The organism is Telluria sp. RT2P19 (assembly GCF_059685725.1).
Genome location: NZ_JCASIL010000003.1, coordinates 401937 through 443829, shown reverse-complemented (window position 1 = coordinate 443829; position 41893 = coordinate 401937). Strand labels below are relative to the sequence as shown.

General features: G+C 67.7%; 38 protein-coding genes and 1 pseudogene (1 of these 39 running past the window's edge). 28 read left to right on the top strand and 11 right to left on the bottom strand.

All coding sequences use genetic code 11. The features are described from left to right. From AC56KW_RS06250 to AC56KW_RS06235, 4 genes and pseudogenes are all read left to right on the top strand, one after another. Positions 1–116: pseudogene (locus AC56KW_RS06250) on the top strand (IS1595 family transposase); the annotation flags it as partial. Between the two features lie 278 nt (positions 117–394). Continuing rightward, on the top strand, positions 395–2671 hold the full coding sequence (locus tag AC56KW_RS06245; RefSeq protein ID WP_497169863.1) for a catecholate siderophore receptor Fiu: 2277 nt from the start codon (positions 395–397) through the stop codon (positions 2669–2671). Between the two features lie 87 nt (positions 2672–2758). After that, positions 2759–3073, top strand: a complete 315-nt coding sequence (locus AC56KW_RS06240; RefSeq protein WP_497169862.1) for a hypothetical protein — start codon at positions 2759–2761, stop codon at positions 3071–3073. A 33-nt stretch (positions 3074–3106) separates the two neighbouring features. After that, positions 3107–3940 (top strand): metallophosphoesterase, encoded by an 834-nt coding sequence (locus AC56KW_RS06235; RefSeq protein ID WP_497169861.1) that lies wholly within the window; start codon positions 3107–3109, stop codon positions 3938–3940. Here AC56KW_RS06235 and AC56KW_RS06230 read toward each other — a convergent pair whose 3' ends face one another. Continuing rightward, positions 3941–6214, bottom strand: a complete 2274-nt coding sequence (locus tag AC56KW_RS06230; protein ID WP_497169860.1) for a penicillin-binding protein 1A — start codon at positions 6212–6214, stop codon at positions 3941–3943. A gap of 204 nt (positions 6215–6418) precedes the next feature. On the opposite strand from AC56KW_RS06230, the gene AC56KW_RS06225 reads away from it, so the two are divergent. Then, positions 6419–7465, top strand: a complete 1047-nt coding sequence (locus tag AC56KW_RS06225; RefSeq protein WP_497169859.1) for an SDR family oxidoreductase — start codon at positions 6419–6421, stop codon at positions 7463–7465. A gap of 306 nt (positions 7466–7771) precedes the next feature. On the opposite strand, the gene AC56KW_RS06220 is transcribed toward AC56KW_RS06225, so the two are convergent. After that, positions 7772–8107 carry a hypothetical protein gene (locus AC56KW_RS06220; protein WP_497169875.1) on the bottom strand — a complete coding sequence of 112 codons (336 nt, stop codon included), beginning with the start codon at positions 8105–8107 and terminating at the stop codon, positions 7772–7774. On the opposite strand from AC56KW_RS06220, the gene AC56KW_RS06215 reads away from it, so the two are divergent. Next, positions 8058–8495: a cupin domain-containing protein gene (locus tag AC56KW_RS06215; RefSeq protein ID WP_497169858.1), complete on the top strand. Its 438-nt coding sequence runs from the start codon at positions 8058–8060 to the stop codon at positions 8493–8495. The two genes, AC56KW_RS06220 and AC56KW_RS06215, sit on opposite strands and share 50 nt — an antisense overlap. 91 nt (positions 8496–8586) lie before the next feature. On the opposite strand, the gene AC56KW_RS06210 is transcribed toward AC56KW_RS06215, so the two are convergent. The 3 genes from AC56KW_RS06210 to fnr all read right to left on the bottom strand — a co-directional run bounded on the left by AC56KW_RS06210 (position 8587) and on the right by fnr (position 11115). Further along, positions 8587–9528 (bottom strand): DMT family transporter, encoded by a 942-nt coding sequence (locus tag AC56KW_RS06210; RefSeq protein WP_497169857.1) that lies wholly within the window; start codon positions 9526–9528, stop codon positions 8587–8589. Between the two features lie 61 nt (positions 9529–9589). Continuing rightward, positions 9590–10348, bottom strand: a complete 759-nt coding sequence (locus AC56KW_RS06205; protein WP_497169856.1) for a helix-turn-helix transcriptional regulator — start codon at positions 10346–10348, stop codon at positions 9590–9592. 5 nt (positions 10349–10353) lie between these two features. Then, on the bottom strand, positions 10354–11115 hold the full coding sequence (gene fnr, locus AC56KW_RS06200; RefSeq protein WP_497169855.1) for a fumarate/nitrate reduction transcriptional regulator Fnr: 762 nt from the start codon (positions 11113–11115) through the stop codon (positions 10354–10356). A gap of 224 nt (positions 11116–11339) precedes the next feature. Here fnr and AC56KW_RS06195 point away from each other — a divergent pair, with 224 nt between their 5' ends. The 19 genes from AC56KW_RS06195 to AC56KW_RS06105 all read left to right on the top strand — a co-directional run bounded on the left by AC56KW_RS06195 (position 11340) and on the right by AC56KW_RS06105 (position 28102). After that, positions 11340–12809, top strand: a complete 1470-nt coding sequence (locus AC56KW_RS06195) for a cytochrome ubiquinol oxidase subunit I (protein ID WP_497169854.1) — start codon at positions 11340–11342, stop codon at positions 12807–12809. A gap of 2 nt (positions 12810–12811) precedes the next feature. Next, entirely contained in the window at positions 12812–13819 is a 1008-nt protein-coding gene (cydB, locus tag AC56KW_RS06190) for a cytochrome d ubiquinol oxidase subunit II (RefSeq protein WP_497169853.1), read from the top strand. Further along, complete coding sequence (locus tag AC56KW_RS06185) at positions 13819–13947, top strand: DUF2474 domain-containing protein (protein ID WP_497169852.1); 129 nt, start codon at positions 13819–13821, stop codon at positions 13945–13947. Before cydB ends, AC56KW_RS06185 begins: the two co-directional genes overlap by 1 nt. 74 nt (positions 13948–14021) lie before the next feature. After that, positions 14022–14717 carry a TorD/DmsD family molecular chaperone gene (locus AC56KW_RS06180; RefSeq protein ID WP_497169851.1) on the top strand — a complete coding sequence of 232 codons (696 nt, stop codon included), beginning with the start codon at positions 14022–14024 and terminating at the stop codon, positions 14715–14717. Further along, complete coding sequence (locus AC56KW_RS06175) at positions 14704–14922, top strand: formate dehydrogenase (RefSeq protein ID WP_497169850.1); 219 nt, start codon at positions 14704–14706, stop codon at positions 14920–14922. Before AC56KW_RS06180 ends, AC56KW_RS06175 begins: the two co-directional genes overlap by 14 nt. An 18-nt stretch (positions 14923–14940) precedes the next feature. Continuing rightward, entirely contained in the window at positions 14941–17760 is a 2820-nt protein-coding gene (locus AC56KW_RS06170; RefSeq protein ID WP_497169849.1) for a formate dehydrogenase subunit alpha, read from the top strand. 26 nt (positions 17761–17786) lie between these two features. Next, entirely contained in the window at positions 17787–18470 is a 684-nt protein-coding gene (gene fdh3B / locus AC56KW_RS06165; RefSeq protein WP_497169848.1) for a formate dehydrogenase FDH3 subunit beta, read from the top strand. Continuing rightward, positions 18467–18685, top strand: a complete 219-nt coding sequence (locus AC56KW_RS06160) for a hypothetical protein (RefSeq protein ID WP_497169847.1) — start codon at positions 18467–18469, stop codon at positions 18683–18685. The genes fdh3B and AC56KW_RS06160 overlap by 4 nt, the downstream gene beginning before the upstream one ends. A 9-nt stretch (positions 18686–18694) precedes the next feature. Continuing rightward, complete coding sequence (locus tag AC56KW_RS06155; RefSeq protein ID WP_497169846.1) at positions 18695–19789, top strand: formate dehydrogenase subunit gamma; 1095 nt, start codon at positions 18695–18697, stop codon at positions 19787–19789. Positions 19790–19798: 9 nt separating this feature from the next. Continuing rightward, on the top strand, positions 19799–20251 hold the full coding sequence (locus AC56KW_RS06150; RefSeq protein WP_497169845.1) for a hypothetical protein: 453 nt from the start codon (positions 19799–19801) through the stop codon (positions 20249–20251). After that, complete coding sequence (locus AC56KW_RS06145) at positions 20248–20787, top strand: hypothetical protein (RefSeq protein WP_497169844.1); 540 nt, start codon at positions 20248–20250, stop codon at positions 20785–20787. The genes AC56KW_RS06150 and AC56KW_RS06145 overlap by 4 nt, the downstream gene beginning before the upstream one ends. Before the next feature lie 4 nt (positions 20788–20791). Next, positions 20792–21241 carry a DUF3305 domain-containing protein gene (locus tag AC56KW_RS06140; RefSeq protein WP_497169843.1) on the top strand — a complete coding sequence of 150 codons (450 nt, stop codon included), beginning with the start codon at positions 20792–20794 and terminating at the stop codon, positions 21239–21241. Continuing rightward, positions 21238–21723, top strand: coding sequence for a DUF3306 domain-containing protein (locus tag AC56KW_RS06135; protein ID WP_497169842.1), 486 nt, complete (start codon positions 21238–21240; stop codon positions 21721–21723). Before AC56KW_RS06140 ends, AC56KW_RS06135 begins: the two co-directional genes overlap by 4 nt. Continuing rightward, positions 21720–23396, top strand: coding sequence for a 4Fe-4S binding protein (locus AC56KW_RS06130; RefSeq protein ID WP_497169841.1), 1677 nt, complete (start codon positions 21720–21722; stop codon positions 23394–23396). The genes AC56KW_RS06135 and AC56KW_RS06130 overlap by 4 nt, the downstream gene beginning before the upstream one ends. A gap of 117 nt (positions 23397–23513) precedes the next feature. Further along, the gene (locus AC56KW_RS06125) at positions 23514–25196 is read left to right on the top strand and encodes an AMP-binding protein (protein WP_497169840.1); all 1683 of its coding nucleotides are present in this window, start codon (positions 23514–23516) and stop codon (positions 25194–25196) included. Positions 25197–25210: 14 nt separating this feature from the next. Beyond that, positions 25211–25702 carry a VOC family protein gene (locus AC56KW_RS06120; RefSeq protein ID WP_497169839.1) on the top strand — a complete coding sequence of 164 codons (492 nt, stop codon included), beginning with the start codon at positions 25211–25213 and terminating at the stop codon, positions 25700–25702. Positions 25703–25775: 73 nt separating this feature from the next. Beyond that, positions 25776–26354, top strand: a complete 579-nt coding sequence (locus AC56KW_RS06115; RefSeq protein ID WP_497169838.1) for an SET domain-containing protein — start codon at positions 25776–25778, stop codon at positions 26352–26354. A 36-nt stretch (positions 26355–26390) separates the two neighbouring features. Further along, on the top strand, positions 26391–27587 hold the full coding sequence (gene pncB / locus AC56KW_RS06110; protein ID WP_497169837.1) for a nicotinate phosphoribosyltransferase: 1197 nt from the start codon (positions 26391–26393) through the stop codon (positions 27585–27587). A gap of 92 nt (positions 27588–27679) precedes the next feature. Next, positions 27680–28102, top strand: a complete 423-nt coding sequence (locus tag AC56KW_RS06105) for a DUF4019 domain-containing protein (RefSeq protein WP_497169836.1) — start codon at positions 27680–27682, stop codon at positions 28100–28102. A 1-nt stretch (position 28103) separates the two neighbouring features. Here the strand turns inward: AC56KW_RS06105 and AC56KW_RS06100 are convergent, their stop codons facing one another. The 6 genes from AC56KW_RS06100 to AC56KW_RS06075 all read right to left on the bottom strand — a co-directional run bounded on the left by AC56KW_RS06100 (position 28104) and on the right by AC56KW_RS06075 (position 37633). After that, complete coding sequence (locus AC56KW_RS06100) at positions 28104–29153, bottom strand: L-dopachrome tautomerase-related protein (RefSeq protein WP_497169835.1); 1050 nt, start codon at positions 29151–29153, stop codon at positions 28104–28106. Between the two features lie 21 nt (positions 29154–29174). Further along, positions 29175–30353 carry a DNA topoisomerase IB gene (locus AC56KW_RS06095; RefSeq protein ID WP_497169834.1) on the bottom strand — a complete coding sequence of 393 codons (1179 nt, stop codon included), beginning with the start codon at positions 30351–30353 and terminating at the stop codon, positions 29175–29177. A 105-nt stretch (positions 30354–30458) separates the two neighbouring features. Further along, complete coding sequence (locus tag AC56KW_RS06090; protein ID WP_497169833.1) at positions 30459–32105, bottom strand: Na+/H+ antiporter; 1647 nt, start codon at positions 32103–32105, stop codon at positions 30459–30461. Positions 32106–32177: 72 nt separating this feature from the next. Then, entirely contained in the window at positions 32178–34046 is a 1869-nt protein-coding gene (locus AC56KW_RS06085) for a putative bifunctional diguanylate cyclase/phosphodiesterase (protein ID WP_497169832.1), read from the bottom strand. A 180-nt stretch (positions 34047–34226) separates the two neighbouring features. Then, on the bottom strand, positions 34227–36464 hold the full coding sequence (locus AC56KW_RS06080) for a hybrid sensor histidine kinase/response regulator (RefSeq protein WP_497169831.1): 2238 nt from the start codon (positions 36462–36464) through the stop codon (positions 34227–34229). Continuing rightward, positions 36461–37633, bottom strand: coding sequence for a pyridoxal phosphate-dependent aminotransferase (locus AC56KW_RS06075; protein ID WP_497169830.1), 1173 nt, complete (start codon positions 37631–37633; stop codon positions 36461–36463). Before AC56KW_RS06075 ends, AC56KW_RS06080 begins: the two co-directional genes overlap by 4 nt. A 187-nt stretch (positions 37634–37820) precedes the next feature. Here AC56KW_RS06075 and AC56KW_RS06070 point away from each other — a divergent pair, with 187 nt between their 5' ends. The 3 genes in view from AC56KW_RS06070 to AC56KW_RS06060 are tightly spaced (at most 23 nt apart) and all read left to right on the top strand, a layout consistent with a single transcriptional unit that may run on beyond the window. Further along, the gene (locus AC56KW_RS06070) at positions 37821–40202 is read left to right on the top strand and encodes a bifunctional salicylyl-CoA 5-hydroxylase/oxidoreductase (protein ID WP_497169829.1); all 2382 of its coding nucleotides are present in this window, start codon (positions 37821–37823) and stop codon (positions 40200–40202) included. 23 nt (positions 40203–40225) lie between these two features. Continuing rightward, on the top strand, positions 40226–41080 hold the full coding sequence (locus AC56KW_RS06065) for an enoyl-CoA hydratase family protein (RefSeq protein WP_497169828.1): 855 nt from the start codon (positions 40226–40228) through the stop codon (positions 41078–41080). Beyond that, on the top strand, positions 41080–41893 hold the 5' portion of the coding sequence (locus AC56KW_RS06060; RefSeq protein WP_497169827.1) for an acyl-CoA dehydrogenase family protein. It continues 341 nt past the right edge of the window; 814 of the gene's 1155 nt are visible here — the first part of the coding sequence; it begins with the start codon at positions 41080–41082; its stop codon lies beyond the right edge, outside the window. The genes AC56KW_RS06065 and AC56KW_RS06060 overlap by 1 nt, the downstream gene beginning before the upstream one ends.

Here is a 41893-nt window from a genome sequence, read left to right as displayed (position 1 = left end):
TCCAGGCGGGCCAGCGGGTGCGCGCAAGCAGCCAGCGCGCGATCCACGTGCAAAACGTGAACGCTTATCACCGACGTTTCAAGGAGTGGTTGGCGCGCTTTCATGGCGTGGCGTCATAGCGCCTGCCGAATTACCTGGGTTGGCTGTGGGCCCTCGATGGTGGGCGAGTTACTTCTGTCGAGCAATTGCTACGCATCGCGATCGGATTCATCCATAGGTAACGGTGACATCGTCTTTCTTTTCGCCACTGGCAGCCGATGGATTGGCGCGGGTCATGTGTGTTGTGCGAACGCGAATGATAATGATTATCGTTTACTTGTAATGACATTCTCGGTAGAATCATTGTTTTACTTGCACTGTTACGCACCACTCATCCGAAAGAGGCCGCCTCGCCATGAAAGCTATCAAAAGCCGCAAGCATCCTTCCACCCGCAGCCAGGTCGCCGGCACGGCACTGGCCGCCGTCCTGCTCCCGCTCGGCGCGCACGCCGCCGACGACGCGACCACCGCGAATACGCCGACAGCCACCGTCGCCCCGCAATCGACCGTCGAAGTCGTCGGCAACTACGAGAACCCTTTCCGCGCCGAATACGCGTCGTCGCCCAAGTACACCGAACGCCTGGTCGATACCGCGCAGACGGTCCAGGTGATCACCAAGGAGCTGTTCGAGCAGCAGGGCGCCCTGACCCTGACCGAAGCGTTGCGCAATACCCCGGGCGTCGGCGCCTTCTTCCTGGGCGAGAACGGCAATACCACGACCGGCGACGCGATCTTCATGCGCGGCTTCGACACCTCCAGCAGTATCTACGTCGACGGCGTGCGCGACATCGGGTCGATCTCGCGCGACGTCTTCAACCTCGAGCAGATCGACGTGCTGAAGGGCCCTGCCGGCACCGACAACGGCCGCAGCGCCCCGACCGGCTCGGTCAACCTGGTGAGCAAGAAGGCGAACCTGACCGACCTGGCCACGACCGCCATCACCGGCGGCAGCGGCGACCAGAAACGCATCACCGCCGACGTCAACCAGGTGCTCGACCACGATCGCGGCATTGCCGTGCGACTGAACGTGCTGGCCCAGGATTCGGGCAGCGCCGGGCGCGACGTGGTCGAGAACAAGCGCTGGGCGGTGGCGCCGAGCATCGGTTTCGGCCTGAACGGTCCGACCCGCGTGCACCTTGACTACCTGCACGTCGACCAGGACAATATCCCCGACGGCGGCGTGTTCGTGATCGGGCTTCCGGGCTACACCAGCCCGGACCCCACCAGGCCATGGATCGCCGACGCGCCCAAGGTCGATCCGAAGAATTTCTACGGCTCGAAAGACGACTACGATGACGTCAAGGCCGACATGGCCACGGTGCGCATCGAGCACGACTTCTCGCCGACCATGAAGCTGCAGAATACGAGCCGCTACGGCAAGACCAGCCAGGACTACCTGCTGACGGCCTTCCTCACCAGCGCGGCCAACCTGGCCACGCCGGTGCAGGGCGATCCGAACACCTGGACCCTGGCGCGCAGCATCCGCACCGGCAAGGACCAGGAAAACAAGATCCTCACCAACGTCACCACGCTGACCTCGCAGTTCAATACCGGCGCCGTGTCGCACACCCTGGTGACGGGCCTGGAAATCACCAGCGAGCGCCAGACCACCTGGGGCTTGACGGGACTGGGCACGCTGCCGGCCGCGGACATCTACCGCCCCGATCCGAACCAGGCGCCGACCACGCCGGTCGATGTGCGCCGCACCGGCGCCTACAACGAGGGCGAGGTGGACACCCAGAGCGTCTACGTGTTCGACACCGTCAAGGTCGGCGAGCGCTGGATCTTCAATGGCGGCGTGCGCCTCGACCATTTCCGCGGCGACTATTCGGTGGTGGCGCTGACCAACAACGTGCTGACCTCGACCCGCTTCAAGGTCGGCGACAACCTGGTCAACGGCAAGCTGTCGGCGCTGTACAAGCCGACCGCCAACAGCAGCGTGTACGCGATGGTGGCCAGCTCCAAGCAGCCGCCGGGCGGCAACTTCACCGTCTCGGGCAACGCCAACAGCGCCCAGAACCCGATCTACGATCCGCAAGAGACGGTCACCACCGAGCTGGGAGGCAAGCTCGACCTGCTGAAATCGAAGCTGTCGCTGTCGGCGGCGCTGTTTCGCACCAAGGTCAAGAACGAGGTCGAGCAGGACCCGACCGACCAGCAGTGGTACCAGACCGGCGAGAAGCAGGTGCAGGGCGTGGAACTGGGCGCCACCGGCGAGATCGCGCCGCACTGGCTCCTGAGCGCCGGCTACCTGTACATGGACACCAGTGTCGAACGCGGCCGCAACGTCACCGCCGCCGGCGAGAACAGCCTGACCTACACGCCGAAGCAATCGTTCACCGCCTGGACCTCGTACGACCTGCCGTGGGGCCTGCGCATCGGCGGCGGCGCGCGGTTTTCCGACAAGCTGGCGCGCGGCACCGACGGCGCGATCGGCACCCCGGCCTATACCGAGTCGTACTGGGTATTCGACGCCATGGTCGGCTACAAGGTCAGCAAGAACGTCGACCTGCGCCTGAACGTATACAACATCGGCGACGAGAAGTATGTCGCGTCCATCAACAAGAGCGGCTACCGCTACACCCCCGGCACGCCACGCTCGGCCAGCCTGACGGCGAACATCCGTTTCTGATCGAGTAACGCACCACGGAGCGGGCCAGCAGTGCGTCACTGCCGGCCCGCTTCTGCTATGTTGAGCCGACCTTCATGGAGGCTGGGCATGGAAAAATTCCTGATCATCTATCGCGGCGCCTCGGAACCGGCCGAGCGCCATGACGAACGCTGGACGGCGTGGTTCGACGCGCTTGGCGGTGCATTGGCCGACCGTGGCGCGCTTACCCAGGACAGCGTCGAGATCCCGAGTCGGTTGATCGGCCCCAAGCTGTCCAGCAGCTCGCTGTCGGGCTATTCGGTGGTTGAGGCGACGGACTTCGATGCCGTCGTGCGCATGGTCCAGGAGTGCCCGGTGTTCGACGAGCGCGGTTCGGTCGAGATCGCGCGCCTGGGTCCAGGCCTGGCCCCGGGCGCGGCCTGAAACCAAGCGGCGCTTGCGCTATACTCGGGGCCCATGCGCATACAGCTTTTCTCCGACCTGCACCTCGAACGCTATCCCGCCTTCCAGCCGCACATCCTGCCGGACACCGACGTCGTCGTGCTGGCCGGCGACATCGGCTCGTACCAGACCGGGTCGCGCCTGGAGACCCAGGATTTCGGGCTCGAGCGGTTTTCGCCCTTGCTGCCGGCACTGGCCGGCAAGCGGGTGCTCTTCATTCCCGGTAACCACGAGTTCGATTCGCTCGACCACGACGCCACCTATGCGCGGCTGCGCGCGACCTGTGCGCGGCTGGGCATCGTCTGGCTCGACCGCGAGATCGTCGTCATCGACCACGTGCGCTTCATCGGCACCACCTTGTGGAGCGACTTCGATGCACTGGCCATGCGCGACGCCGATCTCACCAAGCAAATGCAGCAGCGCAACAAGGCCTTCCGGGCGGCGAACTATTACTTCAGCAAGAACACCACCCTGAAGGATGGGGAACAAGTGCTGGCCGAGGGCATCCGCGCGATGTCGCTCGATTGCCAGGCCTGGCTGCGGGCGGCGCTGGCCACGCCGTTCGAGGGCACGACGGCGGTGGTCACCCATTTCGCTCCGAGCCTCATGAGCGCCGACCCGCGCTACGGCCTCACGCCCGGCACGGCGGGCTTTTGCAATGCGCTCGACGACTTGTTCAAGAGTGCGCAGCTGTGGATGCATGGCCACCTGCACTGCATGAACGATTACATGGTCGAGGGCCGCGACGGCGCCCATTCCTGGTCGTGCCGGGTGGTCGCCAATCCGCTCGGCTACCTGAGCAAGGGCGAGCAGGAAGGCTTCCGTCCCGAGCTGGTGATCGCGCTCTGATCACTGCGCCGGCTCGCCGGCGCCCAGCGAAAAAGTCTCGAGCAGCGTGTCGAAGCCGCTTGCCTCGTCGGGCGCGTGGTCCTGTTCCGCATACTCGGCATACACCCAGTCGCCCCCGGCGCGCGCCACGCCCTCGGGCGGCAGCGGCTCGTGCTGCGGCTTCTTCGCCAGCGCGACGCGCATGAAGTCCACCCACATCGGCAGCGCCAGAGTGGCGCCGAACTCGCTCCCGCCGAGCGAGCGCGGTTCGTCATGGCCCATCCAGGCCACCGCGGCCACCTTGCCGCCATAGCCGGCGAACCAGCCGTCGACCGCGCCGCTGGTGGTGCCGGTCTTGCCGGCCAGGTCATGCCGCTGCAACTGGCGCGACGCCGCCGCCGCGGTGCCGACCCGGGTCACGTCGCGCAGCATGCTGTCGACGATGAAGGCGTTGCGCTCGTCCAGCACCCGCGCGCTGGCCTGGCGCGGCTGCGGCGCGACCTGCTCATGCAGCACCTTGCCGTCGCCATCCTGGATGCGCGCGATCAGCCACGGTTCGACCCGGTAGCCGCCATTGGCCAGCACCGCGTAGGCAGCCGCCATCTGCAGCGGCGTGACGGCGCCGGTGCCCAGGCCGAGCGTCAGGTTGCGCGGCTGGCGCGAGGCGTCGAAGCCGAAGCGGGCCAGGTGCGCGCGGGCATAGTCGACGTCCAGCGCGCGCAGCATGCGCACCGTGGGTACATTGCGCGAGTGCGACAGGGCATGGCGCACCGTGACCGGGCCCTCGAACAGCTTGTCGTCGTTGCGCGGCGACCAGTTGGCGTAGGCCTTCTCGCCGCTGAAGTCGAGCGGTTCGTCGAGGATCTGCGTGCCGGGGAAGAAGCCGCGCTCCAGGCCCGCCGAATACACGAAGGGCTTGATGCTCGACCCCGGCTGGCGCCATGCCTGGGTCACGTGGTTGAACTTGTGCAGCGAATAGTCGAACCCGCCGACCAGGGCGCGGTAGGCGCCCGTTTCGGTGTCGAGCGCCACGAAGGCCGCGGCCACGTCGGGTAGCTGGGCGATCGCCCATGCACCGCCAGCGGGCCGGGAGAGACGGATGACGGCGCCGGGCGCCAGTTTCACGCCCGGCCTGGCCTTGGCCGACAGGGCGCCGGCGGCGAGGGCCAGGCCCGCTCCGGTGATCTCGACCTGGTCGCCATTGGCCAGGGCGGCGCGCACCCGTTTGCCGGACGCCGAGGTGACGACCGCCGCCGCCAGGCCGTCGACTGCTGGACGCTGGTGCAGGGCGGCCGCGATCGCGTCCCCGCGTTCTGCGGCGCCGGCCGGCAGGATAATGCGCGCCTCCGGGCCGCGGTAGCCATGGCGGCGGTCGTAGGCGAGCACGTTGCGGCGTACCGATTCATGGGCGGCGTCCTGCTCGGCGGCGACGATGGTAGTGGTGACCGTGACGCCGCGCTCGTAGGCGGCCTGCCCCAGGCGCGCATGGACGGCCTGGCGCGCGATCTCGGCGACCCAGGCCGCGCGCGGATTCAAGGTCGCGCCATAGCTGCGCACCTGGACAGGCTCGGCCAGCGCGCGGCGGTACTGCGGCTCGCTGATCATCGCCAGCTCGCGCATGCGCCGCAACACGACCTGCTGGCGCTTGCGCGCCGCCTGCGGGTTCGACACCGGATTGCTGCTGGACGGGTTCCGGGGCAGGCCGGCCAGCATCGCGATCTCGGCCAGGGTCAGCTCGGGCAGCGGCTTGCCGAAATAGGTGCGCGCGGCGCTGGCGAAACCGTAGGCGCGCTGGCCCAGGTAGATCTGGTTCAGGTAGACTTCGAGGATCTGGTCCTTGGTGAGCGCCTTCTCGATCTTGTAGGCCAGCGCGACCTCGGTGAGCTTGCGCGGCAAGGTCTTGTCGCGCGACAGGAAGAAGTTGCGCGCCACCTGCATCGTGATGGTCGACGCGCCCTGGCTGCCGAAGTCGCCGATATTGGCCCTGGCGGCGCCCAGCGCCCGGATCCAGTCGACGCCGCCGTGCTCATAGAAGCGCGTATCCTCGATGGCCAGCACGGCCGACTTCATCAGCGCCGGCACCCTGGCGATCGGCATGAACTCGCGCCGTTCGGCGCCGAATTCGCCGATCAGGACCTTGTCGGCGGTATACACGCGCAGCGGGATCTTCGGACGGTAGTCGGTGACGGCCTTGATGTCGGGCACCTCGGGCAGGATGGAGGCGCCGGCCATGCGCGGGCCGGTCGCGAGCAGCAGGACGGAGAGCAAAACGAGAAGAGGGCGGCGTGGTTTCATGACTGGCTTCGTGGATGGTTGGTCGATCGGGGCCGATCTTACTGTCGCGCGGCGGCCCGGTCATGCGAAAAGACCAAGGTGGCGCGTCATGCGCCGGCGCGGTGCGGCTGGCGCTACCGCAAGCGTCAGCGGCGCACGTTCCGGACGCCGCCCGGCACCCCGAACGGCTATTCTTCCGCCCTTTGAAACCCACCGGAGATATGCATGAGCACCAGGTATAGCGCGCTGGTCGTCGGCGCCAGCGGCATCATCGGCAATGCGGTCGTGCGCGAGCTGCATGGCAGGCCGGACTGGCAGGTGCGGGCCTTGCCGCGCACCTTGGTGGACGGCGTCGAGGCCATCAGGGTGGACCTGACCGACGCCCAGGCCACTACCCGCGCGCTGGAAGCGGCGCGCGACACCACCCATGTGTTCTACGCCGCGCTCAAGGGCGGCGCCGACCTGCTCGACGAGGAGCGGATCAATGGCGACATGCTGCGCAACCTGCTCGATGGCCTGAAGGCGGTCGGCGCCCCGCTCGAACGGGTGGTGCACTACCAGGGCGCCAAGGTGTACGGGGTGCACCTCGGTCACGTCCGGGCGCCGTTCTATGAAGACGATCCGCGCCACATGACGCCCAACTTCTATTATGCCCAGGAAGACCTGCTGCGCGAACGCGCCACCGGCGGCGACTTCGGCTGGTCGATCCTGCGGCCCGACGTGGTCGTGGGCGACATCGCCGGCAACCCGATGAATATCGCGATGGTGATCGGCATGTTCGCCGCGCTCAGCAAGGAGGCCGGCGCACCGCTGCGCTTTCCCGGAACACACAAGGTGTATTCGGGCGTGCTGGCGCAGACCACCGATGCCGACTGGATGGCGCGCGCCAGCGTCTGGGCGGCGCTCGAGCCGGCGGCGCGCGGCGAAGCCTTCAACCTGGTCAACGAACCTTTCCGCTGGGAGCGCGTGTGGCGCCAGGTGGCGGCGGCGTTCGCCATGGAAGTCGGGCCGCCCCAGCCGTTTTCGCTGGCCAGGCAGATGCCCCTGAGGGCAGCGGCGTGGGAAGGGCTGGTGCAGCGCCGGGGCCTGCAGGCGCTGCCTTACGAGAAGCAGGTCGGATGGTGGTTTGGCGACTTCGTGTTCAACACCGAGTTCGACATGGTGTCGGACATGGGCAAGATCCGGCGCGCCGGCTTTACCGAGGCGGTGGAACCCGGCGCGACCATCGTGGCGGCCATCGAGCGCCTGCGCGCCGCCAGATGGCTGCCTTGAGCGGGCGAAGGCGGCGCCGGGCCGTGGCGTGCGACTTCATGGAGCAGGGCTGCTTTGCGCGCCTGTCCGTCGGGATGATATTGCCGCCCCGGCGCTTCGTGGGATCACCATTGTCGGCCTTGCTGTCTTGGCTTCGCAGCGTGGTAGTGCACAGTGTCCACCTGGACGGCACGAAAGCCGGGGCGCCCCTGTACGAGCGGCCTGGATTGCGTGAAATGCCACCGTCGCTGCGCTATTTCCGGCATGGCACGTGAAGTGGTCACGCGCGCGTGCCCGCATGCACGCCGAGGATCTCGCTGCAGCGTGTCAACCCGACCGGGCATGGTGGGGACGGACCGCCGTGTCTTCTTGCAGCGGCGCTCGGATCGTTACGGGGACGATTGCTCTGTCATGGAACAAGTCGGCGTCATCAAGGGCTACGTTCTGGGTCGCCGGCGCGGCGCCAGGCCCTTGATCGGCCCATGGTGCGCCGTCACGCACGTCGACGAACCGCAAGCGTTGCTTGACGCGCCCGCGGAACCCGGCGTCCCGGTCGAGGTTCATGCTGGCGTCCTCTCCCTTTCGTGAAACCGCAACCTGCTGATCGCCGCCGATGATTCCTGAAACCGATTCAGAAGAGCTGATCTCGCTCCGGAGGCTCATGCCTCATCCTGAAGGAGGCCACTTCAGGGAAACATATCGAAGTCGACACCGCGTGACCAGGGTGAGCGACGCGGTCGGCCGCTCTGCCTCCACTGCGATCTATGACCTCCTGCGCGGAAAGGAAAGGTCGACTTGGCACCGAAGCCAATCGGACGAAATGTGGCATTTCTCTGATGGTGCACCACTGCACATCCATGTCCCGGAGCCGGATGGCGGCCTTGGCATGGTCAGGCTCGATAGGCCGATGCGCCATGAGGGCGCCACTTTTCAGGCACTGGTCCCTGCTGGACGCTGGTTCGCCGCTGAATGTGAAGACCTCGGGGGCCACGGCTTGGTCGCTGTACCGTCGCCCCCGGCTTTGAATTCGAGACGTCGGGATCGCGGATGAGAGCATCCTCAGAGAACACTGGCCCGAACATGGAAGGCTGATCGCACGCCTGACGCAAAAAAGGACGACAGGCATGGATTTCCCGGCCATCCTAGCGTTCCAAGCGTGCGCCGCGGTGCGCGGACGCGCACGACATCACGCCGCCCACCAGCAACACCAGGGCGGCCGTCTCGAAACCCGTCGGCCAGCGCGCCTCCCATAGAAAGCCGTACAGGGACGCGAAGACGGTCTCGAACACGATCATCTGCCCCATCAGGCTCAAGGGAAGAGCGCGGCTGGCATGGTTCCACAAGGCGTTGCCCACCACCGAGCACAGGACGGCGACGGCCGTCACCAGCGCGCCGAATGTCATCCACGCGGCAACGCCATGGTCTCCCGGCGCCAGCACGAAGGCCGGCACCGCCAGCATCAGCGCCATCAGCCCGGTCACCACGCCCACCAGCAGGTTCCACTCATGCGGCGAGACACTCTCGATGCGCGCCAGCCAGCGGCTGTTATGCAGCGCAAAGATCGTCCACGACACCAGCGCACCGACGGCGCAGGCCAGGCCTGCCAGGGAAGCGGAACCGGCGCCCGACAGCGACTGCCAGCCGATGCACGCCAGGCCCGCGCTGCTCAGTAGCAGCGACGGCAGCAGCCGGCGCAGCGGCACCCCATGACGGTCGCGCGCGCCCACCAGCGTGAGCGCGATCGGCAGCAGCCCGATCACGATCGACACCATGGCCACGCCGCCTTGCTGCACCGCGTTGGCCAGGAACAGGTAATAGACGATGTTGCCGGTCAGGCCGAGGCCGACCAGGGTACGCCAGGCCTGCCAGTCGAGATGGCTGCGCAGCCGCCTCCAGGCCGGGTAGATGAGGAGGGCGGCGACCAGCCCGTAAGCGAGGTAGCGCCCGGCGGCCAGCTGGATCGGCAGGAATGCGGGCGCCAGTGCCGGCGCCAGGAAGACCAGGCCCCATAGCGCGCCGGCGGCGATCCCGGCGCCGACGCCGGCCAGGATGGAAAGACCGGTCGCGCCGGTGGTGGTGTGCATGTGAATCTCCTTCGATGAACGGAGATTGTCGATGCTGGAGCAGCGGTTGTCCTGGCCGGAACTACTGCGGGTTTGACGCGCTCTCCCGACTTGCGCGCCGATAGGCGGCGGGCGTGGCGTCGCAAGCGCGGCGCATGGCGCGCGTCAGGCTGGTCTGGTCCGAGAAACCGCAGGCGAGCGCGATATCGGCCACGCTGCGGCTGGTGCCGGCCAGCAGGCCGCGTGCGCGATCGAGGCGGCAGTCCAGCAGCCAGGCATGCGGCGTTCGGCCAAGCTCTTCGCGAAACACGGCGTGCAGGCGGCTCACGCTCAGGTTGGCGGCGCGCGCCATCGATTCGGTGCTCCAGTCCAGACCGGGCGCGGACTCGATGCGCGCCAGCAGTACGGCCAGGCGCGAGCTGGCGCGCGGCGTATCAAGGCTCAGGGTGTCGAGCAGCAGCGGGGCCCAGCCCTGCACCAGCGCCGGCGCCGGAGCGGCCTCGCGCGCCATGAGGCCCATGAACTCGATCAGCTTGCGCGCGGGTGGGCCCAGCGCGATGAAGGGCCGCTCCAGCAGGCCCTGCCAGGGACCGTGCCCGAAGGCGGTGCGCTCGACGTCGACGATCAGCGAACAGTTGGCGGCCTGGCTCGATTGCGCATGCCAGGCGCCGGGCGCGACCAGCGCGCCGTGCAGGGGATCGAGCCGGCCGCGCCGCTCCTCGATGTCGAGCAGCACGTCTCCATGCACCGGCAGCACCAGCTGGGCGAAGTCGTGGCGGTCGCCCCGGTGCACGCGATCGTAGCTGCGCAAGTGCAGGTCGCAGGAGGGCCGCGCAATCATGGTCTTTACGCCATCGGACTGCACACGTCGGTGCCGGCTGCCAGCGCCTTCAGCTTGGGCTGGTCGAGCAGGGTGACTTCGCGCTTGTCGACTTCGAGCCAGCCCTGCTTCTTGAAGCGCGACAGCAGGCGGCTGATGCTCTCGATGGTCAGGCCAAGGTAGTTGCCGATGTCTTCGCGCGACATGCGCAGCTGGAAACGGTCGGCGGCGTAGCCGCGCGCGGCGTAGCGGGCCGACAGGTTCACCAGGAAGACGGCGAAACGCTGCTCGGCACGCATATTGCCCAGCAACAGCATGACGTTCTGCTCGCGCGTGATTTCCTGGCTCATGATGCGGTGGAAGTGGCGCAGCAGCGTCGGCACCTCGCCGAACAGGTCTTCCAGGCGCGCGAACGGGATCTCGCACACTTCGCTGTCTTCGAGTGCGACGGCGTCGCAGTGGTGCGTGCCGCTGATCGCATCCATGCCGAGCAACTCGCCGGCCATCTGGAAGCCGGTGATCTGGGCCACCCCGGCCGCATTCACCTGGTAGGTCTTGAAGTGGCCGAAGCGCACCGCGTACAGGTTGCGGAAAGGCTCGCCCACGGCGTACAGGCGTTCGTCGCGCTCGAGCCGGCGGCGCCGGCCGATGATCTTGTCCAGGCGGTCGATCTCGGCTTCTTCCAGTCCCATCGGCAGGCATAGCCGGTGCATGCTGCACTGCGCGCAAGACTTCAGTGCATGGAGATTCAGGGACGGCTCGGACTGCCGGGACAGGGACTGGCTCATGGGGATGGTCGCTTTATTCGGTACACCGGGAATTATAGACCCCTTGCACGGCGTGCCTACGGGCAAGGCAGAAACCTGCGCTAAATAAGGAACAAACAAGGAACTTTTGTTGCGATTCGATCGGCATGTGTTCAAAAACGACTCAACAATGATAAAAATGACATCGTCAATCGTGCGCGTCGGTGCTGTGCTTACCATGTGCATTCGACTTCGGGGGAGTTCATATGTTCGGCTTGACCGCACTGGAGCTGGCGCGCATCCAGTTCGCCTTCACGATTTCCTTTCACATCATCTTCCCCGCGATCACTATCGGCATGGCCAGCTATCTGGCCGTGCTCGAGGCGTGCTGGCTCAAGACGAAGCGCCAGGTCTACGTCGACCTCTACCATTTCTGGCTCAGGATCTTCGCGGTCGCCTTCGGCATGGGCGTGGTGTCGGGCATCGTGATGGCCTACCAGATCGGGACCAACTGGAGCTACCTGTCCGAGTTCGCCGGCAGCGTCATGGGCCCGCTGCTCACCTACGAGGTGCTGACCGCCTTCTTCCTGGAGGCCGGCTTCCTGGGCGTGATGCTGTTCGGCTGGAACCGGGTCGGGCCGCAACTGCACTTCCTTGCCACCTGCATGGTCGCCATCGGCACGCTGATCTCCTCGACCTGGATCCTGGGCGCCAACAGCTGGATGCAGACGCCCCAGGGCTACGCCATCGAGGGCGGCCGCATGATCCCGGTCGACTGGCTGGCCATCGTCTTCAACCCCTCCTTTCCGTATCGCCTGATGCACATGGTGGTGGCGGCCTACCTGGCCACGGCCCTCATCGTCGGCGCGTCCGCCGCCTGGCACCTCCTGCACGGTCGCGACAACAAGAACGTGCGCAAGATGCTGTCGATGGCGATGTGGATGATCCTGCTGGTGGCGCCGGTCCAGGCCGTGATCGGCGATTTCCATGGCCTGAACACGCTCAAGCACCAGCCGGCCAAGCTGGCGGCGATGGAGGGCCACTGGCAAAACACGCCGGGCGAGGCGGTGCCATTGATCCTGTTCGGCATTCCCGACATGGAGCGCGAGGAAACCCGCTACGCGGTCGAGATACCCTACCTGGGCAGCATCATCCTGACACATACGCTGCGCGGCCAGTTCCCGGGCCTGAAGGAATTCCCGCGCGCAGACCGTCCCAACTCCCTGATCGTGTTCTGGAGTTTCCGCACCATGGTGGGACTGGGCCTGTTGATGATCGCGCTCGGGGCCTGGAGCCTGTGGCTCAGGCGTGGAGGGCGAATCTACGGCAAGCGGCTGTTCCTGCGCTTTGCCCTGGCGATGGGGCCGGCCGGCCTGGTCGCCATCCTGGCCGGCTGGATCACGACCGAGGTCGGCCGCCAGCCATGGGTGATCTACGGCGTGCTGCGCACGGCCGATGCGGTGTCGCCGCACAGCGCGACCACGATGGGCGTGACCCTGGGGATGTTCGTCGTGGCCTACCTGTTCGTGTTCGGCGCCGGCACCGTCTACCTGCTGCGCCTGATTCACAAGGGGCCGCAGCACTTCGTCCTGAACCGGCCGCCCGAGGGCGGGCCGGGTGAAGGGCGCACGCCGATGCGGCCGCTGTCGGCGGCCGATGTCGACAACGACGGCAGCATCAGGGGCAATATCGACGACAACCCCGACGGCAACCCCGACCAACCGACGCGGAGCTGAGCATGGGCATCGACACATCCGTTATCTGGATCCTGATCATTTTCTTCGCGGTCTTCATGTACGTGCTGCTCGACGGCTTCGACCTGGGCATCGGCATGCTGTTCCCGTTTACGCCGAAAAAGCGCGACCGCGACACCATGATGAATTCCGTCGCGCCGGTCTGGGACGGCAACGAGACCTGGCTGGTGCTGGGAGGGGAGGGACTGCTGGCGGCTTTCCCGGTGGCCTACGCCATCATCCTGTCGGGCCTGTACCTGCCGCTGATCTTCATGCTCATCGGCCTGGTGTTTCGCGGCGTCGCCTTCGAGTTCCGCTTCAAGGCCAAGGAACACGAGCGCCACCTGTGGGACAAGGCTTTCATCGGCGGCTCGGTGGCGGCGGCCTTCTTCCAGGGCGTGACGCTGGGCGGCTTCCTGGACGGCATTACGGTCTCTGGCCGCAGTTTCGCCGGCGGGCCGCTCGACTGGATCGCGCCGTTCCCGCTGCTGGCCGGCCTGGGGGTGATGATCGCCTACACCCTGCTGGGCGCCACCTGGCTGGTGATGAAGACCGAGGGCGAGCTGCAGGCGCGCATGATCCAGGTCGCGCGGCCCTTCGCCTGGCTGCTGCTGGGCGCCATCGTCGCGGTCAGCATCTGGACTCCGCTGCGCTTTGCCGCCGTCGCCGAGCGCTGGTTCACCTTCCCGAACATCGCCTTCCTGGCGCCGGTGCCGATCCTGGTGGTGGTGTGCATGGTGCTGCTGCTGCGCGCACTGGCGCGCAAGCCGTTCCGCCAGCCCTTCGTGCTGGCGCTGGCGCTGATCTTCCTCGGCTACAGCGGCATGGCGATCAGCATCTGGCCGCACGTGGTGCCGCCGGCCATCACGATCTGGGAGGCGGCCTCGCCGCCGCAAAGCCAGGGGTTCGCCCTCGTCGGCACGCTGTTCATCCTGCCCATCATCCTGATGTACACCGGCTGGTCGTACTGGGTATTCCGGGGCAAGGTCAAGCACGACGCGGGGTATCACTGATGGCCACGCGCCGCCGATGGCTGCGCCAGCTGGGCTGGATGGCGCTGCTGTGGCTGGGCGGCGTCGCCACCCTGGCGCTCGTCGCATTTCTTATAAGAATTGTCATGCACGCCGCCGGCATGCGCTAAGCGCAACTGTGCGCACCTCATGTCATTCGAGGTCTACACTAACGATACAAGTTGAACAACTGGAGTACTCCACAGTGTCATCAACCAGCGTGACCGCGCCTGCCAGCGGCGCCTCTGTCGCCCCCGTGGCCACCATCGCCCCTCCCGCCATGCCGCCAGGGGGCGAAGACCAGGCCAGGGCCGACCTGTACGCCTTGCTGTCCCGCCTGCTGCTGGCCGCCCCGGACGCCGCGCTGCTCGACGCGCTCGCGTCCAGCGACCCGATCCTCGCCGAAGGCGGCGACCCGGCGCTCGAGCGGGCCTGGGAGCAGCTCACCGTGGCTTCCGGCGTCATGGACGCGCACGCCGTCGCCGACGAATTCGCCGCGCTGTTCATCAGCATCGGCTCGCCCCCGGTCGACCCCTATGGCTCGCGCTACCTGGCCGGCTACATGAACGACACGCCGCTGGCGCAGCTGCGCGAATCCCTGGCCCGCCTCGGCCTGGCGCGCATGCGCGGCAGGGGCGATTTCGAAGACCATCTCGGCGCGCTGTGCGAAACCATGCGCGTGCTGGTCGCCGGCGCACCCGGCGTCCAGCGCCAGCCGCTGGCGGTGCAGCGCGAATTCTTCGAGGCCCATCTCGGTTCCTGGTGCATGCGCGCGCTGGACGATATCGCCAACGCCGATGGCGCCAATTATTACCGCCTGGTCGCCCGCTTCGCGCAGGCGTTCCTGGCGATCGAGGCGGAAGCATTCGCCGTAGGAGAGGAGAGCGATGAGCAAGCATGATCTTGACGCCGCGCAAGACCGGCCCGACCCGGCGCGGCGCGGCTTCCTGAAGGCCGCCCCGCTGGGGGCGCTGGCCGTTGTCGCCGCCACGCCGGCGACGGCGGCGCCAGCTCCGGCACCGGCCGCGCCCGACCCCAAGGTCAAGCGCGGCTACCACGAGACGGAACATATCCGCCGCTATTACGAGACCGCCGCCTACTGGTAGGCAAGCAGAGGAACCACTATGTCACTGGTCAAATCCACGCGCGACAGCGCGTTGAAACGGCGCCGCTTCCTGGTCGGGGCCGGCGTTGCCGCCGGCGCCGGCGCGCTGGGGCGCCATCTGCCGCTGAACGTGATCGAGCCGGCCCAGGCCGACCCGGTGCCCAATACCCCGGTGCCGACCGAAGTCAAGCGCACCGTGTGCAGCCACTGTTCGGTCGGCTGCTCGGTCGACGCCGTGGTCGCCAACGGCGTCTGGGTGCGGCAAGAGGCAGCCTTCGATTCGCCGATCAATATGGGCGCCCACTGCGCCAAGGGCGCGTCGGTGCGCGAACACGCCTTCGGCGAGCACCGCCTGCGCTACCCGATGAAGCTGGTGAACGGCAAGTACCAGCGCATCTCATGGGACCAGGCCATCGACGAGATCGGCGACAAGCTGCTCCAGCTGCGCAAGGAAGCCGGGCCGGACGCGCTGATGGTGATCGGCAGCTCCAAGCACAATAACGAGCAGGCTTATCTGCTGCGCAAATGGGTCTCGTTCTTCGGCACCAACAACTGCGACCACCAGGCGCGCATCTGTCACTCGACCACGGTCGCGGGCGTGGCCCAGACCTTCGGCTACGGGGCCATGACGAATTCGTTCAACGACCTGCACCACAGCAAGGCGGTGCTGTTCATCGGTTCCAACCCGGCCGAGGCGCACCCGATCTCGATGCTGCACTTCCTGCACGCCAAGGAACTGGGCGCCAAGATGATCGTCATCGATCCCCGCTTCACCCGTACCGCGCGTTTCGCCGACCACTACGTGCGGGTACGTCCCGGCACCGACATCCCGCTGGTATGGGGCATCCTGTGGCATATCTTCAATAACGGCTGGGAAGACAAGAAATTCATCGAAGAGCGCACCTGGGGCATGGAAGACGTGCGCGCCGAGGTCATGAAATGGACGCCTGACAAGGTGTCGGACGTGACCGGCGTGCCCGAGTCCGCCGTGCGCCTGGCGGCCGAGATGCTGGCCACCAACCGGCCTTCGTCGGTGGTCTGGTGCATGGGCATCACCCAGCACCACGTCGGCACCGCCAATGTGCGCGCGCTGTCGATCCTGCAGCTCGCGCTGGGCAATATCGGCATCCCGGGCGGCGGCGCCAATATCTATCGCGGCCACGACAACGTCCAGGGTGCGACCGACGTCGGCCCGAATGGCGATTCCTTGCCCGGCTACTACGGCATCGCCGAAGGGGCCTGGAAGCACTTCGCCAATGTCTGGGGTGTCGACTACGAATGGATCAAGTCGCGCTTCGGTTCCAAGGAACTGATGGAAAAGCCCGGTATCACGGTGTCGCGCTGGTTCGACGCGGTCAACGAAGAGAACCAGTTCGTCGACCAGCCGAGCAATCTGCGCGCCGTGCTGTACTGGGGTCACGCGCCCAACAGCCAGACCCGCCTGCCGGACATGAAGGCGGCGATGCAAAAGCTCGACATGATGGTCGTGATCGACCCCTATCCGAGCATGACGGCGGCGATGCACGGCCGGACCGACGGCGTCTACCTGCTGCCGGCCGCCTCGCAGTTCGAGACCCAGGGCTCGTGCACCGCCTCGAACCGTTCGATCCAGTGGCGCGAACGGGTCATCCAGCCGCTGTTCGAATGCAAGACCGACCACGAGATCATGTACCTGTTCGCGCGCAAGCTGGGCTTCGCCAACGAGCTGTGCAAGAACATCAAGGTCGTGCACAACGAGCCGGTGGTCGAGGATATCCTGCGCGAAATCAACCGTTCGTGCTGGACCATCGGCTACACCGGCTGCTCGCCCGAGCGGCTCAAGCTGCACATGGAGAACAAGCATACCTTCAATCCAACCACGCTGCGCGCCGATTCCGGCCCGTGCAAGGGCGACTACTATGGACTGCCGTGGCCGTGCTGGGGCACGCCTGAAATGAAGCACCCGGGCACGCCGATCCTGTACGACCTGAGCAAGAGCGTGGCCGAAGGCGGACTGCCGTTCCGCGCCAACTGGGGCGTCGAGCACAACGGTTCGAGCCTGCTGGCCGCCGACGGCTCGACCACCAAGCACAGCGAACTGGACGTCGGCTACCCGGAATTCGACCACGTCTTCCTCAAGAAGCTGGGCTGGTGGGCCGAGCTGACCCCGGCCGAACAGGCCATGGCCGAGGGCAAGAACTGGAAGACCGACCTGTCGGGCGGCATCATCCGCGTCGTCATCGCCCACGGCTGCGCGCCATATGGCAATGCGCGGGCGCGCTGCAATGTCTGGAACTTCCCCGATCCGGTGCCGGTCCACCGCGAACCGCTGGCCACGCCGCGGCGCGACCTGGTGGCGAAGTACCCGACCTACGACGACAAGTCCAACCACTGGCGCCTGCCGACGCTGTTCAAATCGGTGCAAGCGGTCGATTACTCGAAAGACTTCCCGCTGATCATGACGTCCGGCCGCCTGGTCGAATACGAGGGCGGCGGCGAGGAAACCCGCTCGAACCCCTGGCTGGCCGAGCTGCAGCAAAACATGTTCGTCGAGATCAACCCGCGCGACGCGGTGCAGATCGGCGCCAAGCTGGGCGAATACGTCTGGCTCGAGACCCCGACCGGCGCGCGCCTGAAGATGATGGCGATGGTCACCGAGCGGGTGCCGGTGGGCCTGGTGTGGGCGCCGTTCCACTTCGGCGGCTGGTGGATGGGAGAAGACCTCGAGAAACATTATCCCGAGCACGGGGCGCCGATCGTGCGCGGCGAGGCCATCAATACTGGCTGGACCTACGGCTACGACGCCGTGACCATGATGCAGGAAACCAAGGTGGCGCTGTGCCGCGTGGTGCGGGCCTGACCTGACGATCCCGACAGGAGAGCAAAATGGCAGCAAGAATGAAGTTCATCTGCGACACGGAGCGCTGCATCGACTGCAACGGCTGCGTGACCGCGTGCAAGAACGAGCACGAACTGGCCTGGGGCATCAACCGGCGCCGCGTGGTGACGATCAACGACGGCATCCCGGGCGAGCGCTCGGTGTCGGTCGCCTGCATGCACTGCACCGACGCACCGTGCCTGGCGGTGTGCCCGACCAACTGCATCTACCACACCGAGGACGGCATCGTCCTGCACAGCAAGGACCAGTGCATCGGCTGCGGCTACTGCTACTACGCCTGCCCGTTCGGTGCGCCGCAGTTCCCCGAGACGGGCCTGTTCAACCACCGCGGCAAGATGGACAAGTGCACCTTCTGCGCCGGCGGCCCGGAACCCGATACCTCCGAAGCCGAGTTCAAGAAATACGGGCGCAACCGCATCGCCGAAGGCAAGCTGCCGGCCTGCGCCGAGCAGTGCGGCACCAAGGCGCTGCTGGGCGGCGACGCGAACATCATCGCCGATATCTACCGCCAGCGCGTCGAGACGCGCGGCTACGGCCCGCAGCTGTGGGGCTGGAAGATCGCCTACGGCAAGCCGAAGCGCGGCGGCGAGATCAAGGCCAAGGGCGACTCGCCACGCGTCAACCAGGACCTGCGCGATTCGCAGAACCATGCAGGGAGGTTCCCGACATGAAGCGCTTCAAGACCTGTGCATGGATCCTGCCGCTGCTGCTGCTGGCCGGCTGCCTCGAGGTGGACCAGCATCCGCCATGGATCGCGGGAGAATATGCCGGCAAGCCGGATGACCGCCATTATCAGCGCCGCTTCCACAACGACCGGCTGGCCTGGTGGGCCACGGTCGAGAACCGCAACGGCAAGCAAAACGAATACAACCGGGCCAACCCCTGAGGAGGCGCGATGCGAGCGAACCTGACATTATTGCGCGCCATGCTGTTCCTGGCGGCGGCGCTGGCCTTCTCGGGCAGCTGGGCCGGCGTCAAGAACGAGCGCGCCACGCCGGCCTATGCCGAAGAGCAGACCATGCTGCAGATCGAGGCCGATTCGGTCGTGCCCGATCCCGGCCTGCTGCAGTCCGAATCGGGCCGCGTGCACATGGACCGCCACTACCTGGGCCAGTACGGCACCAAGGAGGGCAACGTCATCGTCCAGCGCGGCGGCAACAGCTGGCGCCACCTGCGCAACGGGCCGCTGGCCACCATCGCCGGCTTCATCCTGCTGGCGGTGCCGCTGGCGATCTTCGTGTTCTACCGGACCATCGGCCCGGCCAACCAGGTGGCCGAAGCGGGCCGCAAGATGCAGCGCTTCAACCGCTGGGAACGCCAGGTACACTGGGCCACGGCCTTCAGCTTCATCGCGCTCGGCATCACCGGCATCATCATCATGTACGGCAAGAACATCTTCCTGCCCTGGATGGGGCATGGCCTGTTCTCGTGGGTGGCGATCATCTCGAAGTACCTGCACAATTTCGTCGGACCGCTGTTCATCCTGTGCTCGATCCTGATGTTCTTCACTTTCCTCAAGCGTAATTTCTACAATCGCGCCGACTGGCATTGGGTCAAGCAGGGCGGGGGCATCGTCAGCCACAAGCACGTCCCGGCCGGCTTCTTCAATGCCGGCGAAAAGACCTGGTTCTGGGGCGGCGTGGCGCTGCTGGGCCTGATCATGTCGGTGACCGGCCTGGTGCTCGATTTCGCCGTGGGCCAGACCCGCTATGTGATGCAGGTGGCGAACGTCCTGCACGTGGCGGCGGCGGCGATGTATATGGCGGCGGCCATGGGCCACGCCTATATCGGCACCTGGGGCACGCCGGGCGCCTACGAAGCCATGCGCTACGGTACGGTGGACGAGAACTGGGCCAAGGCCCATCATCGGCTGTGGTACGAACAGATGAAGACCGGCGTCCCGCCGGGCCTGGACCAGGACGGCAAAATGGTGCCGGGCCGCGACGTGCCGGGCCAGGGCGGCCGGCCGCAACCCGGTCCCGCGCACTGAGGAATGACGATGAAACAATGTAATCCATCGACAATCGCATCGACGATCGGCGCCATGGCGCTGCTGGCGGTGGTGCTGGCCGGCTGCGATCGCGGCCAGGCGCCGGCGGCCAACGGCGTCATCCAGACCAAGTACCCGGGCCAGGTCTCGGCCGGCGGCATGACCAGCGGCCAGGTCATGGCGCAGACGGCGCGTCCCGAGACCGACGCTACCTATGCGGGCGGCACCCCGGGCATCGCGGGCGGCTCGGGCGGCAATACCAGCGGCGCCGAAATCGGCGGCGAGACCCGCGAGACCGGCCAGGGACCGTCGAGCGGGGTCACCCAGCCGTCCAGCGCCGGTCGTCCGGGCAGCAATCTGCCGTCGGGCGACAACCAGCCTGCCGCGCCTGCTCCCGGCAGCGTCGAGGCGCCACCGGCCAACAATGCTTCGCCGCAGGGGCAGCCAGGAGGAACGCGATGAATACCAGACGATTGGGCCCATTGCTGGCGCTCGCGACCGGGCTGGCCTTGGCCGGCGCATCCTGGGCGGCGCTGCCGCCGCCATCGCCGGCCCAGGCCCAGGCCGCGGCCGCGAAGAAGGCCGCGGCCGACGCCAAGGCGGCCAAGGACAAGGAGGCGCTGAACGCCTCGATGGACGAGATCAGCGGCCACTGGCGCCAGCGCGCGGCGCAAGAGGGATGGACCATCAAGCCACCGCCGCCGGTGACGGGGCCGACCGGCGTCGCCGCATCCGATCCCACGCCGGCCAGCGCCGGGATACCGTCCCCGGCCCCGGCCGGTGCGACTCCCGGCACCTCGGGCGCAGCGCCGGCGACCGCCGCCGCGCCGCTTGGCGCACGGGCGCTGCACGCGGCCAATGTGCCGATCAAGAGCGAGAAGCTGGGTACGGCCAGGCCGAGCGAAGACGTCAAGCAGGGCCCGACCCGCGCCGAGCCGGCCGGGGCATCGCCGACGGTCAACAAGAAGGGCGTTCCCGAGAACGCCCCCAAGCAATGAAGGGATGGCGATGAAAAAAGGAGGCATGCCGGTCGCGATCATCATGCAGCGGCGGTCGGTACAGCATCGCTGGGGCGAGATGGACAGCTGGTCCGCAGTGGGCGTGGTGCCGGACCGCGGCGAGCTGCCGCGCCTGTCCATGCTGAGCGAAAGCACGGAGCGCGACTATTACCTCGTCTCGGGCCTCGAGCTCGAGCTCTATACCGACGAGCACGAAGGCTATTACGAGAACATCATGGCGCCGGAATCGAAGGTGTTCGTGCTGTGGCGCATGGAAGACGGCCGCGCGATCCCGGCGCGCGCCTCGGTCAGCTATGTCGAGGGCACGCGCATGTTCGACTCGGGCGAGTCGGCCGACGGCGTCACGATGCCGGCCGAGATCTACAGCTGGGTCGCGGGCTACCTGCGCGAGAACTTCACGCCGCGCCCGCGCAAGGGCCGGCAACACGGATGAGCGCGAACACGATGGCCGAGGAAGGGTTCCTGCGCCGCTGGGCGCGCCTGAAGTCGGCGCCGGAGCCGGTGCACGAAGCGCCGGCCGTCGAGTCGCCGCCGCCTGCCGTCCCGCCGGCCCCGCCGGCGCAGGAAGATCCGCCGCTGCCGACGCTGGACGACGTCGCGCGGCTCACGCCCGAATCGGATTACTCGGCCTTCGTCGCCAAGGGCGTCGACAAGGCCGTGCAGCGCATGGCGCTCAAAAAACTGTTCGCCGACCCGAACTTCGCGGTGATGGACGGCCTGGACATCTATATCAGTGACTATAACAAGGCCGCGCCGCTGTCAGACGCGATGCTGGCGTCGCTCAAGCATGCGCCGGGGGTACTGCGCCGGCTGCTGGGCGACGACCAGCAAGACCGGACGGACGCGCAGCGCGACGACCAACGCGATCCGGCGGCCGAACGCGAGCCGGACACGCCAAACCAGGGGACGACATGAATATCCGATTCAACGACGGGGCGGCCTCCGACCCCGTCCAGGACGGCCGCGACCGGGCGGCCCGCCTGGCCGCCCTGCAGGCAACGAGGGACTTTCCCGATGTCGAAGCGGCCGCCACGGTCGACTACCGTTCGCACGGCCGCACGCTGGTGGTCGGCAGCGCACGCGACGCATTACCGCTGGCCGACCGCCTGGCCGGCACGCTGTCGGTCACGGTGCTGCTGCTGGACGAGCCGGATGGCCAGCCGCGCCTGTATCCGGTGCACGCGGCGCAGACGGTGGCGCTCGCGGGCTGGCTCGGCGCCTTCGAGGCGCGCTGGCGCGCGGCCGGCCAGCCGGTGGGCGAGGGCAGGTTCGACCTGGTGCTCGACCTGTGCCCGGCGCGCCTGATCGCCAGCCACCAGCGGCCGCACGGCTACTACGCTCCGGGCCTCGACGACACGGCGCGTTTGCAGGCGGTCGATGAGCTGCTCGACATGGTCGGCGACTTCGAAAAGCCCAAATACTTCAGCTACAAGGAACGCATCTGCGCCCACGGCCGCAACGGCATTCACGCCTGCACCGCCTGCGTCGACATCTGCTCGGCCAAGGCGATCGCCAGCGACGGCGACCGGGTCAAGGTCAATCCCTACCTGTGCGCCGGCTGCGGCGCCTGCGGCACCGTGTGCCCGACCGGGGCCATGAGCTATGTCTATCCGCCGGTGCCGCTGACGGGCAGGCGCATCCAGGCCGCCCTGCGCGCGTTTCGCGAAGCCGGCGGCGCCCAGCCGGTGCTGTTGCTGCACGATGCCCACGGCGCCGACATCCTGGCCCGGCTGGGCGACAGCGTGCCCGGACGCATCCTGCCGTTTTCACTGCACCACGTGGCCTCGACCGGCATCGACGTCTGGCTGGCGGCGCTGGCCTACGGCGCGGCCGGCATCGCCATCCTGACCACCGGCGACGAAGCGCCGCAGTACGTGCAGGCGCTCGGCGAGCAGATGCAGATCGCCCAGGCGGTCGTCGATGGCCTCGGCTACGTGGGCCCGCATTTCCAGCTGCTGCAGCTGGGCAGTGCGCCGCTGGAGGCGGCCCAGGAGCTGGCACTGGCCCTGCGTCATGCGCCGCGCGGCGACGCGCCGGCGGCGCCGGCCGTGTTCCACCTGGCCGTCGACAAGCGCAACACGCTCGACTACGCCCTCGACCACCTGCACCGCCACGCGCCGCAGCAGCCGCTCCACATCGCGTTGCCGCCCAAGGCGCCGTTCGGCGCCTTGGGCGTGAACGGCCAGACCTGCAGCCTGTGCATGTCCTGCGTCGGCGTCTGTCCGGCCAATGCGCTGCAGGATGGGCAGGGCGCGCCGCAGCTGCGCTTCATCGAAAAGAACTGCGTCCAGTGCGGCCTGTGCGCCAACACCTGTCCCGAGGATGCGATCGCACTCGTGCCGCGCATGTCGTTCGCGCCCGAGCGCATGGGGGCGGTGGTGCTCAACGAGTCGCAGCCCTTCCACTGCATCCGCTGCAACAAGGCCTTCGGCACGCTGCAGATGGTCGAGAACATGCTGGGCCGGCTCGGCGCGCACCCGGCCTTCGCGGCCAATCTCGACCGCCTGCGCATGTGCGGCGACTGCCGCGTGATCGACATGATGGCGCCGGCGGACGAGATGCAGGTGACGCCGCTGCGGCGAAGGTAACGCAGCCGAGCAAACCGCCACCGGCCGGCAAATCGGTGGCAGAATGGTCTCGACACCAGATCGCGGGGGCGGGGCCAGCTCCTCCACCCGCAGCGCATCGCCACCAGGAGACCCTCAATGACGCCAACCCAGCGCTTCGTGCAGGCGCGCGACTTCCTGCAGCAGCACCGGCTCGACTACGACACGGCCTGCCGCGACTTCCCACGGCCCGAGCTCGACCGGTTCAACTGGGCCCTCGACTTCTTCGACCACCAGGCCAGGGACAACCACGCCCCGGCCCTGTGGGTGGTCGAGGAAGACGGTCGCGAACGCAAGGTCTCGTTCGCCGACATGGCGGCGCGCTCGAGCCAGGTGGCCGAATACCTGCGCAACCTGGGTGTACGGCGCGGCGAGCGGGTGCTCCTGATGCTGCCGAACCGGGTCGAGCTGTGGGAAATCATGCTGGCCGGGATCAAGCTCGGGGCCGTGCTGGTACCGACCACGATGCTGCTGTCCGGCGACGACCTGGCCGATCGCCTGGAACGGGGCCAGGTGAAGCACGTGATCGCCGAGGCCGGCGAAGCCCACAAGTTCGAGGCGCTGGCCGGGAGCTACACCCGCATCGCGGTCGGCGGCGCGCCAGCCGGCTGGCACGACTTCGAGGACAGCCACCATGTCGCCAGCGTGTTCGTGCCCGAAGGCGAGACCCGCGCCACCGACCCGCTGCTGCTGTACTTCACCTCCGGCACCACGGCGAAACCGAAGCTGGTGCTGCATACCCACCAGAGCTACCCGGTGGGCCACCTGTCGACCATGTACTGGATCGGCCTGCAGCCGGGCGACGTCCACTGGAACATCAGTTCGCCGGGGTGGGCCAAGCACGCCTGGAGCTGCTTCTTCGCGCCGTGGAATGCGCTCGCCACCGTCTTCGTCTACAACTACGCGCGCTTCGCCAGCCGCGCCGTGCTCGACACCATCGTGCGCTGCGGCGTGACGTCGCTGTGCGCGCCGCCGACCGTGTGGCGCATGCTGATCAAGGAAGACCTGGCCGCATGGAGGCCGGCGCTGCGCGAGCTGGTCGGTGCCGGCGAGCCGCTCAACCCGGAAGTGATCGAACAGGTCGAGCGCGCCTGGGGCATCCGCATCCGCGACGGCTTCGGCCAGTCCGAATCGAGCTGCCAGATCGGGAATTCGCCCGGCCAGCCGATCAAGCCGGGCTCGATGGGGCGTCCGCTGCCGGGCTACCGCATCGCGCTGCTCGACGTCGACGACCAGCCGGCGCGCGAGGGTGAGATAGCGCTGGAACTTGCATCGAACCCGATCGGTCTCATGGTTGGCTACGAAGGCAATCAGGAAAAGACACGCGAGGTGATGCGGGCCGGCTACTACCACACGGGCGACACGGCGAGCGTGGACGACGACGGCTATTATTTCTACGTCGGCCGCAATGACGACGTGTTCAAGTCGTCCGACTACCGTATCAGCCCGTTCGAGCTCGAGAGCGTCTTGATCGAGCACGACAGCGTGCTGGAGGCGGCGATCGTGCCGAGCCCGGACCCGCTGCGGCTATCGGTCCCGAAGGCCTTCGTCACCCTGCGCGCGGGGGTGGCACCGGGCCGTGAAATGGCGGCCGCGCTGTTCGCCTTCACGCGCGAGCGCCTGGCGCCGTATGCGCGCATCCGGCGCATCGAGTTTCGCGAGCTGCCCAAGACCATCTCGGGCAAGATCCGGCGCGTGGAGCTGCGCCGCGAGGAAGCGGGTAGGGCTGGCGCGGCGGGCCAGGGGGTGGAATACCGCGAAGAGGATTTCAACGCAAACTAGCAAGGAGCGACGCCATGCAACTGCACGCACCGATCCAGCCCTGCCTGTGGTTCGACACCCAGGCCGAGGAAGCGGCCAGGCACTATGTCTCGATCTTCCCGGACTCGCGCATCACGCATGTGTCGCACTACGGCGAAGCGGGCCGGAATGTGCACCGCATGCAGCCCGGCAGCGCGATGGCGGTGCAGTTCGAGGTCGACGGCCAGCCATGCATCGCCATGAACGGCGGCCCGCTGGTCCGCTTTACCGAGGCGGTGTCGTTCATGGTGATGTGCGACAGCCAGGAACAGATCGACTATTACTGGGAGCGCCTGGGCGAGGGCGGCGACGAGGCGGCGCGCCAGTGCGGCTGGCTCAAGGACAAGTTCGGCCTGTCGTGGCAGGTGACGCCGACCGAGATCATGTCGCTGATGGCCGGTCCGCGCAGCGATGCGGTCATGCTGGCGCTGCTGGGCATGAAGAAGATCGAGATCGCCGCCTTGCACGCGGCTGCCGCGATTTCTTGATGAAGAGTGCGTCCGGAGCGCGACGATTGCGGCCATAATGGAGGCATTCCCTCAATCGTCCATTCGGCGCCAGATGACCACCAGAGAACGCTCCAAAGACCGCTCGGAAACACGCTCCAGCGAAGACGGCCGCAAGAAAGACGGCAGCAAGAAAGACGGCAGCAAGAAAGACGGCGGCAAGAAAGATCCACTATTCGAAGTACGCGAGTCCCCCGTGCACGGCAACGGCGTTTTCGCGCGCCGGGCCATCGGCGCCGGCGCGCGCATCATCGAGTACAAGGGCCAGCGCATCAGCTGGGACAAGGCGACCCGGCGCGCCGAGAAGGCGGGCGGCCCGATCAACCATACCTTTTACTTCAGCCTGGCCGACGGCCGCGTGATCGACGGCGGCCGCAACGGCAACGAGGCGCGCTGGATCAACCACGCCTGCACGCCCAATTGCGAGGCCTTCGAAGACGAAGGAAAGGTCTATATCCACGCCATGCAAGACATCGAGGCGGGCGAAGAGCTGAACTATAATTACGCGCTGATCTACGACGAACGCCATACCCCGGCGCTCAAGAAGCTGTTCGCCTGCCGCTGCGGCACGCCGGGCTGCACCGGCACCATGCTCGCTCCCAAGCGCCGCGCGAAGAAGTCGGCGACAATATAGCCTGCCGCGCCCGTTGCGCACATGCCTGGAGCCTTGATGAAACCCGTAGTCCGCAGCCTGCTGGAGACCGATCTTTACAAGTTCACGATGTGGCAGGCCCTGCTGCACAGCCACCCGGGCGCCACCGGCGAGTACGAATTCCGCTGCCGTAACGAACCGGCCTATCCGCTGGCCGAGCTGCAGGACGACGTCGACCGCGAACTCGATCACCTGTGCGGCATGATGTTCACCGAGAGCGAGGTGGAGTACCTGCGTGGCCTGCGCTTCATCAAGAGCGACTTTGCCGACTTCCTCACCTTGTTCCGCTTCCAGCGCAAGTTCATCCAGGTCTCCACCGACGGCCCGCAGCTGGTGATCCGCGCCAGCGGCCCGCTGGTGCACGTGATGGGCTTCGAGATCTTCGTGCTGTACATCGTCAACGAGCTGTATTTCCGCCGCTTCGACCAGCAAGTGGCGCTGCGCGAGGCGCGTTTGCGCCTGCAGCAGAAGATTGACGAACTACGCGCCTTCGGCAACGAGGCGCCGCGCGCCAATCCCTTCGAGTTCTTCGATTTCGGCGTGCGCCGGCGCTACTCGGGCGAGTGGCACGATGAGGTGGTCTCCACCATGGCGCGCGAGCTGCCGCAATACTTCAAGGGCACCTCGAACGTCTACCTGGCCTATAAACTCAAGCTGACGCCGATCGGCACCATGGCCCACGAATACCTGCAGGCCCACCAGTCCTTCGGCACCCGCCTGCGCGACTTCCAGAAGGCCGCGCTCGAGAACTGGGTGCAAGAGTACCGCGGCGACCTGGGCACGGCGCTGACCGACGTGGTGGGCATGGACGCGTTTCTGGCCGACTTCGACCTGTATTTCGCCAAGCTGTTCGACGGCCTGCGCCAGGATTCGGGCGACCCGGTCGTCTGGGGCGAAAAGGCGCTGGCGCACTATGCCAGGCTGCGCATCGACGCGCGCACCAAGCGCCTGGTGTTCTCGGACTCGCTGACGGTGCCGAAGGCGCTCGAGCTGTACCGCCATTTCGCCGACCGCGTGATGACCGGCTTCGGCATCGGCACCAAGCTCACCAACGACACGCCGTACAAACCACTGAACATCGTCATGAAGCTGGTGCGCTGCAACGGCCAGCCGGTGGCCAAGCTGTCCGATACCCGGGGCAAGTCGCAGAGCACGGACGAGACATTCATCGCCTATCTGCGCCAGGTGTTCAACAAGTACGACGCGGGCGACTGAGCGCGGCGCCGCTGCGAGATTGTGTGAGATTGTACGGCGGCGCGACGCGCTATGCTGCCGGTTCGTTCATTCTCGACCAAATGGAGACCGCCATGAAGCAGCTCGCACCGATCGCCCTTGCCACGCTGTTCGCCTTGCCCGTCGCTGCGGTGCATGCCCAGGAAACCGACCATAGCAAGGCCGGGGTCGCGGCTGCCGAGGAGTGGCTCGGACTGGCCGATGCCGGCAAGGGGGACGCCACCTGGCGCGCCGCCGGCACCGCATTTCGCAGTGCCGTCAGCGCCGAGCAGTGGACCGGCATGCTGCAGGGCGCCAGAGCGCCGCTGGGCGAACTGAAGTCGCGTTCCCTCACCAGCGCGCGCTATACGCGCACGCTGCCCGGCGCCCCTGAAGCCGACTACGTCGTGATCCAGTACGGCGCGGTGTATGCCAATCGCGCGGGCGTGACCGAGACCGTGGTCACGGGCCGGGAGGCCGACGGCAGCTGGAAAGTAGTGACTTATATGGTCCAGTAACTTACTTCACCAGGCGCCACAGCTCGGTCGGCAGCGCCGCCGGCGCGTCCGGCTTGAAGAAGGCCGAATCCTGGATGTGCGACGACGTCACGTAGACCATGCCGTCCGGACCCTGGCTGAACGTGTCGGGCCAGCGCAGGCGCGCATCCTGCACCAGCACCTTCACGTCGGCCTGTGGCCCCCCGTCGAGGTCACGCATCTTGATCGCATCGTCCTGCACCGCCGTGAGCAGCAGCCGGTTGCTGCCGCGCTCGAACAGCAGGCCGTCGTTGACGCCATTGTGGCCGTATTCCTCGACCGCGTCGCCCACGTCTTCGCCTTTCAATCCCCGCTCGACGAGCACCCGGGTGGCGATGCGATACAGGGTGTCGCCCTTGATGGCCTGCCAGTACAGCCAGGCGCCGTCGCCCGACAGTTCGATGCCGTCCGCGGAGAACTCGACCCCGCGCCCGTCCGGCCGGCGCAGCACCTCGCCGTCGGCCCTCACGTTCAATCCCTTCTTCATCTGGGTCGACGGATGGCTGTCGAGCAGCCGCACGGTATTGCCGCCCGCCAGGTCGACCACCAGGATGGCGCCGACGACGCCCGAGTCGGTGATGTAGGCGTACTTGCCGTCGTTGGAGAAGCGCACGTCGTTCAAGTAGGAGCCCTGCGGGGCCGTGGCCTCGTCGAAAGCGATGGTGCGCACGACCTGGTTGCTTGCCAGGTCGACCTGCACCAGCTTGGCGCCGCCGGACACCAGGTGGGCCTGGGCCGGCGCCGCCGGGTCGAGCACCCACAGGCTGCCGCGGCCATCGGCAACCACGCTCTGCACGCAGACCCAGTGGTCGTTGGGCGTCACCTCGTCCTTGCGCGCATTGCGCCAGGCATTCCATTGATCGTCGGGATACGGGCGCAGCGAACCGTCTTTCTGCAGCTCCGCCACCGAAATGGCGTTGTCCTCGGTCCAGCGCGGGAAATTCACGAAAATGCGGTTGTCCTCGGACACCGAGACGCCGGTGACCTGGTGCTCGAACCGGGCGACCAGTTCGATCCTCGTTTGTTCGGTCATGCTGATTCCTCCATGATGCGCTCACGCTGCCGCGGGGGCGGCGCAGCGTGACGGTTTGCGGGTCGCGGCCTTCTTCGGCGCCGGCTTCCTGCGTGGCGCCGGGGGCCGCGGGTTGTCCTGCTCGTGGCGCAGGCGCTGCTGGAGCATGGCCAGCACTGCCGCTTCCTCGGGCTGCAGGGCGTGCAGGTCTTCCTGCAGCTTTTCCTCGGTGCGTTCGCGCAGCACTTCGAGGGCGGCGCCGTCGAGGTAGGCGTCCAGCACGGCTGGATGCACATAGCATTTGCGGCAGATCGACGGCGTATTGCCGAGCTTTTCGGCCACCGACTCGATCGCACGCACGATGTTCTTCTTGGCCTGGGCCTCGGAGTCGAACTTCTCGAATTCCTGCAGGGCCAGCGCCGCCAGCACGGTGCCCGACCAGGTGCGGAAGTCCTTGGCCGTGTAGTCTTCGCCGGTGATGGCGCGCAGGTAGTCGTTGACGTCGCTCGAGTCGATGGCGTGGGTCGCGCCATCCTCGTCCACGTACTGGAACAGCTCCTGGCCCGGCAAGTCGCGCGCGCGCGCCACGATGCGCGCCAGGCGCCGGTCGTGCACCTTGACCCTGTGATAGACGCCGCTCTTGCCCCGGAAGCTGAACTCGACGTCGCTGCCGTCGACCCTGGCGTGGCGGTTGCGCAAGGTGGTCAGGCCGAACGATTTATTGGTGCGCGCGTATTCCTCGTTGCCGACCCGCATCATGGTCGCTTCGAGCAGGTAGACGATCGTGGCCAGCACTTTTTCGCGCGGCAGGCCGGGCAGTCGCAAGGCGCGGTCGACTTCGGCCCGGATGGCGGGCAAGGCCTGGCCGAACTTGAGCATGCGCTCGTACTTGACCTCGTCGCGCGCCTCGCGCCACTTGGGGTGGTAACGGTATTGCTTGCGGCCGCGGGCGTCGCGCCCCGTAGCCTGCAGGTGGCCGTTGGCCTGGGGACAGATCCACACTTCGGTCCAGGCCGGCGGGATCACGAGGCGCCTGATGCGCGCCAGCGTGGTGTCGTCGGTGACCGGCTCGCCGCGCGCGTCGCGATAGGCAAAGCCCTCCTTGGCGGCTTCGCGCCGGATGCCGGGCCGGTCGTCATGGACATAGCGCAGTCCGGCCGCGCGCGCGGCGGCGGGAGGATCGCTGGGAACGGTGTCGTCGTCGGGTTTTTCGCTGGGCATGGCAGGGTCGCTGAAAGATGATCTTCCAGGCGATCCTACGCGCACGGTCCTGCGCGCACTGTACGCAATGTAACGGAGGCGCGGTCCGCAGCAGACTGCGTGTGCTCAGCGGTAGCGCGCCTCCACCAGGTCGATCTCGCGCAGCAGCTTGCGGGCGGTCTCGTCCGACAGCTGATTGTGCCGCGCCATGCGCAGCAGCACGGTGCGCTCTTGCGCGAGCGCGGCCAGACGGTAATGGCGTTCCGCGTTCTCGGCGGCGCGCGCGCGTTCGGGGGCGATGCCGGCGCCAGTGCCGCCATCGAGCCGGTACTGGTACAGGCTGCGCACCTGGTCGGCCGCGCTGGCATGCATCTCGGCCGCACCATCGGCGTCGCAGCCCGAGGTGGGCGGTGGCACAGGCGCGGCGGCGATCGCTTCCAGCGCCGCCAATGCGGCGGCATGGCGCGCCTGGTCTTCCTCGCTTTCATGGGCCGCCTCGGCCGGCAGCTCCAGGCCGCGCAGCACGCGCGGCAGGCCGACGCTGGCCAGCACCAGCGACACCACGATCACCGCGCTGGCCAGGAAAATCACCAGGTCGCGGCCCGGGAACGGCGCGCCGCCCGGCAGCGCCAGCGGCAGCGTCAGCACGCCAGCCAGGGTGATCGCGCCGCGCACGCCGGCCAGCGAGGTGGCCAGGATCAGGCGCGGATTGGGGCGGTACACGGCCTGCTGCTGGCGCCGCGCGGCCAGCAGCGTCAGGCGCAGCGAGACCCAGACCCAGGTGAAGCGCAGCAGGATCAGGCCAAGGCTGATCGCCAGCGCATTGCCCAGCAGCCACCAGACGTCGTGGGCGGCGGGCAGCTCGGGCGCGCTGAGCGCCGCGCTGAAGATCGCCGGCAACTGTTCGCCCAATAGCACGAACATGATGCCGTTCAGCGCGAACTGCACGGTATCCCACACCACGGCGCGGCGTACGCGGGTGGTGGCCAACGCGCGTCCGCTCAGTTCGACGTAGCTCATCGTGATGCCGGCCGCGACCGCGGCCAGGATGCCCGAGGCCTCCAGGTGCTCGGCCGCCAGGTAGGCGCCGAAGGGCAGCAGCAGGTTGACCAGGATCGGCGAACCGCTTTCTTCGCCGATACGCGCGGCCAGCAGGCGCTGGGCCCAGCTCACGGCGACGGTCAGGCCGACGCCGATCGCGATGCCCGCCAGCGCCACCCACAGGAAAGTGAGGGTGGCATCGCCCAGCGAGAAGGTGCCGGTGAGGGCGGCCGCGACGGCGAAGCGGAAGCACACCAGGCCGCTGGCGTCGTTGAGCAGCGACTCGCCTTCGAGGATGTGCATCAGGCGCGGCGGGATGGGCACGCGCGCCGCGATCGAGGATACCGCGACCGGATCGGTCGGCGCCAGGATCGCAGCCAGCGCGAACGAGACCGCCAGCGGCAGCGACGGGATCAGCCAGTGGATCAGGAAGCCGGCGCCGATGACGGTAAACAGCACCAGGCCCAGCGCCAGCTCGAGGATGGTCGAGCGGTCGCGGAACAGCCCGACCTTGGGGATGCGCCAGCCGTCCAGGAACAGCAGCGGCGGCAGGAACAGCAGGAAGAAGATGTGCGGCTCGAGGCGCACGCCATGGCCGGTGGTGCCGGAGATGGCGGCGCCGAGCGCGATCTGGACCAGCGGCAGCGGCACGGCGAAGGGCAGTATCCGCACCAGGTAGCCGCTTGCCACCACCGCCAGCAGCATTGCCAGTACGATACCTACCTCATCCATCGACGTCTCTCCCTGTCAAAAAAAGCATGATAAGGGATTGCCGCGGATCGTGTCGGACGCGCTTCGTCCGGCTCAGGCCGCGGCGCGCAGATGGTCGAGCAGGCGTTCCAGCGGCATCGGCCGGTGGAACAGGTAGCCCTGCATGCAGGTGTTGCCATGGCGCGCCAGGTAATCGGCCTGGGCCTCGGTCTCGACGCCTTCGGCCACCACCCGCAGCCCGAGGTGGCCTGCCATTGCCAGGATCGACTGCACGATCGCGGTGCCGTCCCTGTCGTGCGGGGTGTCGCGGATGAAGCCCTTGTCGATCTTGAGTTCGTACAGCGGCATCCGGGTCAGGTAGCCCAGGCTCGAATAGCCGGTGCCGAAATCGTCGATCGAGATCCGGATGCCGAGCGCCGCCAACGCATGCATGCGCTCGATGGTCTGGTCGCGGCGGTCGACCAGCAGCCCTTCGGTGATCTCGAACACCAGCTGGCCGGGCGGCACGCCGGTCTCGCGCAGGATGCTGTCCACCCGCGTCACGAAGTCGGACTGGCGGAACTGCATCGGGCTGACGTTGACCGACAGCGGCAGCGGCTGGCCGATCCCGTCCAGTGCACGCCACGCCAGGCAGGCTTCGCGCAGCGCCCATTCGCCCAGTTGCACGATCAAGCCGCTCGACTCGGCCACCGGGATGAAACGGTCGGGCGGCACGCTGCTGCCATCCGCGCGGCGCCAGCGCATCAGCAATTCGGCGCCGATCGGGCGCCGCGCGCCGTCGACCTGCAGTTGCAGGTGCAGCGACAGCTCGCCCTGTTCGAGCGCCAGGCCCAGGTCGCGCTCGAGGGTCAGCCGGTGCTCGGCGTCGCGCAGCATGCCCGGCTCGAACAAGGCCACGCCGTTGCGCCCGCGCGCCTTGGCGTGGTACATGGCGGTATCGGCCTCGCGCAGCAGGTCATGGTCATTGGTCGATGCCGTCGGCGTGGCGGTGAGCGCGACGCCGATGCTGGTGGTGGCGTGATAGCGCTGGTCTTCGATGACGATCTTCTCGTACAGGCCGGTGCGGATGTCCTCGGCCACCGCCAGCGCGCGCATGGTGGCGGCCCCGGCGTCGGGGCCCAGAGCGTCCAGCAGCACCACGAACTCGTCGCCGCCAAGCCGGCCCACGCAGCCCTGCGTCCCGACCGCCGCTTCGAGCCGCGCGGCCGCCTGGCGCAGCAACTGGTCGCCGACGGCGTGGCCGCGCGCATCGTTGACCGTCTTGAAATTGTCGATGTCGACATACAGTACCGCGCCCAGCGAGCGGGTGCGTTGGACACCCTCGGCCAGCTGGCCGAGACGCTCCATCAGCAGGCGCCGGTTCGGCAGGCCGGTGAGCACGTCGTAGAACGCCAGCCGGTGCACGGCGTCGGCGGCGGTGCGCGCCTCCCGCGCCGAGCGCGCCAGGCCCTTGAGCAGGGTGCCGGTGGCGAAGGTAATGACGGCGCCGACAAAGCCGAAATTGACCGCCACCACGAGCGACGACAGCAGCGCCTCGCTTTCCAGACCCGGCACGTAAAGGCGCGCGTAGCCATTCACGCCGAATGCCACGATGCTCGCCGCGCCGAGGGCCAGCGTCAGGATGCCGATCCGGTTGCCGAGCAGGATGACGGCCATGATCGGCGGCGCCATCAGGTAATTCAGGCTGACCGGTCCCACGGCCACCATCAGCCCGATGGCGACGATGAACAGCACCGCCAGGAAGTTCAGCACGCGGAAGGTGTAGGGCAGGCGATCCAGGCGCCAGAGGACGAAGATCCAGGCCAGCGCCAGCGCGTCCATGAGGGCCACCTGCCACAGGCCCTGGCGCAGCGCCATTGCGATGCTGGGCACGGCGGCGCAGGCGCCCAGCACCAGCACGATCTTCAGGAGAATGGAAAATACACGTACGCGCCACTGCGCGATATCGTCAGTCGGAACCATGAGGCAGCATCCAGGTCAGCATGCCCACAGATTTCTCCAGAGTGCATAATTTTGCTCGTGGGCAAATTTTATGTAGCTGGCGCGGTACCTGTCACGCACTATTTGGAATGCTGTTGTTTTAGGGCGAACACGAGTGGCATGACCGGCGGCTGGCATCGGCGCGATGCCAACCGCGGATGCTCAGCGTGCGCCGGCCAGCGCCAGCAGCTCACCCAACTGCAGTGTGTTGACCGGCTTGACCAGGTAGTGGTCGAAGCCGGCCTTGCTGGCGGCGTCGCGATCCTGCTGGCGCCCGTAGCCGGTGGCCGCGATCAGGGTCGCGCCGCTGGTCTGCGGCAGCCGGCGCAGGCGTCGCGCCAGCTCGTTTCCATCCATGTCCGGCAGGCCGATGTCAAGAATGCAGGCCTGGGGCGAGAACATCCTGGCGATCTCGATCGCGTCGACGCCGCAGTAGGCGATTTCCACCTGGTGGCCGGACGCCCGCAGGAACAGGTTGAGCGTGTGCGCCGCATCCAGGTTGTCGTCCACCACCAGGATGCGCAGCGCGCTTGCCGGGGCGGTCTCGGTGGCGGGCGCGCCGGCGGCAGGTTTGCCGGGCAGGGACGCGCTTTCCTGGTGGTGGCGCGGCAGGCGCACGGTGAAGGTGCTGCCCCGGCCCAGGCCGGCGCTGTGCGCGCCGACGCTGCCACCGTGCAGCTCGACCAGGCTCTTGGCCAGCGCCAGTCCCAGTCCCAGGCCGCCCTGCGAACGGTCGGGGGTGCGCTCGGCCTGGGTGAACAGGTCGAACACGCGCTCCACCAGGGGCGCATCCATGCCGATGCCGTCGTCGCTGACGCTGAGCTGCCAGCTGTCGCCGGCCTGCTTCAGCTGCAGCGCGATATGGCCGCCTTCCGGTGTGTATTTGGTGGCGTTGCCCAGCAGGTTGGCCACCACCTGCACCAGGCGCTTGTGGTCGCCCTTGGCGTGGGCCGCCCCGGCCGGCAGGTCGAGCACGACCTTGTGGCGCCGGGCCGAAATCAAGGGCCGGATCTGCTCGGCGGCGTCGTCGACCACGTTGCGCAGGTCCAGCACCTGGGTCGACAGCGACACCAGGCCGCGCGTCACGCGCGAGACGTCCAGCAAGTCGTCGACCAGGCTGGTCATGTGCTCGACCTGGCGCGCGATGATGGCGCAGGTCTGGGTGATCTGGGCGTTATCCGAGTGCAGGAGCTTCAGCAGATGGGCGCCGGTGCTGATCGGCGCCAGGGGATTTCTCAGCTCGTGCGCCAGCATCGCCAGGAACTCGTCCTTGCGCTGGTCGGCCGCGCGCAGTTCGCGTTCGGCCTGGCCGCGCGCGGCTTCCTTTTTCTGCAGGTTCTCGGCCATCTCGTCCAGCGCCGCCGCCAGCCGTCCGATTTCTTCGTTGCCGTATTCGATATGCGAGCGTGCATCGAGTTCGCCGGCGGCGATGCGGCGCGCGACCGAGGTCAGGCCGCGCACCCGCTGCACGATCAGCTTGTCGCCGGCCAGCCAGGCCGCCAGCAGGGCCAGCAGCGTGGTCGCGCCCAGGCCCAGCAGCGACATGAACTGGGCGTCGCGCGCCACTTCGGTGATCAGGTCGGTCGGCACCCCGATGGTGACCGTGTACTCGGTCAGGTTCGGCGCGCCGACGCGGGCGAAGGCGTGCAGGCGGTCGACGCCATCCTCGCCGCGCACTACCAGCGCGCGCCCATGCGGGCCGCGCATGGCGTCCAGCAGTGGCCCGGTGATGCGCCTGCCGAACCAGCGCTCCGGGTCCGGACGGCGCGAGATCAGGTTGCCCGAGGCGTCGGCCGTCTCCAGGATCGAGCCGGGCGGCATGCTGATGTCGTTCACGAAGGTGTCCAGGCCGGCCAGGTCCATCGCCGCGAAGACCACCGCCACCACGTCACCCGAGCGGTCGATGACGGGATAGGTGAGGTTGATCGTGTGCTTGCGGATCACGCGCCCGAACACGTAGTCGCTGGCGATGAAACGGCGCTCGGCGATGGCGCGCTTGAAGTGGCTGCGGTCGCCCAGGTTCACCGGGTGCAGCATCGGCACCGCGCTGCAGCTGACGTCGCCGTTCAGCTGGATCAGGCCGAAGTTGACGTAGCCCTCGTTGCGGTCGAGGACATTGGCCAGCAGTGCATTGCAGCTGGCGGCGGGTCCCATCAGGTCGGGCACGCTGACCAGGTCGACCAGGATCTGGCGCGCGCGGTCGATCGACTGCGCCTCGTTGGCGGCGGCCAGCGCGGTCAGGCGCTTGAGGTTTTCTTCCGAGGCGCGGATCGCCGCCTCGCGTTCGCGCAGGCCGCCCAGCACCGTGACGACGGCGATCGGCGTGATCGCCAGCAGCACCAGCAGCATCAGGCGGCTGCGCAGACTGTTCAGGCGAAAGCGCCCCAATACCTTGCTCATCGAAGCTCCACCAGGTGCGTCGACTCGGCGAGGCGAGCGCCGAACGCGATGATGCGGCGCACGCCTTCCATCAGGGTCGGCACGTCGTCCGAGATATAGCCGATGCGGATGAAGCCGGGCACGCCCAGCGCGTCGCCCGGCATCAGGGCCACCCGCTCTTGGTCCAGCAGGCGTTCGGCGAAGCCGACAGTGTCGAGCGTCAGCGCGCGCACGTCGCCCCACAGATAGGGGCCGGAGGCTGGCGCCCGCATGGCGATCCAGGGCAAGTCGGCGAACTGGTCCACCACCAGGTCGCGCCGCGCACGGTAGTCGCGCAGCAGCGCGTACGGGGTGCCGGTGGCGAAGGCGGCCGCCGCCGCCACCTGCGACAGGTGGGGCGCGGCGGCCGTGATCGGCCCCTGCAGGGTCTGCATGGCGTGCACCAGCGCGGCGCTCGCCAGCGCGAAGCCGATCCGCCAGCCCATCATCGCGTAGCTTTGCGACGCCGAGAACAGCGTGACCACGCCCATCGCGCGCCAGTCGCACAGCGCGGCCAGGGTGGTATGTTCGCCATCGAAGATCAGGTGTTCGTAGCTCTCGTCGACGATCACGTGCACGCCGCCGGCCAGTGCCCAGTCGCGCACCAGTTCCAGCTCGCCCCGCGTGAACACCTTGCCGCTCGGATTGTGTGGATTGTTCAGGACCAGCACCTTGACCTTGCCGAAGGCGTCGAGCGTGGCCTGGCTCAAGGTGTCCGGCAGGTCGGCCAGCACCACCTCGAGTCCCAGCAGTTCGGCGGTCGCGAGATAGGCCGGCCAGTGCGGGCGGAACACCGCGATGCGCTCGCCCGGATCGGTCATCGCGTACAGCGCCTGGTAATAGGCCTGCTTGCAGCCATTGGTCACGATGATCTCGTCGACCGCCGCGTCGATCCGGTTCTCGCCGGCGAGCTTGGCGCGCAGCGCCGCGCGTACCTTCAGCGCGCCGCCCACCTCGGTATACGGCAGCGTGCGCTCGTGTTCGACCGCGTCGGAGACGGCGTCGATGACCTGGGGCGGGGCGGGAAAGTGCGAAATCGCGATCGAGAAATCGATCACGCGTTCGCCTGCATGGCGCAGCGCTTCGGCACGGCCATGCATGGCGGTGGTGGCGAGGGGGCGGGAGTGCGCGATCCGGTCTGATATCTTCATCGTGTCTGGCGATCTATCCAAGGTGGGTGGCCGGCTGCGCGAAGTCCGGGCTCCCGGTTTTGTTCTTTCTGGATTGTACTAAAAATCGGCCGTTTTCAGAGGAGGATTCTTTCGGGTCCAACAAGTAGTTGACACCTCAATCATCGGGGCGGGTAAACTAGTCCCCACACCAGGAGCGGGAGAAATCATGAACATCGTTTGCGTCGGCGGCGGCCCGGCCGGCCTGTACTTCGGCCTGCTCATGAAACTGCGCCATCCGGCCCATGCGGTGACCGTCATCGAGCGCAACCGGCCAGGCGACACCTTTGGTTGGGGCGTGGTGTTTTCCGACCAGACCCTGGGCCACCTGGCGCAAGCCGACGAGCCGAGCGCGCGCGCCATCCTGCAATCGTTCAACCACTGGGATGCGATCGACGTCCACGTCAAGGGCGCCACCATCACCTCGCACGGCCACGGCTTTTGCGGTATCGGACGCAAGCGCCTGCTCGACATCCTCTCGGCGCGCTGCCGTGCGCTGGGCGTGGAACTGCTGTTCGACACGCGGGTCGAGGACGTGAACGACGCCGCGCGCAGGCACCGGGCCGACCTGGTGGTCGCCGCCGACGGCGTCCATAGCGCAATCCGCCAGCAGCATGCCGACGTGTTCCAGCCCGAGGTCGAAGAGCGCCTGTGCCGCTTCGTGTGGCTGGGCACGCGCAAGCGTTTCGAGGCCTTCACGTTCGCCTTCGAGGAAACCGAGCACGGCTGGTTCCAGGCCCACGCCTACCAATACGATGGCGAGACCTCGACCTTCATCATCGAGACGCAAGATTCGACCTGGGCCGCTTGCGGCCTGGCCGACATGGACCAGCGCCAGGCGCTGGCCTTCTGCGAGCGCCTGTTCGCGCGCCACCTCGATGGCCAGCCACTGATGGCGAACGCCGGCCACCTGCGCGGCTCCGGCATGTGGGTCCGCTTTCCGCGCCTGGCCTGCCGCCAGTGGGTGCATGCCATCGAGGTCGACGGACGGCGCGTGCCGCTGGTGCTGATGGGCGACGCCGCCCACACGGCCCATTTCTCGATCGGTTCGGGCACCAAGCTGGCGCTGGAGGATGCGATTGGCCTGGCCGATGAGCTCGATGGGGAAGGCGACCTGTTCGCCGCCCTGGCGCGCTACCAGGAGGCGCGCCTGGTCGAGGTGCTCAAGCTGCAGAGCGCCGCCCGCAACTCGATGGAGTGGTTCGAGAACGTGGCCCGCTACACGGCGATGCAGGCCAGCCAGTTCGCCTACTCCCTGCTCACGCGCAGCCAGCGCCTGTCGCATGAGAACCTGCGCCTGCGCGATCCGTCTTACGTCGAGGACTTCGAGCGTCGTTTCGCCCGCGCGGCGGCCGAGCAGGCCGCTCTGGAACCGCCAGCGCATGCGGCGCCGCCCATGTTCACGCCCTACAAGGTGCGCAGCGTGGTGCTCAAGAACCGGGTCGTGGTCTCGCCCATGGCGCAATACTCCGCCGTGGACGGGGTGGTCGGCGACTTCCACCTGGCCCATCTCGGCGCGCGGGCCTTGGGCGGCGCCGCGCTGGTGATGGCCGAGATGACCTGCGTGTCGGCCGACGCCCGCATCACGCCAGGCTGCCCGGGCCTGTACACGCAAGAGCAGATGCTGGCCTGGCGGCGCATCGTCGATTTCGTGCACACGGCCAGCGATGCGAAGATCGGCATCCAGCTCGGCCACGCGGGCGCCAAGGGCTCGACCCGGCCGATGTGGGACGGCATCGACCTGCCCCTGGAAAGCGGCAACTGGCCGCTGTTGTCGGCATCCAGCCAGCAGTACATCGACGGCGTGTCGCAGGTCGCGCGCGAAGCCACGCTGCACGACCTGCAGCGCATCAAGGACGACTTCGTGCGCGCCACCGAGGCCGCGGGCAAGGCGGGCTTCGACTGGCTCGAGCTGCACTGCGCGCACGGCTACCTGCTCTCGAGCTTCATTTCGCCGTTGACCAACCGGCGCCAGGACGCCTACGGCGGCAGTCTTGAAAACCGCTGCCGCTACCCGCTGGAAGTGTTCGCGGCGGTGCGCGCCGCCTGGCCGGCGCACCTGCCGATCAGCGTGCGCATCTCGAGCCACGACTGGGTGGAGGGCGGACTCACCCCGCATGATGCGGTCGCGATCGCGCGCCTGTTCCGGGCGGCGGGCGCCGACATGATCGACTGTTCGTCGGGCCAGGTCAGCAAGCGTGAAAAACCCGTGTTCGGCCGCATGTTCCAGACACCGTTTTCGGACCGTGTCCGCAACGAGGCCGGTATTGCGACCATCGCCGTCGGCAGCATCTACGAGGCCGACCACGTGAACGGCATTATCGCCGCCGGGCGCGCCGACCTGTGCGCGGTGGCGCGCCCGCACCTGGCCAACCCGGCCTGGACGCTGATGGAAGCGGCGCGCATCGGCTACACTGGCGCAGCCTGGCCGCGCCAGTACCAGGCCGGCAAGCAGCAGCTCGAGCGCAACCTGGAACGCGAACGCCAGCTGCAGGCGGCCTCCACCGGGCTGTCGCCGCAGCAACTGGCCGCGCGTCTGCTCGAAGGCTGAACATCAATCATCAGGAGTCACACATGCACTATCTACCGGGCCAGCCGCACGGCCTGCCGGGCGGGCGCAACAAGCTCGCGCACGACGCGCCGCAGCACTTCGGGTTCGCCCTCGACGCCGGCGTCGCCACCGTTACGCTGGACCGGCCCGAGCGCAAGAACCCGCTGACCTTCGATTCCTACGCCGAGCTGCGCGACCTGTTTCGCGCGCTGGCCCATGCCGAGGACGTGAAGGCGGTGGTGATCACCGGCGCGGGCGAGAATTTTTGCTCGGGCGGCGACGTCCACGAGATCATCGGCCCGTTGACCACGCTGGACATGCCGGGCCTGCTGGCCTTTACCCGCATGACGGGCGACCTCGTGAAAGCCATGCGCGCCTGCCCGCAGCCGATCGTGGCGGCGGTCGACGGCGTGTGCGCCGGCGCCGGGGCGATCCTGGCGCTGGCCTCGGACATCCGCTATGGCACGGCGCGTAGCCGCACCGCTTTTCTGTTCACCCGCGTCGGCCTGGCCGGCTGCGACATGGGCGCCTGCGCCCTGCTGCCGCGCGTCATCGGCCAGGGACGGGCCGCCGAGCTGCTGTACACGGGCCGCTCGATGGATGGCGAGCAGGGCGAGCGCTGGGGGTTCTTCAACCGCCTGTGCGCGCCGGAACAGGTCCTGGCCGAAGCACGCGCCTTTGCCGCGACCCTCGCCAACGGCCCGACCTTCGCCCATGGAATGACCAAGAAGATGCTTCAGCAAGAGTGGAACATGGGCGTGGACGAGGCGATCGAAGCCGAAGCCCAGGCCCAGGCGATCTGCATGGCCACCAATGATTTTCATCGCGCCTACCACGCCTTCGTGGCCAAGGAACGGCCGCGCTTCGAGGGCGATTGATGGCGCACGATCACCTGGATTGGCCGTTCTTCGAGCCGCGCCACGGCGAGCTGGCACGCGCGCTCGATGCCTGGGCGGCGGACAACCTGCACGATGCCCACGACGGCGACGTCGATGCGACCTGTCGCGCGCTGGTGGCGCGCCTGGGTCGCGACGGCTGGCTGCGCCACGCGGTCGGCAACGACACGATCGACACCCGCGCCATCTGCCTGATCCGCGAAACCCTGGCGCGCCACGCCGGCCTGGCCGACTTCGCGTTCGCGATGCAGGGCCTGGGGAGCGGGGCGATCTCGCTGTTCGGGAGCGAGGATCAGAAAAGCCGCTGGCTGCCGCGCGTGGCGCGCGGCGCAGCGATCGCCGCCTTTGCCCTGTCGGAGCCGGATGCCGGCTCCGATGTCGCCGCCATGCAGTGCGCAGCCCGGCGCGAAGGCGACGACTGGGTGCTCGATGGCGAGAAGACCTGGATCTCGAATGGCGGCATCGCCGATTTCTACGTCGTTTTTGCGCGCAGCGCCGACGGTGGCGGCGAGGCTGGCCGCGGATCGAAAGGCATCTCGGCCTTCATCGTCGACGCCGCGTCCCCTGGCCTGGAGATCGCCGAGCGCATCGACGTGATCGCTCCGCATCCGCTGGCGCGCCTGCGTTTCAACGGCTGCCGGGTGAGCGCGGCGTGCATGATCGGCGCCGAGGGCCAGGGCTTCAAGGTGGCGATGGCCACGCTGGACGTATTTCGCACCTCGGTCGCCGCCGCCGCGCTGGGTTTTGCGCGGCGCGCGATGGCGGAAGCGCTGGCGCGCGCGCAGTCGCGGCCCA

What these genes read in the sequence shown, in the direction of transcription:
- AC56KW_RS06245 (WP_497169863.1), top strand. Translation starts at nt 395, where the DNA reads ATGAAAGCTATCAAAAGCCGCAAGCATCCTTCCACCCGCAGCCAGGTC.
- AC56KW_RS06240 (WP_497169862.1), top strand. Translation starts at nt 2,759, where the DNA reads ATGGAAAAATTCCTGATCATCTATCGCGGCGCCTCGGAACCGGCCGAG.
- AC56KW_RS06235 (WP_497169861.1), top strand. Translation starts at nt 3,107, where the DNA reads ATGCGCATACAGCTTTTCTCCGACCTGCACCTCGAACGCTATCCCGCC.
- AC56KW_RS06230 (WP_497169860.1), bottom strand. Translation starts at nt 6,214, where the DNA reads ATGAAACCACGCCGCCCTCTTCTCGTTTTGCTCTCCGTCCTGCTGCTC.
- AC56KW_RS06225 (WP_497169859.1), top strand. Translation starts at nt 6,419, where the DNA reads ATGAGCACCAGGTATAGCGCGCTGGTCGTCGGCGCCAGCGGCATCATC.
- AC56KW_RS06215 (WP_497169858.1), top strand. Translation starts at nt 8,058, where the DNA reads ATGATTCCTGAAACCGATTCAGAAGAGCTGATCTCGCTCCGGAGGCTC.
- AC56KW_RS06220 (WP_497169875.1), bottom strand. Translation starts at nt 8,107, where the DNA reads ATGAGCCTCCGGAGCGAGATCAGCTCTTCTGAATCGGTTTCAGGAATC.
- AC56KW_RS06210 (WP_497169857.1), bottom strand. Translation starts at nt 9,528, where the DNA reads ATGCACACCACCACCGGCGCGACCGGTCTTTCCATCCTGGCCGGCGTC.
- AC56KW_RS06205 (WP_497169856.1), bottom strand. Translation starts at nt 10,348, where the DNA reads ATGATTGCGCGGCCCTCCTGCGACCTGCACTTGCGCAGCTACGATCGC.
- fnr (WP_497169855.1), bottom strand. Translation starts at nt 11,115, where the DNA reads ATGAGCCAGTCCCTGTCCCGGCAGTCCGAGCCGTCCCTGAATCTCCAT.
- AC56KW_RS06195 (WP_497169854.1), top strand. Translation starts at nt 11,340, where the DNA reads ATGTTCGGCTTGACCGCACTGGAGCTGGCGCGCATCCAGTTCGCCTTC.
- cydB (WP_497169853.1), top strand. Translation starts at nt 12,812, where the DNA reads ATGGGCATCGACACATCCGTTATCTGGATCCTGATCATTTTCTTCGCG.
- AC56KW_RS06185 (WP_497169852.1), top strand. Translation starts at nt 13,819, where the DNA reads ATGGCCACGCGCCGCCGATGGCTGCGCCAGCTGGGCTGGATGGCGCTG.
- AC56KW_RS06175 (WP_497169850.1), top strand. Translation starts at nt 14,704, where the DNA reads ATGAGCAAGCATGATCTTGACGCCGCGCAAGACCGGCCCGACCCGGCG.
- AC56KW_RS06170 (WP_497169849.1), top strand. Translation starts at nt 14,941, where the DNA reads ATGTCACTGGTCAAATCCACGCGCGACAGCGCGTTGAAACGGCGCCGC.
- fdh3B (WP_497169848.1), top strand. Translation starts at nt 17,787, where the DNA reads ATGGCAGCAAGAATGAAGTTCATCTGCGACACGGAGCGCTGCATCGAC.
- AC56KW_RS06160 (WP_497169847.1), top strand. Translation starts at nt 18,467, where the DNA reads ATGAAGCGCTTCAAGACCTGTGCATGGATCCTGCCGCTGCTGCTGCTG.
- AC56KW_RS06155 (WP_497169846.1), top strand. Translation starts at nt 18,695, where the DNA reads ATGCGAGCGAACCTGACATTATTGCGCGCCATGCTGTTCCTGGCGGCG.
- AC56KW_RS06150 (WP_497169845.1), top strand. Translation starts at nt 19,799, where the DNA reads ATGAAACAATGTAATCCATCGACAATCGCATCGACGATCGGCGCCATG.
- AC56KW_RS06145 (WP_497169844.1), top strand. Translation starts at nt 20,248, where the DNA reads ATGAATACCAGACGATTGGGCCCATTGCTGGCGCTCGCGACCGGGCTG.
- AC56KW_RS06140 (WP_497169843.1), top strand. Translation starts at nt 20,792, where the DNA reads ATGGCGATGAAAAAAGGAGGCATGCCGGTCGCGATCATCATGCAGCGG.
- AC56KW_RS06135 (WP_497169842.1), top strand. Translation starts at nt 21,238, where the DNA reads ATGAGCGCGAACACGATGGCCGAGGAAGGGTTCCTGCGCCGCTGGGCG.
- AC56KW_RS06130 (WP_497169841.1), top strand. Translation starts at nt 21,720, where the DNA reads ATGAATATCCGATTCAACGACGGGGCGGCCTCCGACCCCGTCCAGGAC.
- AC56KW_RS06125 (WP_497169840.1), top strand. Translation starts at nt 23,514, where the DNA reads ATGACGCCAACCCAGCGCTTCGTGCAGGCGCGCGACTTCCTGCAGCAG.
- AC56KW_RS06120 (WP_497169839.1), top strand. Translation starts at nt 25,211, where the DNA reads ATGCAACTGCACGCACCGATCCAGCCCTGCCTGTGGTTCGACACCCAG.
- AC56KW_RS06115 (WP_497169838.1), top strand. Translation starts at nt 25,776, where the DNA reads ATGACCACCAGAGAACGCTCCAAAGACCGCTCGGAAACACGCTCCAGC.
- pncB (WP_497169837.1), top strand. Translation starts at nt 26,391, where the DNA reads ATGAAACCCGTAGTCCGCAGCCTGCTGGAGACCGATCTTTACAAGTTC.
- AC56KW_RS06105 (WP_497169836.1), top strand. Translation starts at nt 27,680, where the DNA reads ATGAAGCAGCTCGCACCGATCGCCCTTGCCACGCTGTTCGCCTTGCCC.
- AC56KW_RS06100 (WP_497169835.1), bottom strand. Translation starts at nt 29,153, where the DNA reads ATGACCGAACAAACGAGGATCGAACTGGTCGCCCGGTTCGAGCACCAG.
- AC56KW_RS06095 (WP_497169834.1), bottom strand. Translation starts at nt 30,353, where the DNA reads ATGCCCAGCGAAAAACCCGACGACGACACCGTTCCCAGCGATCCTCCC.
- AC56KW_RS06090 (WP_497169833.1), bottom strand. Translation starts at nt 32,105, where the DNA reads ATGGATGAGGTAGGTATCGTACTGGCAATGCTGCTGGCGGTGGTGGCA.
- AC56KW_RS06085 (WP_497169832.1), bottom strand. Translation starts at nt 34,046, where the DNA reads ATGGTTCCGACTGACGATATCGCGCAGTGGCGCGTACGTGTATTTTCC.
- AC56KW_RS06080 (WP_497169831.1), bottom strand. Translation starts at nt 36,464, where the DNA reads ATGAGCAAGGTATTGGGGCGCTTTCGCCTGAACAGTCTGCGCAGCCGC.
- AC56KW_RS06075 (WP_497169830.1), bottom strand. Translation starts at nt 37,633, where the DNA reads ATGAAGATATCAGACCGGATCGCGCACTCCCGCCCCCTCGCCACCACC.
- AC56KW_RS06070 (WP_497169829.1), top strand. Translation starts at nt 37,821, where the DNA reads ATGAACATCGTTTGCGTCGGCGGCGGCCCGGCCGGCCTGTACTTCGGC.
- AC56KW_RS06065 (WP_497169828.1), top strand. Translation starts at nt 40,226, where the DNA reads ATGCACTATCTACCGGGCCAGCCGCACGGCCTGCCGGGCGGGCGCAAC.